Below are 42,480 nucleotides of genomic sequence, written 5' to 3' on the forward strand. Positions count from 1 at the left end.
TATTTTTGCTAAAATTTAAAAGAAAATTTTATGGCTTCAGGAATCTTCGCAATACTTGATGATATAGCAGTTTTACTTGATGATGTGGCAGTAATGAGTAAAGTTGCTGCAAAAAAAACAGCAGGTATATTAGGTGACGACTTAGCTGTTAATGCTGAGAAAGCTTCCGGTTTTGCTTCTTCCAGAGAAATTCCAGTTTTGTGGGCTATTACTAAAGGTTCTTTTATCAATAAGTTGATTATTCTTCCAATTGCATTCTTATTAAGTGCTTTTATACCGATTGCTGTTACAATTATTTTGCTACTCGGAGGGCTATATCTAGCTTATGAAGGAGCAGAAAAAATATATGAATTCATTTTCCCTCAGGCTCATTCCAAAAAAGAGAAAGTAGACGTAGAGATGAGCGAAGCAGAAATACTAGCTTACGAAAATGAGCGTGTGAAATCTGCCATTGTAACCGATTTTATTCTTTCACTAGAAATTGTGATTATTGCATTAGGAACTGTTCTTACGCAGCCACTTGCTACACAGATAATAGTTGTAAGTATTATTGCTTTATTGGCTACTGTAGGTGTTTATGGTATTGTAGCACTTATAGTGCGTATGGATGAAGTAGGGTATAAGCTTATAAAAAGCAGCAGAGAAGGAAAAAGCTTTAAAAAGTCGTTTGGGCTTTTCTTAGTACAGGCATTACCAGTTATAATTAAAAGTTTAAGTGTAATTGGAACTATTGCTTTATTATTGGTTGCTGGAGGAATCTTTGTTCATAATGTAGATTACTTTCACGGTTTCCTACCAACATTACCTTCTTTTGTAGGTGAATTTATTGTTGGCTTAATTATTGGCTTTATTTGCTTACTTGTTGTAATAGGAGCGAAAAAGCTTTGGAAGGTTATCAAAGGAGATAAATAGCACAAATTTTAATTTAGAGTATTCAAACATCTGAAATAAGTTTTTACTTCAGGATTATAACTATGAGATATATTTTCACTTTAATTTTATTAATAGGTTGTGCGATTAATGTCTTTGGTCAAACAATAACCATTAAGGAAGAAGAGTCTAATGAGCCTATTGAACTGGTTACTCTTTCTAATGTTAAATTGAATTTATATACCACTACAAATGCCAAAGGACAGGCTGATATTTCAGCTTTTAAAAACATTGAAAAGATAGAGATTCGAACACTAGGATATAAATCTGTCACTAAAAGCTACGCTGAATTAGAATCTGAAAATTTTGAAATTTATTTAGAAATATCAAATTTCAACTTAGATGAAGTAGTTATATCTGGCTCGCGTTGGCGACAAAGTAGTGATGATGTAGCTTCCAAAATTATTTCTATTTCTGCTAAGGAAGTGGCACTTCAAAACCCTCAAACAGCTGCAGATTTGCTGGGTACTTCAGGAAAGGTTTTTGTGCAAAAGAGTCAGCAGGGAGGAGGAAGCCCTATAATTCGAGGTTTTGCTACTAGTCGTTTACTATATTCTATAGATGGTGTACGAATGAATACCGCAATTTTTCGTTCTGGAAACCTTCAAAATGTTATAAGTTTAGATCCTTTTGCAATTGAAAATACCGAAGTGCTTTTTGGTCCAGGTTCTGTAATTTATGGTAGTGATGCTATTGGTGGGGTAATGAGCTTTCAAACATTAACCCCAAAATTCACCTTCACTGATAAACCTTATATCACAGGGAAAACAAGTGCTAGATATTCTTCAGCAAATAATGAAAAAACGGGACATTTAGATGTAAATCTAGGTTTTAAAAACTGGGCGTTCATTACAAGTTTTACTTCTTGGGATTACGATCATCTTCGTCAAGGGAGACACGGTCCAGACGATTATATAAAAGATTTCTATGTTCAGCGACAAGGAGATTCGGACATTATCATTAAGCAAGATGACGAATTACTCCAAATCCCTTCAGCTTATTCACAAGTTAATTTAATGCAGAAAATTCGCTTTAAACCAAATGACAAATGGGATTTTCAGTATGGATTTCACTATTCAGAAACTTCTCCATATGGCAGATACGACAGGCATAACCGCTTAAAAGATGGAGTGCCAAGATATGCCGAGTGGGATTATGGGCCACAAATATGGATGATGAATACTTTAAATATTAACCATACCGCCAACAACCCAGTTTTTAATCAAATGAGCATACGATTGGCGCATCAATGGTTTGAGGAGAGCAGGCTAAGTAGAAACTTTAATAAAACTTCGCGTAGCAATCAAGAGGAAGAAGTTAGTGCATATTCTGTAAACTTAGATTTTGTGAAAAGTACTAGCGATAATAACACCTTTTTTTATGGTGTGGAATATGTAATAGACGATGTGAATTCTAAAGGGGAAACTAAAGATATTATTACAGATATTACGGAGGCCGCTCCTTCAAGATACCCTGTTTCAACTTGGCAATCGTTAGCAGTTTACTTCACAGATGAATATAAAGCTTCTGAAGATTTTACTTTAAGTGCAGGAGCGCGTTACAATCATATTTTATTGGATTCAGACTTTGATACAAGTTTTTACTCTTTTCCTTTTTCAAAAGCGAGTATTAGCAAAGGTGCACTTACTGGGAGCATAGGAGGTGTTTACAGACCAACAAAAACATTAGTGTTAAGTACAAATTTGGGTACAGCATTTAGAGCTCCAAATGTGGATGATATCGGGAAAGTTTTCGATTCGGAACCAGGAAGTGTTGTTATTCCTAATCCCGACTTAAAACCAGAATATGCTTATAATGCAGATTTAGGTATTGCTAAAGTGTTTGGCGATATTGTAAAACTTGATGTTACAGCATACTATACCTCTCTTAAAAATGCTTTAGTTCGAAGAGATTTTAAACTTAATGGCCGTGATAGTATAATTTATGAAGGAGAACTAAGTCAAGTGCAAGCGATTCAGAATGCTGCAGTTGCACATGTTTATGGAGTTCAGGCTGGAGTAGAATTAAAACTACCAAAAGGGTTTGGATTTTCTACAGATGTAAACTTTCAGAAAGGAGAAGAAGAATTAGATAACGGGAAAACTAGTCCCGCACGTCATTCTTCACCATTTTTTGGAGTATCACGCTTAAATTACAAGAAGAATAAATTGAGAATGGAGTTAAACGTGAACTACCAAGGTAAACGCGATTTTGACGACTTACCTGAAGGAGAAAAAGGAAAAACTGAAATATATGCTTTAGATGAAAATGGCAACCCTTATGCCCCGTCTTGGTATACATTAAATTATAAAGCTCATTACAAGCTATCAAATACATTTGATATAAGTGGAGGGGTTGAAAACATAACAGATCAACGTTACCGCTCTTATAGTTCGGGTATTTCAGGGGCAGGACGAAATTTTATTTTATCGTTAACTGCTCACTTTTAATCGGTAATAATTGCTGTTTCTTTATAAATGAAGAAACATACACGTATTTTATAATATGAATAGAAAAAAACATGCTTCCATATTGCGGTCTACTAGGAAAATTCATCGTTTGATGGGAATTTTTCTTGCAGTGCTGTTTTTGATAATGGCTGTTACGGGGTTGTTATTGGGATGGAAGAAACACAGTTACGGAATAATGCTTCCGAAATCTGAAAAAGGAATCTCCACAAATATTGAAGAATGGATGCCTATAGATAAATTGCATAGCATAGCGACAAAAACTCTTCACGAAAAAGTTGATTCTAACCTATCTTTAGAATTAGACCGGATTGATGCTAGACCAGACAAGGGAATGATGAAGTTCGTTTTTGAAGAAGGTTATCACGAAATACAACTAGATGCCACTACTGGCGAAGTTTTAAGTGTAGACAGAAGAATATCCGACTTAATTGAAGAGATTCACGACGGTTCAATAGTTGACGATTGGTTGAATATAAAAAACGGAGCATTCAAAGTTTTTTATAACACCTTAATGGGACTTTCTTTGTTCTTATTTGTTGTTACCGGAGTTTGGCTTTGGGTTGGTCCAAAACTTATGAAAAGAGCTAAATAGTATTTCTTATAGAACTGAAAAAGGGCCTGTCAAATTAATCGACATTGGCCCTTTTCTTCATCAAACCAACTATTTAAAAAAAAACAAACTAATATTAATTTTTACGAATCGCTAAAAAATTTAGCCTTTGAATTTTAATGTGAATCGTTATCTTATAAACCTCTTCTTTTTGGTATAACATTTATCTTAAAGCTTGAAATGCCTTAAAAATATTATCTGATACAGCACACAAATAGTGTGATTATATCGGAAAGATGGTATATAGTTTATAAAAAGAAATTAAGGGTTTTCTTAATTGAGGAGTATTCCTATCGCATTCATTAAAATTACTAAGTCTAATCATAACGGGGGATTTTTTGATAGAAGAACAAACATATCAATTTATTTATTGATAAACAAGTATTTATTGTCAATAAAAAGTGGATTTAAATATTTGATTTAAAGATTATTAAGTCTTTAATTTTTTCTACAACATAGACTCTGAATTATTTAATTAAAAAATCTAATTTGGTGAAAATTCTTCTCACATCATCTCGATTTACTTTACTGGGGATATAACTTATAATCCACTTTCTTTTAATAGTTTTGCAGCCTTTAAAAAAATAAGACGATTGGACGTGTAACAAATGTTTTTACGATAAAATATTTGCCTTTAATTTAAGTTCAACGTTCTATTAAACACCTATCAGAATATGATTTCAATAGATAATTTAGCAGTTGAGTTTAGTGGTGATACGCTTTTTAGTGATGTGTCATTCGTAGTAAACGAAAACGACAAAATAGCCCTAATGGGTAAGAATGGTGCTGGTAAAAGTACTATGATGAAAATAATAGCTGGGGTTCAAAAACCTACGCGAGGAAATGTACGTGCTCCAAAGGATGCGGTAATTGCATATTTACCTCAGCATTTATTAACGGAAGATAACTGCACTGTTTTTGAAGAAGCATCTAAAGCTTTCACACAAATATTTGAAATGCGTGATGAAATAGATCGCCTTAATAAAGAACTCGAAACTCGTACAGATTACGAAAGTGATGAGTATATGAATATCATTACTAAAGTTGCCGAGCTAGGTGAGAAGTATTATGCCCTTGAAGAGATAAATTATGAAGCTGAGGTTGAAAAAGCACTTCGTGGTTTAGGTTTTAAAAGAAGTGATTTACATCGACAAACTTCAGAGTTTAGTGGTGGATGGCGTATGCGTATTGAACTTGCAAAACTCTTACTTCAAAAGCCAGATTTAATTCTGTTAGATGAGCCAACAAACCACGTTGATATTGAATCGGTTATTTGGTTAGAAGATTTCTTGCTGAATAAAGCAAAAGCGGTAATTGTAATATCTCACGACAAAACGTTTATCGATAATATTACAAACAGAACCATTGAGGTAACAATGGGACGTATTTACGACTATAAGGCCAATTACAGCCACTATTTACAATTACGTGCCGATAGACGTGCTCATCAAATAAAAGCATACGAGGAGCAACAAAAATTTATAGCAGAAACAAAACAGTTTATAGAACGTTTTAAAGGAACTTATTCAAAAACCAATCAAGTAAATTCTCGCGAACGAATGCTTGAAAAGCTTGAAATTATAGAAATTGACGATATCGATAATTCGGCTTTAGCTTTGCGTTTTCCACCTGCACAACGAAGTGGGGATTACCCTGTTATTGTTGAAGGGCTTACAAAAAAATATGGCGACCACGTGGTATTTCAAGATGCTAATATGAGTATTTCTCGAGGTCAGAAAGTAAGTTTTGTTGGAAGAAATGGTGAGGGAAAATCAACAATGATTAAAGCCATAATGGGCGAAATAGATTTTGAGGGGACTTGTGCTTTAGGTCACAACGCCAAGGTTGGTTATTTTGCTCAAAATCAAGCAGCACTTTTAGATAAGGAACTTACTGTTTTTCAAACGGTAGATGAGGTTGCTAAAGGTGAAATTAGAACCCAAATTAAAAATATTCTCGGTCGCTTTATGTTTAGCGGTGATGATATCGATAAAAAAGTAGGCTTGCTTTCCGGAGGTGAAAAAACACGTTTAGCAATGGTAAAATTATTGCTGGAACCCGTAAACGTTTTAATTCTCGATGAGCCTACAAACCACTTAGATTTAAAGTCGAAAGACGTTTTAAAAGAAGCCCTGCTTCAGTTTGATGGTACCTTAATTTTGGTTTCCCACGATCGTGATTTTCTTCAAGGTCTTTCTGAAAAGGTTTTTGAATTTAAAGACAAACGAGTAATCGAGCATTTTGAAAGTATTGACGATTTCCTTGAACGTAATAGAATTCAAAACTTAAAAGAAATCGATTTAAAAGCGTAAATAAATTCGTCTTATATTGTAGTCTGAAACCCGAATGCGGTATAATAGTTGTATTCTTTGTTACACTCAAAAAAATAAATATCATGAAAAAATATATTTTAATATTCGCAGCACTGTTCACTTTTGGATTTGCGAGCGTACAAGCTCAAAATAAGATTTCAAAAAATAAACTTTCTATTTCAGCCGAACAGAATAGTATAGAAGCTTTATTAAACTCTAAAAATTTTGAATTTATAGCAAATACGGCTTATCCTACAGGAGGAACTTCAAAAAACTTAGTTGGGAGTGATTACGCTATTATTTTTTCACCAAAAATGGTAAAGAGTCATTTGCCATTTTATGGACGTGCATATAGCGGTATGAATATGAGTAAGGATAAAGGAATGCGTTTTAGTGGCAAGCCGCAGGATTTTAAAGTAGAAAATAACGACAAAGGATATCACGTGCAAACCAAAGTTGAAGACGATAACGATACTTTCTCAATATCAATTTCAGTGAGTAATTCTGGGTATGCTACGCTTACTATTAGTAGCAACAACAGAGGAACTATAAGCTATTACGGAGAAATTATTTCCGCGAAATAATTAACAACTAATCCTTTACTCTTAAAATTTATGAGTCTATTCAATAAAATACTTGGTAACGCAAGTGAGGTTTCTTCAGAAAAATTAACCGAAAAATACAGCCGACTATTAATAGAAGGAGAAGTTATAGAACTTGGTTTTAAGCTTTTTCGTGATGTCTTTATGTTTACAAATAAACGATTAATTCTAATTGATGTTCAAGGTGTAACTGGAAGCAAAGCTGAATTTAAATGTTTGCCTTATAAACACATATCTCGCTTTTCATTAGAGACAGCTGGAACATTCGACTTGGATGCAGAACTAAAAATTTGGATTTCAAGCGAAGACACGCCAACGGTAAGTAAGAAATTCAATAAGAGTATTGATATCTACGAAGTACAAAAGTATTTAGCCACTAAGGTGTTGTAGTATAGTTTACATTCGCATAATAGTGATATTCTTATACCTTATAAAACTAACTCTTCAAACAATCTCTCTAAGGTAGCATCTAGGTCATTGCTAAATCCATTGTGAGGGCGTGAGGTTTGTAATGATGAACTTCGTTGTGCGGTAAGCCATCGAAATCTGTCGGAAGTTTCCCATTGTGCAACTGGCCCTCCTTGCTTTGCTCCCAAACAAATTTTCTCAAAAGCTTTGAGGTTGTTTTCAATCTCTTCAGCTTCTAGTTCGCAGGAAAAGGCTTTAAGTTTTTCGGTGTCTATATGGTACTTGCAGTTCAAGTATTTTGCACCTTTACTAAAAAGTATAATACCTACATTCAAGAACTCCTCACGTTCAACGCGGGGTACCAAACGTATTACCGCATATTCATATAAGTGTTTTCCTGGCATCTTGAATTTGTTTTACAAAATTGTTTGCATTGTCTCTTCTTAGTACTAAAAACTGATAATATACATTTCTAATTTCCTCCGGATTCATATCAGTGCCTTCCCAGTTTAGCCAATCTAAAGGGATAAGATTTGTGATTTCAAGTAGTTTTTCATCTGGGAAAAGAGAAATCATTTGACTGTTTATTTCTTCAACCTTAGTAGCTTGAGGTAATAAAACATGGTCTTTGATATATGGAAACGGACTCTGTGCAGCTTTTTTCCAATCGCCCCAAGAATGGTGAAAATAAAATGTCGCTCCGTGATCGATAAGCCACAGCTCTTTATGCCAAATAAGCATATTGGTGTTTTTTACCGTACGGTCTATATTGGTGATAAAAGCATCCAGCCAAACTATTTTTGAAGCTAGCTCTTCTTCAACTTCCGTAACTACAGGGTCGAATGTTAAGGCACCTGATAGGAAATGTAAAGCTAAATTTAGCCCTTGACTTCCTTTTAATAAATCTTGAATTTCTTCATCACCTTCACTACGCCCAAAAGCTTCATCTAGGTTTGCAAATACTAACTCAGGTACTCGTAGTCCCATTGTTCTTGCAATTTCGCCACCTAACAATTCTGAGATTAAAGCCTTAACACCATGTCCGGCGCCTCTAAACTTTAAAACGTATTTAAAATCGTCATCGGCTTCTGCCAATGCTGGTAACGAACCACCTTCCCGAAGCGGGGTGATGTAGCGCGTAACGTTAACGGTGCGGAGATCCATTTTGTTCTTAGTCATCGCTTACAAAATTAATGTTATTTGTGAATATGCTAGTGGAATACACAAGTGAAGTTATTAGTGGGTGGTTAAAATTTTACAAAACCTTGAACAGCCAATGATAACAAGTTTCTATATTTTATTATTTGATGAGTACCTTGTTGTTATGTTTGTTGAGATTTAAAAATTTAAATAGCAGATAATTTTAAAGATTTTAATTTGTATTTTGCAATCATCCTAACATTTTAAAAGATAAAGTTATTGAATCTAACCATTGAAAACATTCTGCTTGTTGGCTCAATTCTACTTTTTATAAGTATTATAGCAGGTAAAACTTCGTATAAATTTGGCGTTCCTACCTTGGTGCTTTTCTTGGGAATTGGAATGTTAGCAGGAGAAGATGGAATAGGGATTAGCTTTAACAATCCTCAAATAGCGCAGTTAATAGGAATTATTTCACTGAATTTTATTCTCTTTTCTGGGGGGCTTGATACCGATTGGAAAGCTGTAAAACCCATTATGAAAGAAGGCTTTGCTCTTTCTACAATTGGGGTGTTTTTAACGGCTATTGGTTTAGGAACATTTGTGTATTACGTCACAGACTTTACGATATACGAAAGCTTACTTTTAGGGAGTATAGTTTCCTCTACAGATGCAGCGGCAGTTTTTTCAATTTTAAGATCTAAAAACCTTGCGCTACGTGCCAATTTACGACCTACTCTGGAAATGGAGAGCGGAAGTAACGACCCAATGGCTTATGTGCTTACAATTGCATTTTTAGGCTTAGTGGTTAATCAAGACCAAGGCTTGGCCTCTATGATTCCTTTGTTTTTTCAGCAGATGATTCTTGGGACAATTGCAGGTTTTGGCTTTGGGAAATTAAGTAAGATTATCATAAACAGAATAAAGTTAGACTTTGAAGGACTTTACCCAGTGCTGGTAATAGCATTGATGTTTATCACTTTTTCGGTTACAGATTTTGTGGGGGGAAATGGATTCTTAGCTATTTATATATGTGCTGTATTTTTAGGAAATCAATATTTAATTCACAAAAAGACTATTTTAAAAATGTACGACGGTCTAGCTTGGCTGATGCAAATCGTACTATTCTTGACCTTAGGGCTTTTAGTATTTCCTTCGCAAATTGTCCCCGTAATTGGTATCGGACTTGTAATATCATTGTTTTTAATCTTCGTTGCGCGTCCAGTTGCAGTTTTTCTAAGCTTAATTCCATTTAAAATGAAATTGCGTAGGCGATTTTATATTTCGTGGGTTGGATTACGAGGAGCTGTGCCAATTGTATTTGCTACCTATCCACTGTTAGCCGGAATCGACAAAGCAAATATGATCTTTAATATAGTATTTTTTATCTCACTTACTTCAATTTTAATTCAAGGCACTACGCTTTCGGTAGTTGCAAAATGGTTGAATGTAAGTATTCCAAGTAGTCAAAAAATACTAACACCTTCAGAGAAGTTTTTAGAAGAACATCCTAAAACAGAAATGCGCGAAATTGGAATTGCTAATGGAAATAAAGTAGTTGGGAAGCAGATAGTAGATATAGAATTTCCTAAAACCGCTATAATCGCAATGATAAAAAGAGGGGATAAGTATATTACACCTAATGGGAATACTGTAATTGATGCAGATGATGTCCTTATCGTGCTTTCAGAAAATAAAAAAGGAATTAAAAAGGTGTTTAAAGCCTTAAACATACGAGAGTTCTCAGCTGCGTAAACGAAATTCGCATAGTCAAGTTTGAAACCAATAAATTATCGTAATTTTATTGTTATAACAATTAAAGAAAACCTAGTTGAGCATTAAACAATTCTTCATATTAATTATTCTATTTGGATTTTTTTCGGCTTGTGAAGAAACTACTGAAATAAGCTCTTTTAGCCCAAATCATTGGGAAGATCATTATATTGAAAAGGATGTCTCTTTACTTATAAACGATTCGTTGCAAAACGGAAAAACTTATCTAAGTGTATATTCTCACATTTATAGTATTTCATTAAAGAAAACTCAGAATCTTACCGCTATGATAAGTTTGAGAAATGTTAGTGAAACTGATACTGTTTTTATATCTAAAGCCGATTATTATAGCACTAATGGCGACTTAATTAGACAATATTTTAAAAAGCCAATTTATTTAAAGCCTCTTGAAACTGTTGAAATTGTAATAGATGAAGCTGATAATTACGGTGGAAGCGGTGCAAAATTTATTTTTGATTGGTCTTCTAAAATGGAAACCCCAGAACCTTTGTTTGAAGCAATAATGACATCGCTACGCGGCGCTCAAGGATTAAGTTTTACCTCAACAGGTAGAAGAATTAAGTAGGGAACATAAGCCTACACTTCCTTTAATTATAATCGCTTTTATTTTCGAAATTTCTAGGTTGTAACATTTTGCTTAGTTGTGTTTCTTTTCGTTATTTTTGAAGCAAAAGCTAAGAAAATGAAAATAGTAGTTTCCCCTGCAAAAACGCTGGATTTTGAATCTAAACTCCCAACCCCTCGTGCCACTCAACCACAATTTTTAGAAGAGGCAGAGCTGATTAATAATAAACTTGAAAGAAAGAGCAAAAAGGCAATTGCTGAATTAATGAATATTAGTGATAAGCTTGCTGAACTAAATTACCAACGTTATAAAGAATTTACTACTCCTTTCACGACAGAAAATGCTCGACCGGCAGTTTATGCTTTTGCGGGCGATGTTTATACAGGTTTAGATGCTTATTCTATTCCACTAGAAAAAATCGATGTTTTACAAGACTCACTCCGTATTCTTTCAGGAATGTATGGAGTGCTACGTCCTTTAGATTTAATGCAGCCTTATCGCTTAGAGATGGGGACAAAGTTTTCTGTTAATAGAAAAAAAGATCTATATGAATTTTGGAAAAAAACGCTTACTGAAACTTTAAACAAAGAATTACAAGATGATGAGATTTTTATCAATCTTGCTAGTGTTGAATATTTTAACGCTATAGACGAAAAAAAATTAAAAGTTCCAGTGATTTCTCCGGTTTTTAAAGATTTCAAAAATGGAAAGCTTAAAATAATATCATTCTTTGCTAAAAAAGCTAGAGGAAGTATGGCTCGCTTCGCAATAGATAAAGAAGTAAAAACTCTAGAAGATTTAAAAGCTTTTGATTACGATGGTTACGGTTATAGCGAAGAATACACCGAAAAAGAAAATGAACCGGTTTTTATAAGATAGCATTTTAAAACCCCTAAATTGAAAGTAGTAATCTAAATTCTACATTGCATTTGTTTTATCATATACATCCATATCCTCCATTTATTCCTGAAACAGCAACGAAGTTGATTGTGGGAACGCTACCACCACCACGTTTCACTACAGGGGAATTAAAAGAAGGAGATGTAGATTTTTGTTACGGAAGTCGTGATGGACAATTGTGGCTTATTTTAGACAAAATATTCAATTTAAATTTAAAATTCGAAAACACTGCTGAAGCTATAGATCAACGTGAACGATTTCTTATAAATCGAGGAATTGGTGTTTGTGATATGGTAGCCTCAGCAAAACGAGAAAAGGTTGATGCTTCAGATATTGGAATGAGCGATGTAGAGCTACGTGATTTGGTGGTCATACTTCAGCAAAACCCAAAGATTAACACCTTGCTTTTTACAGGTGGAAATAGTAAAAATGGGCCAGAATACTTCTTTAGAAGAAAACTAAAAGAGTACAATATTTCACTTAAGATAATCTCAAACAAAGTTCCCCGTATACATACTTTTCAATTGCCAAATAACGGTAGAGAAATAAAAACAGTTTCTCTCATAGCTCCTTCTGGAGCTGCAAATAGAGCAGTTGGTAGTCTTGCTTCGTATAAAAATATGAAAGCAGAATTCCCCAAAAAAACTACAATAGATTTCCGAGTAGAACAGTATAGACCATTTTTCTAGTTTTTACAATTTACTTCATATAAAATCAGTAAGCACATACAATGTGAGCTTGTATACTGTTTTAGAGTATATGATAAATTGATGAACAACTTACCTTCACAATGGGCTAATACAAAATTGATTTTAATCAATGCATTACAAAATTTTCACAGTTTGAGTCTCTTATTTTTGTATGTCTCTGTAAAAAAGACAGTTAGGTGTTTTATTAGAAAAACAGGCTAAAATATTAATGAAATTGAGGTTTGTTTAAAATTTTAATTATGCTTTTGAGAATAATTTGCCATTTAATATAAAATGCTGTACATTTAACGTGATTTTAACTATTAACTTAAATTTTGTTTTATGAAAAAAATTACCTTTTTAACCTTAATGGCATTATTTCTTACCTCCTTGGGGTGGCAAGCAAATGCCCAATATTGTGCTGCTGCCGGTAACAGTACCACATTTGAAAATATTACAAATGTCACCTTTGCGGGCATAAACAATACTACTACTGTACATTCGGGATATAACGATTTCACCGGTATGGTTGCAAATCTTAGTCCTGGAGGGACTGAACAATTATCAATCACTATAGATCCTGATGGTGGTGATTATTTATATGCATTTATTGATTGGAATCAAAATGGCATCTTAGACGATGCTGGTGAGGTATATAATATTGCCGGTCCTACTGGGGCTAATGGTCCTCATACTTTAAATATAACAGTTCCTGCTTCTGCCTCACTTGGGGATACTCGTATGAGAATTAAGTTAAAATGGGGTGCTGCATCTCCTGGACCTTGTGGGACTTTCTCTTATGGAGAAGTTGAAGATTACACTGTAAATGTTGGTAGCGTAGTTGGTAACCCACCTGTTATTTCTTGTCCAAGTGACATCACTGCATATACAGAACCAGGTGTTTGTACTGCTGTCGTAAACTTTACCGATGCGATTGCGTTTGATGCTGAAGATGGTGCGATTCCTACAACTCAAACCGCAGGTCCTGCTAGTGGAAGTGACTTCCCTTTAGGGGTAACTGTTGTTGAGTATTCTGCAACCGATAGTGATGGGAATACTGTTACTTGCCAATTTGAAGTAAATGTAATAGATGACGAGGCTCCTGTTGTGGTTTGTCAAGACCTTACAATAGATCTAGATTCTGTAACTGGAATGGCATCAATTACGGGTACAGACATAGATAATGGTTCTACCGACAATTGTGGAATTGCTTCTTATACTCTAGATATTTCAAGTTTCGATTGTTCAATGATTGGAGAAAACACGGTAACTCTTACGGTAACTGATAACTCAGGAAATTCATCAACCTGTACAGCTACTGTTACTGTTCAAGATACTACTGCACCAGAAGTTTTCTGTGTTGGAGGATTTGGAAATTTCTCAATATCTGAAGATTTCGAAGCTGCTTCTGTTCCTGCTGGATGGTCAACTAATATAATTTTAGGCTCTCAAGATTGGACTTTCGGTTCAGGTGAAATGCCAACTGGAGGAGACTTCCCAACTAATGCTGCAATTTTTGATGACGACGCAGCTGGAAGTGAAGACAATATTGCAGAGTTAATTTCTCCAGTTTACGACTTAACAGGAGCAACCGCTGCAGATATTTCATTCGATTATGCTCTACAAGATTTCGCAGGACTTGGGCTATTACGTGCCGAAGTTTGGGACGGAGCTGCTTGGCAAGAAGTTTTCTTAATTGATGATGCAGATGTTGACCCTACAAATACAGGTGCAATTGATGTTACTGCATATATAAACAATGCATTCCAAGTTAAATTCACTTTTGATGATGAAACAGGATGGAATTGGGGTGCAGGTGTAGACAACTTCTTACTAAACTATCAAGCTGCTTCTGGTGGTGGATTAGATGTGTATCTTGATGCTAATGGTATGGCAAGTATAGATCCTAATGATCTCGTAACAGGTGTTACAGAGGCTTGTGGATACACAATTACCGCTGGAGGTGTTGGTGGAGGAGCTCAAGGTTCTTTATCAAGTCTATTTGCATCTAATAATGGCGGTGGATTAGGTGGAGCTGTGTATTTTGATATTACTGTCGGTCCAAGCGATTTAGATATTACAGAGATTGATATAAACACTGAAGATCCAGGAGCATTCACTATGGATGTTTATACTTTAGTAGGTACTTATGTTGGTAATGAGGCAAATGCCGCTGCATGGGGAACTGCCGATGCGGTTGCTTCTGGAACCGCTGCAGGTTTAGATTCACCTTCTAATGCAGTTCTTGATAACCCTATCACTTTAAGTGCGAACACTACATACGGTATTGCATTAGTGTTAGATGCTAATCACGGACATAACTATACTAACGGTGACGGAACTAATGAAAACTTCTCTAATGCCGATATGTCATTGTCTTTAGGAGCTGCTTCTAATACACCTTTTACAACGCCAGTTTTTGCGCCGAGAATATTTAATGGTACTATTCATTATGTAACAGGTGGTGGTTCAGGTCTTGATTTTACATGTGCGGATCTAGGTGAGAACTTGGTAGAAGTTACTGTAACCGATTCTAGCGGAAATACTGCGACTTGTACAGCTGTTGTTAATGTTATTGATAACATCGCACCGGTAATTACCTGTGGTGTTGTGCCTGTAACTACAGAATTAGAAGAATTTGAAGGATCAACAATACCTTCTGGATGGACAACTGAGGTGCTTAGCGGTACTGCAGATTGGTCTTTCGGATCTGGTGTTATGCCTACAGGTGGAGATTTCCCTACTAATGCAGCAATCTTTGATGACGATGCAGCAGGTAGCGGACAAGCAAACAAGGCGGCATTAATTTCTCCAGCATACGATATTACAGGAGCTGTTACAGCGTCTGTATCATTTGACTATGCATTACAAGAATTTGCAGGTGATGGTACACTTGCAGTGGATGTTTTTGATGGTGCAGCTTGGCAGCAAATTCTTTTTGTTGACGTTGATACTGATCCTACTAACTCTGGTAGTATAGATGTTATGCCATACGCCAACGCCAACCTTCAAGTTCGTTTTACTTTTGACGATGAAGGTTCATGGGGATGGGGTGCTGGAGTTGATAACTTCGAGATTACCTACGAAACTTCTGCAACTGGTAACATGATAGATATTGCACTTGGTGCAGATGGTACTGCCACTATAGATCCTTATGCTTTACTTTCAAACATAGATGAGGCTTGTGGAATAGATACTATTGCTACTGATGTAACAACTGTAACTTGTGCAGATATAGGAACTCCAATAATGGTTACTGTTTTTGTAAGTGATGCAAGTGGTAATATTGCTTCTTGTGTAGCAGAAGTGAACGTTGTAGATTTATTAGGGCCAGAAATTACTTGTCCGGCAGATCAAACAGTTGATCCTGGTACTGGAAACTTATACTATATCGTTCCAGATTACTTTGCAACAGGTGAAGCTACTGCAATAGATAATTGTACAGATCCTGTTACTGCTACTTCGCAAGACCCAGCTCCTGGAGCAGCCTTGCCAGATGGTGTACACACCATCACTTTAACTGCAACAGATGAGTATGGAAATACTTCTACTTGTAGCTTTGAACTTACTGTGGAATCTGTTCTTGGAGCAAATGAAAACTCTTTAGAAACTGGAGTTACATTGTATCCTAACCCAGCGAGTACTATGGTAAATCTTGTGAATAAGACTAATATTGCTCTTGAGTCGATGACAATCTTCGACGTAAGTGGTAAAATGGTTAGCGAGATAAACCTAAGCGCTATGCAAGGTGAGAAAGCAGTAGATATTTCGTCTCTTGCTACAGGAGTTTATGTTGTTCAAATTGTTGGTGACAATGTAAGTACTGTTAAACGATTGATTGTAGAATAATTAAAACTATAAAATAACCAATCAAAAAAAAGGAAACCCCTTCAGCTTTTGCTGAGGGGGTTTTCAATTTTGTTGCGAAGTGTTATTGCGTATCTTTACAGTTATATTTTTAAAAAATCAACATAATGAAAAAAGTTATTCCGTTTCTTACCCTAGCCTTACTAGTGGTAGGTTGTAACAATTCTAAAGAGAAAGAGAATAAGAGTAAAAGCGAGGATGAAATGAGTACAGAAAATCCATTATTTTCTGAAAGCACCTTGCCTTATGGTGCTCCAGATTTTTCAAAGTTAAATGATGATCACTATAAGCCTGCGTTGCTTAAAGGTATCGAAGAACAGAAAAATGCAGTGCAAGCCATAGCAAATTCTGAAGAGGAACCTACTTTTGAAAACACTGTTCTTGCACTGGAAAAAAGTGGAGAATTGTTAGAAAGAGCTTCACAAGTGTTTTACGCGCTAACAGGTTCAAATACTAACGAAACCTTACAAGCTATTCAAGAAGAAATGGCTCCAAAATTTGCAGCGCAAAACGATATGATTTATCTAAACGATAAATTATTTCAACGTTTTAAAACTTTATACGATAAAAGGGAATCATTAAATTTAGATGCTGAGTCATTAAAGCTTCTAGAAGTATACTATGAGAATTTTGAAATAGCAGGGGCAAACCTTTCTTCGGAAGATAAAGAGAAACTAAAGCAGTATAATGAAAAAATAGCAACCCTTACTAATAAGTTTGGTAAAGTGCTTTTAGACGCTAACAATGCAGGTGCAGTTACTTTTACCAATAAAGAAGAGTTAGCTGGATTAGATGAAGATTATCTTAAGTCGATAGAAAATGAGGATGGAAAAGGTTGGACAGTAGCTTTATTAAATACTACCCAACAACCACTATTGTCGTCTTTAGAAAATAGAGCGACACGTGAAAAATTATTTAAAGCTGCATTCCACAGAGCAGATCAAGGAGCAAATAACACTAGTGATATAATAAAAGAATTAGTTGAGGTTCGCGCTCAAAAGGCAAAACTTTTAGGATTTAACAACTATGCTGAGTGGAGTCTTCAGAAAACAATGGCAAAAAGCCCAGCAACAATTAATAAGTTTTTTGAGGGATTAATAGCTGCTGCAACTGCTAAAGCTCAGGTTGAAGCTGATGAAATTCAAAAGATGGTTAAATCTAAAGGAGGGGACTTTACCTTAGAGCCTTGGGATTGGAATTATTACGCCGAAATGGTTCGTAAAGAAAAATACGATCTAGACGAGAATCAGATTAAGCCTTATTTCGAAATGTATAACGTTTTGGAAAATGGTGTTTTCTATGCCGCAAACAAACTTTATGGGATTACACATAAAGAAAGAACAGACATTCCTGTATATCACGAGGATGTAAAGGTTTATGAGTTATTCGAAGAAAATGGTGACCAACTTGGACTATTTTATGTAGATTATTTTGCACGTCCTAGCAAAAGAGGAGGAGCTTGGATGTCTAATTTTGTTACGCAATCTAAACTTTATAACAAAAAGCCAGTTATTTACAATGTTTGTAATTATCCAAAACCAGCTGGAAATGAACCTGCATTATTAACTTACGATGAGGTAGAGACTATGTTCCACGAATTTGGTCACGCGCTTCACGGGTTTTTTGCAGACCAACAATACCCTTCACTTTCAGGAACAGCAGTTGCTCGCGATTTTGTTGAATTCCCATCACAGTTTACTGAAAACTGGGCCTTGTATCCAGAAGTGTTGAAAAACTATGCAGTTCATTATAAAACAGGAGAAAAGATTCCACAGGAACTAATTGATAAAATTAAAAACTCTGGTACTTTTAATCAGGGCTATAGCCTTACAGAAAACTTGGCAGCTTCTAATTTAGATATGCAATGGCATACTATTTCAGCTGATAAAAAGATAGAAGATGTTGCTAAATTTGAAAATGACGCTTTAAATAGAACTAAATTGGATGTAGTTCACGCTGTGCCTCCAAGATACCGTTCAACGTATTTTGCACACGTATTTGCTGGAGGTTACGCTGCAGGATACTATTCGTATTCTTGGACCGAAATGCTTCACCATGATGCTTACAATTGGTTTGAAGAAAATGGAGGGCTAACTCGTGAAAACGGACAGCGCTTTAGAGATATGGTATTGTCTAGAGGAAATACTATGGAACTAGAATCAATGTACAAAGCTTGGAGAGGAAGTGATCCAAAAATTGAGCCTATGTTAAAAGCAAGAGGTCTAAAGTAAGAAGTAAGTATAATGGAGTAATCCAATACTTCTCAAAGTAAACTTTAACCACAAACCCTTTATTTGTGTAATGGAAATTAAAAAGCCCCCAACGAAAGTTGGGGGCTTTTTTCTGAAATAATATTTATGGTAATTAGCCCGAGGCTTCTTACTTTCTCTTCTTAGATTTCTTATTCCCTTTTTTAGGGTGAACAAGTTTCATTTCATCAATAAGGTTTGTTGCACCCGCATACTTATCTACTATAAATAATACGTAGCGAATATCAACCATAATGTTTCTTGAAAGAGAAGGGTCGTAGTAGTAATCACTCATTGTACCCTCCCAAACACGGTCGAAATTAAGACCGATTAGGTTTCCGTGTGCGTCGATAGCAGGGCTACCGCTATTTCCACCTGTAGTGTGGTTGGTACCGATAAAGTTTACAGGCATTTTTCCATTTTCAGCATATTGACCGTAATCTTTAGCTTCGTATAAATCTATTAATTTTTGAGGTACGTCAAACTCATAATCTCCTGGAATGTATTTTTGCATAACCCCTTCAAGATGTGTTACTGGCTCGTAATAAACTGCATCAGCAGGAGAGTAACCCGCTACTTTCCCGTAAGTAACACGTAGTGTACCATTTGCGTTAGGGAAAATTCGATCTTCTTTTGGGCTTAGTTCAATCAACGCTTTCATATAGTCACGTTGTAATCCAGTAATGTTTAGCTGAATTTCTTCATATTTAGGAGCGATCTTTTCGAAATATGCTTCTGCCATATCTTTTACAACCTTATAACCTGGGTCGTTGTTAAGATTTGAAATTACAGTTTCGGCATCACCTTCTAATAATTTCTTCAATGAGTCGTAATCTACAAAAGCAGACTTACTGTAAACCTCTTCAGTTAGTGCTTTTGAATCAATGTTATTAAATGAAGCAGGTAAGAACTCTTTTGGAACTTTATCAGCATAGATAGCAATTAAAGCTTCAAAAACTTCTTTGTCAACTTTTGCACTGTAGTCTTTATAATGGCCAGACATTCTCTCTACCATATTATCTCTTCTATCTTCAAAAGACTGAGCCCCTCTAGCATCAAATACTTGTGTTAGTTGGTATGCTTGGAATCCAGTTCGAAGTAATTCCACATTTCTTAAAACCGTTTCAAAGAAATACTCACGAGCTAATGTGTAAGGTTCAATTTCGGCGTAATATTTCTCAAATTGTGGCAGCAAATTTCCGTATTCATTTTGCTTTCCTTTTTTGTTTATTTGAGAAGTAAGTGCTTTTTCTTGTTTCTGTTTAATACCAACGGCATTACTTTTTGTTAATCCAAGTGTTTCCCCTTGCCATTTTTTCCAATAGTTTGCGATACGTGCAAATTTTGATGCATATTGAATTTTAATTTGTGGGTCGGCACGCATATATTTATCCTGTACAGCTAAGGCAGCATCGCGAATTGCAATACGTGCAGGGTTTACTGTGTTAATAATTTGCTCAATAGCTACTGAAGGTAAATATTCGTCAGTTGTTCCTGGGAATCCAAAAACCATTGTAAAATCGTTTTCAGCTACTCCATCTAATGAAATTGGAAGGAAGTGTTTTGGAGTATAAGGTACATTGTCTTCTGAATATTCTGCTGGACGATTGTTTTTGTCTGCATAAATTCTGAAAAGTGCAAAATCACCTGTATGGCGAGGCCAAATCCAGTTGTCGGTATCGCTACCAAATTTTCCGATAGAAGAAGGTGGTGTTCCTACTAGACGAACGTCTTTAAAAGTTTCAACTACAAATAGCATGTATTGGTTTCCTTCAAAGAATGTACGCACTCGGTTTTCTTGCCAAGCTTCTTTCGGAAAGGTTTGTGAAACCTGAGCGATGTTTTCTTCTATTTTTTTCTGCTTATCGGCTTCAGTCATAGATTCAGTAACATCATTCATTACTTGAGTGGTTACATCCTCAATTTTAATTATAAAAGTTGCTGTTACTCCTGGGTTTGGCAACTCTTCTTTCAAATTCATTGCCCAGAAACCATTTTCTAGATAATCGTTTTCTAGAGTTGAATGACTTTGAATTTGTGAATAACCACAGTGATGGTTAGTTAGTAAAAGTCCTTGGTTACTAATAACTTCAGAAGTACAACCGCCATTAAAATGTGGTACCGCATCTTTTAAGCTAGCGTTATTTACATCGTAAATATCTTGGGCAGACATTTTCATCCCAAGGTTTTTCATTTCAGACTCATTCATTCCTTCCAAGAGCGAAGGAATCCACATTCCACCTTGCTGCGCAAAGAGAGGGACTGATAAAAAGATAAAAAGTAAACGTAATAATTTCATAGAATAATTTTTAAAGAATAATTGTCTGCAAGATAAGAATACCACAACAATTTTGAAGATTTTTAAGCACGATAACTTATTTAACCCTCACTTTAGCTCCTTACTTCATGGATAAACAATAGGATGTATAGGTTATTTTACATTTTTGACAATCTCTTGTTTTATAAAAATTCACATTGAAATTTTAATTGGCTTTGCTCCACATTTGGTTTGTTGCTGAAAAATTTCAGTACAATAAAAGGAATTCGGAAAAGTGAAGTTTTCCACTTCAAATAAGGCTGAGCTGTTCCCGCAACTGTAAGCTTTGCTCCAATATTGGGATGTCGGTAATTAAAAATTCAAAATCCACTGTTGATGAGCCAAGGGGAAGGAAAACTACAGAACGATAGCCCAAGAGACTTACCAAATGCCAAATAACTTAAAAACACTACTTCTTGCAGCTAAATCAATTTTTGAATTTCTACTATCACAACCCTAATGTTAAGTTTATGATAATTAAGGCTTAAGAAAATGTTATGTAGGGTGAATCTATTATTATTCATGTTAAATTTATAGGCCAAAAATAAAAACTAACAAATTCAATGCTATGAATAGGATAGATATACTTCGCAGTTCAGCTGAAAGTTTTATGGATCAATTAAATCTACCGCTTAAGTTATCCAAAAATGAAACCCGTGCTGAAAATGATAATAAATCGAAATCTACAGTAGATTCCAGGAATAAGAATAAAACTACAACTTTAAATAAGAAAAAAACTAAAACTATACGATATACATTTTAGTTTTAAAATTTACTCTATCCTTTAGTTTCAGAGACATCTTAAATAATCAAGACATTAAAAAAGCTTCCAAGAATTTGGAAGCTTTTTTTTTACTACATTAAACTTGATTAATTATTCAATTATGATTTTCACTACTTCTCTTTTTTGTTCATTCGCTATACTTAATAAATACAATCCTTTTGATAAGTTTGAGTGATTAAAGGTATAGGTGTAATTATTGCTCGTAGCATCTACAATTTCTAAAATGCCTTCTGAAATTACTCTGCCTTGAATGTCTAATAATTGGAACTTTCCGTTATAGTTTGATAGTACGGTAAACTGTCCAGAATTTGGATTAGGGTAAACAGCAATATTAAAGTTGCTATTTGTAAAATCACCAATACTCATTGTTGCATCTCCATAACGTTTTACAGTAGCTAAACTGTTGTTTCCTTCATCTTGATAAGCAATATAAGGGTGTCCATTTGGGGAATAAGCTAATGATTGATAGCTAGCAATATTTGTGAAACCTGTTAAACCTATTGAGTTCCATATGCTGCCGTCATATCGCATAACGGTAGTTTTACCACTTTCCATTTCATCTCTAAAACCTATAACTGGATTTCCTTGTAAATCGAGTGCAATACTGTTGCTATAAGTTGCTCCACCGCCAATATTATCACCAATATTAGACCAAGATGCTCCATTCCATTTATAAACGTTTAATTTTTTTAAATCTAAATCTACGGTAGCTCCTACGTAAATATTATCGTTTTCGTCTATAGCCAAAGAATGACTAAAGTAAGTTTCATTAGAACTGTCGATATCTGCTCCACCAATTACTTCCCAGCTACTTCCATTAAACCTACTTACATTAGAATATTTAGGTCCATAAGGATCTGAGCCTGTACCGTACAGTACTACTGGTTGGTTGTTGCTGTTAGTTGCTAGTTTAGTCCATACAGCTACTTGACTTGCTGTAAAGTGAGTACCTCCAACGGTAACCCAGTTACTGCCGTCCCATTTTTTGCATATCCCTCTAGTGTTATTTGTAACGTCCATATAAGACACATAAGGAGTACCATCATTTGCAACGGTTATATCCATATGGTATCCGTCACCAACTGTACCACCTACTTGAGTCCAATTAGAGCCATCGTACTTATAAACTTTAAGTGAACCATTTATTGTTATAATGTATGGAGTGCTATCAGGAGCTAACGCCATTGCAGCTTGTCCTTGTTCTCCAGTAATTTTATTACCTAATAAAGACCAAGAATCATTTTCGAAAGTGTAAACTGATATTTCATTATTTGAATTTGCCGACATTACATAAGGAACTCCATTACTGTTTATTTCTAAATTTACATCAGAAGCAATGCCATCGGTAAAACCTTCTTGGCCTACAACATGCCAATCTACTCCACCAGAATCTACTACTTCAACTTCAAAATATTGTTGTTCGGATGAATTTCCATCCGAAACCATTAGTGTAACTGGATAAGTTCCTTCTGTAGTTGGTGTTCCTATTAAACTAGCTGTAGTTTCACCTGTTACTGTTAGGGTCATCCAATTAGGAATATCAACAGCAGTAATCGTTAAATCTAAGTTGTCCGGATCGTGGGTTAAAATTTCATAATGATAATTCACACCAACCAGTGCACTTGTTTCACCTTCAGATACAAAAAATGGTTGAGCATTAGTATGGCCTGGAAGATATGCACTTTTACCAGCATTAAGTATTTCACCTGTTGTTGCATTTGTTATGTAACCTACTACGTGAGTGTACTCTTCATCATATTCTTCAGGTAATGTCCAAGTAATGGTATGTGAATGTTGTGAACCTGCAGAAATCGTACTAGGTAAACTTCCAGCATCTCCTACATATTCAGTAGCTAAATAACGGGCTACGTGGTCGTAAACCATTTGTCTAGCAGGCACAGGGTCTGGTAAATTTTCCCAACCACCCATTTCGACAGTGCCACCAGAGTAAGCATTATATTGATCGTAACCGCTACTAGTGCCTGTTACAGCATCTTCAACAACCACGGCTCCTAATCTGTAATCTCCTGATAATGCAGAAAAGAAATCGGCAGTAACCGTCATTGATAAATTACGAGTGCTAGGGTCGAAATTAGTTGTGACTGAAATATCAGCTGGGGGAGTGTTGTTAAGTTGGTTGAGTACTTTAGTTTCCCAATCTAATGGGTCAACTCGTAGTGCTACACGATCAACATTTCCATTAGGTAAGCCAGTGATGGTAGTGGCAGCAGCATATTCAGGGGTGCTTTCCATTACATCACCCATATGTATTGCAATAAAAATAACGTCGTGTTCATAAATCATTTGTTGTCCGAAAACAATTCCGCGCGGACACCAATTACACCAAGTACCAGTGCCTTCTTCTATAAGAACTCTTTTTGTTTGTGCATTTAAGCTTATCTGGCTAATTAAAAATAAGCTGAGGAGTAAATAAAGCTTTTTCATAGGATAGATTGTGTTTTAGGTTGTATAGTTGTTAAAGTTGAGTGAATATATTGAAAATTTACGACAAAAAATATAATTATGTTTTGATTTTGTTGTAAATAGTTGATAAATGTTTAGTTATTTTATTTTTATTTAATGTAAAGCCTTAGTGAAATTTTCTTTTGGAAATTAAGGTGAAAACATATGAATTTAACCTAACCTAATTTGTATTCAATCAATTAGCATAATTGCAAGTTAAAAGGGTGTGATTTGGTTGTTGAATAGGTATTGAATAATTAGTTTTGCTCTTTAATTCAGGAATGTAGAAAAGTTATTATTGTTGAATTATTAATAACAAACATTTTAAAAGAACTCTAAGTGAATTAAAGTTAGCGGCATTTATTTATCATTTAAATTAATGCATTTAAAAACTCTATTTTCATATTAGTATCTTGAGAAATAAGTTGTAATTTGGCCTTTAATAATTAAAATCTACAGGTTACTGATTATCAGAATTTTATATTTTATAAGAGCTAATATATTCTATAAAACATAGACCCAATTTCAATAAATCCCAATTATGCGTACTCAATTCTTTATATTTTCGAGTGTTTTGCTTATAGTAACTTTTGCATTAGGCTACTACCTAGACCCTTCATGGTATGTGTTTTTTGTAATCGTTTTCTTATTTACTGCTTTAGGGTATTACGACGTACTTCAAACGCGACATACAATTATGCGAAATTATCCCGTGTTCGGTCGTTTGCGTTATGTGCTTGAAGAACTTCGTCCAAAATTGTATCAATACTTTATTGAATCTGACATTGATGGTCGTCCTTTTAATAGAGTCGATCGTTCAACTGTATATCAAAGAGCAAAAGGGGTAAGAGATACTATTCCTTTTGGAACTCAATTAGATCTTTATGCTGAAGGATACGAATGGATTTGTCATTCAATTGCACCAAAGGCTTTTGATACATTAAATAACGATCCTCGTATAATGATCGGTAATAAGGATTGTACACAACCTTATTCGGCTAGTATCTTAAATATTTCTGCGATGAGTTTTGGAGCACTTAGTTCTAATGCTGTAGAAGCTTTAAACGCTGGTGCAAAAATTGGAAATTTCGCCCATAATACTGGAGAAGGTGGTTTAAGTCATTATCACTTAAAGCATGGAGGAGATTTAATCTGGCAAATTGGAACAGGTTATTTTGGTTGCCGTACCGAAGATGGTAAGTTTAACCCTGAATTATTCGCTGAAAAAGCTAAACATCCTAATGTTAAGATGATTGAGCTTAAAATTTCTCAAGGAGCAAAACCAGGTCACGGTGGAATACTTCCTGCAGAGAAAAACTCTGAGGAAATTGCAAAAATTAGACATATTAAACCACACGTAAAAGTAGTGTCTCCGCCTTACCATTCTGCGTTTGATACGCCTATGGAAATGGTTAAGTTTATTCAAAAACTAAGAGAGTTGTCTGGAGGTAAACCAGTTGGATTTAAGCTTTGTATTGGCTATAAGAGTGAATTTATTTCAATCTGTCAAGCAATGGTTGAGCTCGATTTGTATCCAGACTTTATTGCGGTAGATGGAGGAGAAGGAGGAACTGGAGCTGCACCACCAGAATTTAGTAATTATGTAGGTGCACCGTTGTTAGATGGTTTAGATTTCGTTCATAACATTTTAAATGGTATGAATATTCGTAGACATATTAAGGTGATTGCTTCAGGTAAAATTACTTCAGCGTTCCATATTGCTCGTGCTATTGCTTTAGGAGCAGACGGGTGTTACCAAGCGAGAGGTATGAAAATGGCTATTGGGTGTATTCAAGCTTTACTTTGTAACACCAATAAATGTCCTGTAGGTATTACCACTCAAGACCCTAAATTAACAGTAGGTTTGGTTCCAGAAGATAAGAAAACACGTGTTGCTAATTATCACGAAAAAACAATTAAGAATTTCGTGGAATTATTAGGAGCTACTGGTGTAGATGAAACTAGAAATCTTACACGAACTCATATTTATAGAAGAGTATCATTAAATGAAATGATTACTTACGAAGAGTTATTCCCATCTATTAAGGAAGGTTCTATGCTAAATGGTGATATTCCTAAAAAATACCAGTTGGATTTCGCTTACGCCGATAAAAACCGTTGGGGAATTCACCCATAATTGATAATAAATTAAAGACAAAAAAAGAGTCTGATTCTACTGTAGAATCAGACTCTTTTTTATTTCTTAAATAGGTTCATTATCTTTTCTAATATCGTTGGTTCTTTCTGGTTTTCTGTATCCTCATCTTCATTATCATCGCCAAAAGTGTATTCTCTTAAAAAGTCGCTATGAGATTTGCTAGAATCGTATTTGCGTCTTTGCCTATCTATGCGGTCCATTTTATCTTGGCTATTTGCTATAATATTCTCAAATAGAGGGAGTAACCTTTCATTAAGCGTATTAATAGGTTCTTTTAGGAAAAAACCTTCGGCACCACTCTTTAACAATTCTTCCTTATCCGCTTCGTATTTTAGATTTCCAGTGATAACTACTATTGGAATATTGTCGTTATAATTTTTAGAAATTCTAATAACATCAAATGCATTCATTCCTACAAGGTTAAAGTCGGTGATAACCATATCTGGAATGTATGTTTTTAAAGCATTTATTAAACTTATCTCGCTATCTACAAATCGAATTTCAGGATTTACTGAAATTTTTTTAAGCTGTCGTTGAAGTAAAAAAGTATCTGATACTAAATCTTCAACTATCAAAAAATTCATATTATCAGGTAAAGCCATCTCGAATAAGTTGTGGTTAGACTAGTAAATTTATCTAATTATTTTGTCATTTTATAGTTTAGGTGTGTTATTTGGAATTATTTTTTGGTTTATTGTCATGTAAATCTAGTTCATTACCTTTGAAAGGATAGCTGTGTTTTTAATCAGCTTATATCATTTGCCTATGAAAAGAATCAGAAAAGTTGGTTTAACTAACTTTATATTGCTAGTCTCTTCGCTTATTCTTGTGATTATTTTAATAGGATTTTCATTTATGCAAAATGCTGATTCTGCCGATGAAATTGCGGAAAGTTGGAAGGTAAAAAACAATATCGATCAAATTTCTTCTACAATATCTAAAATGGAAAGCTTTGGCTTAACCTATAGATACACTAATAATATTGAGTATAAAGAAGAATTCAGGTTAGCCGAAAAAGAATACGACTCATTATTAAAATCGTTAAGATATTTAGTTCGAGAAACAAAACATCAAGTAGATCGAGTAGATGCCGTTGAAGCTAAAATGGATGCTAATCTTAAACTGTTGGACAGTATTTTATTAAATCCAACTTCTGATTTTTCTCCGATTGAAGTAGCTAATCATAAAGATGTTCATTTTAATGATGATGTAGCATCAATTTTGAAAGATCTTTTAGTAACTGCTGATGTTATTCTTGATAAACGAATTAGGAAGTTTACTACTTGGAAGCTTATAATTCTGGCAGGATTGGGGATTGCTACTATCATAGTTTTCCTAAGTCTTTTTAACTTAATAAGAAAGATTAGACCTTTAATCGAAGAGCTTCTTCAAACACAATCTGATTTAGAACGTTCAAATAAAAATTTACAACATACTTTAAAAGATTTAAAAATTTCTAATGCTGAAAAGCAGAAGGAAATTAAAGCAAAAGAAAGGGCAATAGAAGAGGCAGATAAATTAAATGATTCTCTTATCGTAAAAAATCAACAGTTAGATCATTTTGCATACGTAGCTTCCCACGACTTGCAAGAGCCATTACGTACAGTTTCAAATTACTTAGAAATATTTCAAGAAGATTTCCCGGAACGAGTGGAAGGGGAAGCTGTAATGTATTTTAACTTCATAAATAAGGCAGTAGAACGAATGCGAAACCTTATTAGCGGACTCCTTTCTTTTTCCAGAATTGGTACAAGTGGTCAGATGGAGGAAGTGAACTTAAATGAAACATTAGAAAAAATTAAAGATGATTTTACTGTGGTAATTGAAGAACGTGGAATTGTAATAGAGCACGACCAGTTACCAACAATAACAGGATACAGAATCGAGCTAAAACAATTATTTCAAAATCTTATTTCTAATGCTATAAAGTTCACTAAACCAGATGTAAAACCTAACATTAAAATATCTTTCGACGAAACAGATAACTATTTCAATTTTCATATAAAAGATAATGGAATTGGTATTCCTGAGAAAGATTTTACTAAGGTTTTCGATATGTTCAGCAGGCTTAATAGCAATAAAGACTATGAAGGTCAGGGGATAGGCTTAGCATTTTGTCAGAAAATAGTAGAACTTCATTTGGGTAACATTTGGGTAAGTTCTACTTTTGGAGTTGGCACCACTGTTCATTTTACTTTAAAAAAATAACTATATGAAAAAATTAAAGAATGTATTGCTCATTGACGATTCGGAAAGTGATAATTTTTATCACGCTCGAAAAATCAAGAAAATGGGTATAAGCGATAATATTCATATATGTTATAGCGGACAAGACGCCTTAGAATATTTAAAAAGTGAATTAGACGGAAAATACCCTCAACCTACATTGATATTTTTGGATATCAATATGCCAGGAATGAACGGATGGGAGTTTTTGGAAGAATACGAAAAACTTACTGTGTCTCAGCAAGGGGAAGTTGTGCTTACAATGCTAAGTAATTCTATAGACGAAAGAGATAAGTCTAGAGCTAAGGAATTTAAAAGTGTACATGGTTTTTATAATAAGCCCCTTAATGAAGATTACCTTAAAACTATAATAGATACATATTTAAAAAAATACCTTACCTAATCCCAGCTTTTCGGGTAAAAGTGTAATTGTCTTTTTCATTATTAATCTTCTTCAAATACAGCCATAAAAAAGGCCAGCACATAAATAGTTGGTCAATTGGGTGCTGGCCAGAAATCCTATCGGATCTAAATTTATAACTGTTATCCTCGCGTTAACCAGCCTCTTTTGCTAGCTGTAGCGATTGCGTAAGGAGTAATCCAAAATAATGCAAAAGTGTATAATATGCTATATGAATACGCCCAAAAAGATTCTGATACATTGTATCGTTTAGCATAGAACAACATCGGGAAACTTGAGAATATAAGAATTCCGAATAGCGTAGAGCTAAAGAACAATATTGGGTGTGTTACTATAAAGAATAGCATAAACAGAATAAATGGATAGCTCATTATAATCTTCAACGATTGACTTATAAATAGTAATCGTATTCCAGATTTTGATTCTTCTCTAAAATTTGTAAAAACATATTTAGACATTTCAATGTTTTCGCGCACATTACTACGTCCCCATCTAATGAACATTTTATATAGTCCCTTATAACTTTCAGGTACGTTGGTATAAGCATAAGCATTACGCTGAAACAACACTTTATTACCTTGTTTCAAAATCATATTAGTCATAGCTCTATCTTCGCCTATATCTGATGGTTTTCCCATAAATGTTTGGTTTATCCATTCAGGAAGTACAGCAAAAACAGCACTTCGGCGGTAGGCAGCTAATGCTCCTGGAGTACATAATACTGAGTTAAGACTACTTTCTGCAGAACGTACAAATTCAAAACTAAGTACGAAACTTACATCGAGCATTTTTGGTAAAAGCGCTTTTTTATTGTTTAATACTCGAATGTTTCCAGCTACCGCACCGCATTTTTCATCTAGAATAAATGGGCTAACCAAATTTCTTAAAGTATCTTCATTTACAACAGAATCACTATCCACAGTTACAAACACATCTCCAGTACCAATGTTGAATCCACGATAAAGAGCGTGACGTTTACCTTTGTTTTTAGGTTGTTGAAATATAGTAACTCTATCTCCTAATTCTTTTTTGGCTTGTTGCATCCAATGCCAAGTATCATCTTTACTACCGTCGTCAATAGCTAATAATTGCAATTTTTCTGCTGGGTAGTCACTGTTGGCTAAACTTTTTAATGTTTCCCACACTTGTTTACCTTCATTGTAAGCAGGAACTATTACTGTACAAGTGGGCAATTCCTCATCACTTACAGATGCTATAGGTTTGTATTTGAAATATCTAATAAGGGTATAAATAAAGAACCCAGCTTTAAAGACTAAAAGAGCAGTGGCCATAACTAAAAATGCATAACCTAGGGTTGAGCTCATACGTTCTTCACGAAAATTGGCAAAGTCGGTATCTAAATAGAAAAATAGATAGGTAGCAATAAAAATTAATAAGAAAGTGCTAGCAAGCACAAATATCCCCCAAGGGTTTGTACGTGAAACAGACTTATTTTGATTATTGTACTTAATAGCTACTTGTTCTGTAGATTTATCTAAATGATTTACTGAAGTGTCTTGTGTGTTGTTGTTCATTTTAAATCCTTAATTGATTTTTATTCGCTTTTGAAAATTGTTTATCAATTCGAGGAAGTGTTTAGCAACTGTTATGCCGAGTGAGGTTTACTAGGTTTTATTGAGCATTTGAGGATTTACAGATACAAAAAGTGTATAAATTTTATACAGTTGGATATACAATTATACAGTTTGGATAGCAAGTGAGTCTAGATTCTGTAGGTTGTTGCTGAATTTTAAGTATGGAGTAATAATTGCTATAATTACTATTATAGGAAACTAGTTAAAATCTAAATGTTTCGTAAGTTAGTATTAGTTTGTTCGTTTTTTCAACCATTGAAAAAACGAACAATTTTAATGTTTAAGAGAAAAATAATTTTAAAATTATAACTATGAATACCGTTAAAAGCTTGTCATTAATTACTTTATTAGGTCTGTTTACGGCTTGTGGCGTAACAAAAACAGATACGAATACAAACACTAATTCAAATCCGATTGAAGCTACCAATAGGGGTAGAGCAAACACTGATGTTCCAGTTAAAAGTGATAGATCTAATAAATCTCAACAGCTATCAACTGAGATTCCTAACAAAGAATTATCAAGTAAACAGATTGAGGAAGCTGCTAAGGCTAAGAATCAAAAAATGTTTGTAGATCTTGCTATGACGGAGGAGCAAGTAAATAGATTCAATAGTGAATGGAATAGAACATTGCAAAATTGGAATAAAAACAACCGAAATAAAGTAATGAATAGCTTTGAGCGCACCGAACTTCAAGACAATATTTTGAGCAAAATATTAAGTGAAACTCAATTTAAAAATTACCGAGTTTGGGCACGTGAAAATGCAGGTAGTCGATTAGATTAATTATGTAGAATAAGGCTTTAAAATTGGATCTTGTAGCTAATTTTAAGTATAAGTACCTGATAAGTACGTGGCGATACGTATTGTTTTGATGCCTTGGAAATTGTTACTTTGGTGAAAGCGTATAAGTATATTTTAGTGGGTTGTTGATATATTAATAATATTTACCCCATAATATTTATATAATAGACTTTCCTGCCAAAATTTAACTTCAGTAATTTCTGATTTAAATTTAAAAATCCCCTTGTTGTAGCATTTCAGCATACTTTGGTTTTAAAAAAAGCCAAGCTTTTGAGTATGAAACTTATTAACTTAAAAAGTTTGAATATTAATTATGGATAAATTTTTTTCAGAAGCTTTAAAAGAAGCAGAAATAGGTATAGCAGAGGGCGGAATTCCTGTTGGAGCTGTTTTGGTGTATAATGGAGAGATTATTGGGCGCGGACATAATAAAAGAGTTCAAAAAGACAGTCCTATTATACATGCAGAAATGGATGCCATTGAAAATGCTGGCCGACAATCTGTTTCAATTTATAAGGAAAGTGTTTTATATACCACTTTATCTCCTTGTCCGATGTGTGCTGGAGCGATTTTACATTATGGTATTCCAAAGGTTGTTATTGGTGAAAACACCAATTATTTAGGTGCGGAGGATATGTTGATAGAAAATGGAGTTTCGGTGATTGTGCTAAACGATAGAAGGTGCAAAGAACTAGTAGATTACTTTATTTCTGAAAATCCTGAGCTTTGGAATGAGGATGTTGGAGCGTGATTATGAATTACTATATTTTATGAATACAAGAGACTAAAGCGTATAATAAAATTAAATAGTCTTTATTTATAATTCTATAAAAAAAACCAAGTGATTTTTGTTAATCACTTGGTTTTAAATTTAATCACTTTTATATATCGGTCTTATTCTATAATAATAAACTCCGATCTTCTGTTTTTCTGGTGTTCAGCTTCCGAGCATTTAACTCCGTTACTACAATTATTTATTAATTCACTTTCCCCAAGTCCCTCAGCTTTTAATCGGCTTGAGTCTATTCCTTTTGATCCAATATAGTCCATTGTAGATGTTGCACGTCTTTGAGACAAGGCTTTGTTATATGCATCATTTCCGCGGCTGTCAGTGTGCGAACGTATGTTTAGTTTTAATTGTGGGTACTCATTAAGAGTAGCAACAATTTTCTCTAATTCTACTTGTGCATCAGGACGAATGTTAGCCTTGTCAAAATCAAAATAAATCATAGGAATATTAAGCACCTTAGCTAAATCTGTACCTGATATGATTTGTTCTTTGTTTTTTTGTAATTGGAAATCTACCGATTGTGATTCTAGACCTGGAGTTGAACTCTTTTCATCGGTATCATAGTTTTGATGACTTGCACGAATGGTATATTTATGAAACTTGTTTGTTTCGGTTGAAAAATACCCGGTCTCATCGGTTGTTAGCGTAGTATAGTGGTTACCATCGGAATCTTTAAACGTAATAGTAGCACCTTCTATAGGCTCTTCAGTTTGTTTGTCGGTAACATTGCCATCAATTGTTGCTTTAAACACATCAATAATGGGTGCGGTTTCTATAAAGGAATAAATGTTGTCATAAACAAAAGTACCTGTGGTTTGAGTTCGGTTTGAACTAACAAAACCTCTTTTCGTGGTTGAATCTATTCCGAAAGCAAAATCATCTGCATAGGTATTTACAGGAGCGCCAACATTAAGAACATTTCCATAACCTTTATCCTGAATTTTTACATAAAACACATCCATACCTCCCAGTCCAAAATGACCATCTGAAGAAAAATATAATTCATTTTCTTGTGAAATAAAAGGGAAGGTTTCTTTTCCTGCAGTATTTATTTTAGATCCTAGATTTACAGCTTCACCTATGGTGCCATCTTCTTTAATTGAAGCTACATAAATATCAGAATTACCATAGCCACCTGGACGATCGGAAGAGAAATATAATTTAGTTTCATCTGGACTTAAAGCAGGATGAGCGGAGGAATAAAGGTCACTATTAAATGGAAGCTCTTCAGGTTCTAACCACTTTCCGTCTTCTTTTTTAACTCTGTATATTTTTAGCTTTTGGTTGTTGTCTTTATTGTCGGCTGTAAGGTTGTTACGCGTTAAATACATTGTATTACCATCCTTGGTAAATACTGGAGAAGATTCGTGAAACTTACTATTAAGTTTACCTTTAATTTTACTAGGTTTTCCTGAAGTTATATTTTCTTCATTAATTTCAATCTGATATAACGATAGGAAGCTTAAGCCATCCCAAGCACTTTTTCTATTTAAGAATGATTGTGTACTAGAAGTAGATGCATAAATTAGATTATTGTCAACTTTTGTGTGCCCAAATGAAATTTTATCTTCATCGTAAAGAGCTTCGATAGGTTGTAATTCATATCTACCAGAATTTTGCTCTATTAAAGATGGATAGTCAATTGATTTATTTGCAGTAGCTTTACTTTTATCCAAGTATCTATTGTAAACATTTTTTGCTTCTGTATCGTTAGCGGTGGCTTTCAACGTTTGTGAATAACGCAATAAAATTGACTGCTCTTGATCTGCGTTAAGGTTGAATAAACGGCTATACCATTTTAATGCCTCGTCGTATTGAGCATTAAAATAGTATGAGTTTCCAAGTTTTGTAAATAACTCTTCGGATTCATATCCTTTTTCAGCTACAGCTAGATATATTTTCTGAGCATCCACAAAATTGTACTGCTCATATTTTTTATCAGCTTTTTTTAGTTTTTGTTCTTGAGCATTACTTGTTAATGCAAGGCCCAGGAAGCACACTAAAATTAGGGATAAAGTAATGTTATTTTTCATCTGTCTATATTTGTTATTTTTAGTAGTGCTGATACTTCATTTCGTCTAGAAGAATCTTGGGTTTAACTTAGCCTTTACTCTAGTGCCTAATTCAAAGCGTAAAAATATTTCGTGGGAACCATCGTTATACCTTCCAAGTGGTGTAGTGTCATAATCATAAGCATAGCCTATCATTATGTTGTCGTTCACTTGAAAACCAGCCAATCCACTTACAGCTGCATCAAACCTATAGGCCAAACCAAAAGTTACACGCTCATAAAGTAATGCGTTAGCAGAAACATCTATAGCAAGAGGAGCGCCTACAACCGCTTTAGCCATAAACGCAGGTTTTAGTTTAAGGTTTGGGTTCATCGTAAAAATATAACCTCCTGTAAAGTAAAAATGTGCTTTCTCGGTAGCAGTTGAAACTTTCACATCGTCATAGTGTTCTGTTTCTAATAGATTAGGAGAAGATAAGCCTAAATACCAATTATCGGTATGAAGAAATAATCCAGCACCAACTATAGGTGAACTATAGTTTTTTTGCGTCAAGTCGTAATCATTAGGGTCGTAAATAAGCAATTTGTTTGGGTCTACATCTAGTAATGAGAACCCTCCTTTAACCCCAAAAGATAACTTTGCAGCGTCTGATACATTTATAGAATATGAAAAATCTGCAGTTATAACGCTTTCTGTAGAAGGTCCAATTTTATCACTACTAAAACCAAGTCCGAGTCCGATGCCTTGAATACCGATAGGGGAGTGAGCTGTAAAGTTTAAGGTTTCAGGTGCACCGTCTAAACCTACCCATTGATTTCTGTAAACTCCAATCATACTTAATGATCCACGGTTACCAGCGTATGCAGGATTTATGCTTACGCTATTATACATATACTGGGTAAACTGTGAATCTTGCTGAGCCTGCATCTGCTGTGAAGCCGAAAACATACATGCCAGTAGGACGAAAACAAATATTTTTGATATATTAATATTCATAGAATTTTTCTTATTAGTTTCCACTTAGGTATAAATAACCTGCTTGTTTGTGTCTATTATTTTCTGAAGGATTACCGTATTGATAATCTAAAATGTAATAATAGGTTCCGGTAGGTAACTGCTTATCTCCATCAACAGTTAATCTACCTGTTGAAAAGCCATCAAACACATCTCCATCAACGCCGTAATTGTCAGACTCGAATACTTTTATCCCCCAACGGTTAAAAATTTGTACATTAAGGTTGCTTGCACATTCATTATTTGATGTGTCAATTAAGAAGTAATCGTTTTTACCATCACCATTTGGAGTAACAGCATTATAAACTACAATATGACACGGTAAAACTTCTCCAGTATTTAAGCGTCCAAACGTTACAACTCCATAACCGTTTACTGCGGTAGTAACTGTTTTGTTATCGATATCTATAACACCGCCTTCATCTACCCACATATTAGTTTCTTCATTCCAGCGCACTATTGTTAACGCGTCTTGTGAAGCTGCATCAATCATGGATTGTGGGGTGGTTTCTTCTCGCCAAGAAAGCGTAATTAACATATCCTCTTCTGCAGCAGACTCCTTGTTAATGGTCCAATATTCTTGATTGTCGATTTCCTCAATTACACCTGCTTTTAAATCATGAGAGTACATTGGGTCGGAATTTTCAAAGTAAAATTTACCTTCAAAAATGCTACCCGAATTAGCAGGGGCTGATATTCCAGCAAAACGATAGTATCCACCATCACCAATAGGAAAGGTAAATGCTTTATCGCCAAACTTAGTTACAGGACCATCAATATGGCTGTAATCGGAAGTATTGATATGGAAAGCATCGGTGTTAAAAGTAATTGCGCCACCAAAATTATCGTTGTCTAAAATGCCGTTGTATAAATCGGCTTCTCCACTAATGTTTAGGTCTCCTGAAATTTCAAATGGAACCGAATTGCTAGTATTGTTAAAATATACATCGTAAAGATAGCTTACCTTGGAGCCGCTAATAGACTGAACAGTGTTTCCGATAAACCTAGTTAATCCTGTATTTTGATAGAAATCTACATGTCCGTCGTTGTGAAAGTGACTATAGATAAATGCATCACCATCATTAAAAAACGCTCCTGTTTCTAAGTTGTTAAAACGCTCTACCGTTGAAAACTCTGTGCCTTCACTTACGTAAAGCATCCCTTCATTACTTGTCTGTGCAAGTGTTGTGAAAGTAAAGAACAGCAAAACAATTATATGTGATAATGTTATTTTCATAATTTGTGTTTTAATCAACTTTTTGATAAATCATTGGATTTGTAACCATAGCACCAGAGCATAAACGATTTACTCCGTAAAGGTGAATTGGTGGAAATACTGAAGCTTGAACTAAAGTTTTAATCCCTACGCTAATTCTATCGTACTTAAGTCCAGGTCTAAAATTTAATTCCACCATTTGATTGTTATTCAGTAGATTTAGAATGTTTACGCCATTTATTAACCCATCTTGAAAATCAAATTGAGCTACTTCATTATCTCCTAAATACGCTTTGATTTCTAATCCACCTAAAAGGTCTAGATCAATGCCTCCACCTTCGGTTTTCAATTTAAGTACAGCAATATCATTAGTGTTTGACACTGAATTAAAAAATATCCATTGCTTGGTAGAAGCACCAATTCCTAATGTTCCATTACTAATTTCTGAATAGTTTGTAGTGTTATCGTCGATAGTATATGACATATTGGTAACACCAGCTCCACCAAGGTCGTTAACACTTAAGCTAAGTCCTGTATGTTCAAAAGAAGTAGCAAAGGCTCCAAAACATGGATCTGTAACTAAGTCTGTACACATTCCATACACATTCATAGTGTTGGGTTGAGTCAATAATCCTAACGCGCTATTTGTAGCATCCGTAATTTTTATAGACTTGTATGCTTGCGTTGGGGTTACCGCTATATAATAGCGCCCTTGCTTATCTTGGACCACACGTATATTGTTATTACCACCATCAGAAGCTTGATTGCTACTGGCTGAATCGATAACATTTCCATTTTCATCTTTCACTTCTACTTTAAAGAAGTGGTCTCCTAGAATTATACCATCCAACAATCCTGAAACGATATTTCCAAGACTACCCCCAAGTAAAGCACCAAGGATATTTTCGTCAAAATCTATACGTATGTATGAAGTTACTCCTGCAGCCACAGGTTGCTCATAACCCATTTCTACATAACCTTCGAACTTATTTCCTAGTCCAAAAAGAATACCTGCTCCTGATTTTAAAGTTGCATAACTATCGAAATCGTCATCAAATAAATTTTGAACGTTATCTGCATTGTGCGAGTCAATTAAAATTGTAGAACAAGAAGGTGCTTCAAATGGAAATGGAGTAGGGGTCAATGGGCAAGTGTCACCATAGCGTTTTACATCATATAAGCGTAAAGGTTCAGCAGCAACATTCACACTTGCAATAGATTCAGCACCAATTTCTACACGATCAAAAATACCTGAAGGTTCATATTCTAATTCTACAATACCAGCAGAGCCGAATAATGCCAATAAATCTAAATTATTGATTAATCCACTTTCTAAAGTTTCATCGTTACCAACTTGTGTACTTCCACTGAAAAATTTAATTCTATATCTACCTAAAACATCCAAGCTTAATGCAGATGATGGTTCTAATGCCAATCTGATTTTTACTTTATCTCCAACTTGTGAAGGCTGACTAAAGTAAACTGTTTGATAAACATGAGCCAATACACCAGCTACACCAAGATTAATCTCGGAATAGTCCGAAGAGTTTTCGCTAATAGCTTTATAGGCATCTGTTACCCCTACACTAGAAATATTCCCTAAGCTTAGTCCAATTCCTCCACCTCGATATGAAGTGAAATTTGCAGGAAAACAGTTGTCTGTACCTATGTCAAAACAAGCATTGTAAACATCTAAAGAGGCTTTTTTCCCTGTTGCTAATAATGCTACAACGTGATTTGTAATACGTATACGGTTATAATCTGCATCTGGTGTAATTGCTATATAATAACGTCCTATGTTATCTTGCACTAATGTAACAGCACCATTTGAAGTGCCTTCAAACGCATCAGAGCTAGTTCTGCTAAGAACAGAGGTATTACCGTTTTTAGCTTCGACTTCAAAAAACTGATTACCTAATAGTAAACTATTGGCTAAGTCGCCTACTAATTTCCCTAAACTACCACCTAACAGCCTGTCTAAAACATCTTCGTCGTAATTAATACGCACATAAGTGGTGTGGTTTGCAGACACTGTTTGCCCTAAGTCCATTTCAACGAAACCAGCAGTTGGTCCACTTCCTAATAAACTACCTGAATCTGCATGTAGTGTAGCAAATGTTTCGTTATTTCCGTCAACTGTATTATGAGGGAAATCCACATTTTCAAAATCAATTAATGCAGTTGCACAAGAAGGAGTTTCTAAAGGCCCTTGAGTTGGATCAGGAGTGGCGGCGATTTCAGGATTCAAGCAAGTCCCAAGCCCGTCATAACGTTGAACGTCGTAAATTCTAACTCCATTTCCTAAAAGGTTTACACCAACAGTAGAATTAAGTTTAACTTCAGCACGAGAAAATTTCCTTCCTGGAGCAAATGTTAGCGTTGCAGGAGCACCTGATCCTAATATAGCTAGGATGTCAGTATTATTTAATAAGCTACTTTGTAAGGCTTGATTGTAAACTTCTTGACCGTTTGCGTCATAAAGCAACACTTGGATAGATCCTAATAAGTCGGTGTTAATCAATCCTCCTGAACCTAAGGCTAATTTTATATTTAATGTAGAAGTTTCTGTAGATTCAGAAATAAAATTAAAACTTTGAGCCATAGAACCTATTACATCGATTCCTAATAAAGCACCTGACTTTACAAGGGAATAGGTTTCCATATCGTCATCAATGGCATTTCCTAAGTTTTGATTATCAAAATCAAGTAAAGCTATACTAACTCCTGAGTCTTCGTAATACGTGTAAAGTGGTCTTCCGCAAGTAGGAGAATCTGTATAGTGAAAAGCTTCATAAACATTAAGTTCTAAACCACCACCTAATGAAATATCCAATAAATTCGATTCTGAACGTAATTTCACGCGCACACCCGTATAAATTGAACTTGAAGTTACAGCCAAGTATAGATTGCCTTCTGAATCTTCAGCAATTGTACTATGTACATTTGTTGCATTCACTAAGTTATTTCCATTATAAACTTCAGTAATAATGTTGTTGTCTAACAACCCTAACAATCCACCAACTAGTTCTAAAAGATCTAAACTAGCACCTGTGGCTACAGGTTCGTCAATTTTTATATATGTTGTTGTATTAGCACTTAATTCATTTCCAAAATTCATTTGTATCCATGCCTCACCTAAACCACCCGTTCCTAAAATTACTATGTTATTTGCATTTAGAGTTGCGCGTGTGGATTCATCAGCATCGACAGCAAAGTTAGGGTTGGTAACTTTTGCTAAGTTAGTGTCGTTGGTTGGGGAATAGTTTCCAGTAGGTATTCCAAGTATAACTCCTTTACTGTTTGTCCCACTTATTTGACTACTAGCATATTCCTTAGTCTGCGCCCAAGTATATGTTTGTGCGGAGAATATAAAGACTCCAAGCAATAATATTAGCTTGGTGATGCGCCCAGGATTCGTGAATAGATATCTATTAAAATTCATATTATTTTTTTAAAAGTTTTTGAGGCTAGAAACATCATAGGCTATTAAAACTGTAGCTAAAACAAAATAGCTAATGGCAACTTTTAGTTTGAGTTTTATAAACTTCAATATTTTGTTACGTTTTAATCAATAATTCCTAAACCACAATTTTATTCCAGGCTTAAATAATTTAATGTAACCTAGGCACCTTAATGTTTTAGGCGCCTAGGTTTATAAGCTTTATTTAATTACAAATACAATATTCATAAATGAAGCAGGAGATGAGCTGTCTATAATATCATACGTTAACACCCCGTTTTCATTAATACTTAGATTTGCAAAAACACTCTCATCAAAATATGTTATGTAGTAATACAATTCATTGCTTTCGAATATTTGTATTTGGGCTGGAGCATTTGTGCTACCAATTAGTCCACCGTTGTATGTTAAAGAAGGACCAGCTGCGCCGTGAGCTACATCAAAAGCTACACCTGTAAATTGCTTTTTATAATCATCGTAAAGGTTTCGTTGTAATCCAGTTCCAGTTTGAGAAGTTTCAAATATAACCGCCGGCATATAGAAAAACTTAGGTCCGTTTCCGTTTAGCGTAGACTTGTCTACCCATACTGGATTTCCGTTTACATCAGTAACTAGAACATGGTTTGGATCTGCATTAGCTATATCTTCAGCTTGAATTGTACCATTTTTAATATGAGTAGATGTTATAGATTCATCTTTAACTTTCAAACTAGTTTCAACCAAAACAGCCTCAGTTCCGCCAGTAACAATTTCTATAGTTGCGTCACCATTAGTGTCTGCTGCCGTTAAGTTTGCAGGGTTTACAACTCCATCCTGACCTTTAATGTTTCCTGTTAATACCCAAGCACTACCATTATATTCATATACATCTCCAGTATCTGTATCTAGATATTGATCTCCGTCATTTCCTGAAATACCATTTGTAGTTGGATCGCCAGAACCACTAGTCCACATAGAACCGTCAGCTCCTTCTTGACCTTGAGGTCCTTCTGGTCCCATAGGTCCAGTTGGTCCAGCAGGTCCAGTGGCACCTGCAGGTCCTATAGGTCCTGTTTCTCCTTGTGCTTTTACACCTGTATCAGTAGTTCCAATCCACCAATTTCCGTTTGCTCCAATTTCTGGAGTTAATCCGTCTTGACCGTTTTGTCCACCAGCTGCAACGCCTGTGTCCACACCGTCTATATACCAGTTTCCATTTTCAATGGTTACAACAGAACCATCAGCACCGTCAGCTCCATCAGCTCCTTTTAAAGATTGCAACCATTCTGCTTCCGTACCAACGTAACCATTTTCCGCTGCAACTTGGTAAGCAGATTTACCATCTTCACCTTTTGCTTTAACTCCAGTGTCAGTAGTTCCAATCCACCAGTTTCCATTTGCTCCAATTTCTGGAGTTAATCCGTCTTGACCATTTTGTCCACCAGCTGCAACGCCTGTGTCCACACCGTCTATATACCAGTTTCCATTTTCAATAGTTACCACAGAACCGTCAGCACCATCTTCACCTTTTAAAGATTGTAACCATTCTGCTTCAGTTCCACCAAAACCATTGTCGACTGCAACTTGGTAAGCAGATTTACCATCTTCTCCTTGTGCTTTAACCCCGGTGTCAGTAGTTCCAATCCACCAATTTCCGTTTGCTCCGATCTCTGGCGTTAATCCGTCTTGACCGTTTTGTCCACCAGCTGCAACACCTGTGTCCACACCGTCTATATACCAGTTTCCATTTTCAATAGTTACCACAGAACCATCAGCACCATCTGCTCCTTTTAAAGATTGCAACCATTGTGCTTCCGTACCAACGTAACCATTTTCCACTGCAACTTGGTAAGCAGATTTACCATCTTCACCTTGTGCTTTAACTCCAGTGTCAGTAGTTCCAATCCACCAATTTCCGTTTGCTCCAATCTCTGGCGTTAATCCGTCTTGACCGTTTTGTCCACCAGCTGCAACACCTGTGTCTACACCGTCTATATACCAGTTTCCATTTTCAATAGTTACCACAGAACCGTCCGCACCGTCTTCACCTTTTAGAGATTGCAACCATTCTGCTTCAGTTCCACCAAAACCATTGTCGACTGCAACTTGGTAAGCAGATTTACCATCTTCTCCTTGTGCTTTAACTCCAGTGTCAGTAGTTCCAATCCACCAATTTCCGTTTGCTCCAATCTCTGGCGTTAATCCGTCTTGACCGTTTTGTCCACCAGCTGCAACGCCTGTGTCCACACCGTCTATATACCAGTTTCCATTTTCAATAGTTACCACAGAACCGTCCGCACCGTCTTCACCTTTTAAAGATTGCAACCATTCTGCTTCCGTACCAACGTAACCATTTTCCACTGCAACTTGGTAAGCAGATTTACCATCTTCACCTTGTGCTTTAACTCCAGTGTCAGTAGTTCCAATCCACCAGTTTCCGTTTGTTCCAATTTCTGGCGTTAATCCGTCTTGACCGTTTTGTCCACCAGCTGCAACGCCTGTATCCACACCGTCTATATACCAGTTTCCATTTACAATAGTTACCACAGAACCATCAGCACCGTCGGCACCATCTGCTCCTTTTAAAGATTGCAACCATTCTGCTTCCGTACCAACGTAACCATTTTCCACTGCAACTTGGTAAGCAGATTTACCATCTTCACCTTGTGCTTTAACTCCAGTGTCAGTAGTTCCAATCCACCAGT

The 42,480-nt window shown here is 35.2% G+C and carries 28 protein-coding genes, 1 pseudogene and 1 riboswitch; of the genes and pseudogenes, 18 read left to right on the forward strand and 11 right to left on the reverse strand.

The window, feature by feature from the left end; genetic code table 11:
• Positions 1-30: 30 nt before the first annotated feature.
• The 6 genes from G3A46_RS10120 (at position 31) to G3A46_RS10145 (ending at position 7,315) form a co-directional block, all read left to right on the forward strand.
• Positions 31-912 (forward strand): DUF808 domain-containing protein, encoded by an 882-nt coding sequence (locus G3A46_RS10120; protein ID WP_165149437.1) that lies wholly within the window; start codon positions 31-33, stop codon positions 910-912.
• 62 nt (positions 913-974) lie between these two features.
• On the forward strand, positions 975-3,380 hold the full coding sequence (locus tag G3A46_RS10125) for a TonB-dependent receptor (RefSeq protein ID WP_165149439.1): 2,406 nt from the start codon (positions 975-977) through the stop codon (positions 3,378-3,380).
• A 55-nt stretch (positions 3,381-3,435) separates the two neighbouring features.
• Complete coding sequence (locus tag G3A46_RS10130; protein ID WP_165149441.1) at positions 3,436-3,993, forward strand: PepSY-associated TM helix domain-containing protein; 558 nt, start codon at positions 3,436-3,438, stop codon at positions 3,991-3,993.
• A gap of 692 nt (positions 3,994-4,685) precedes the next feature.
• Positions 4,686-6,323, forward strand: a complete 1,638-nt coding sequence (locus tag G3A46_RS10135) for an ABC-F family ATP-binding cassette domain-containing protein (protein ID WP_165149443.1) — start codon at positions 4,686-4,688, stop codon at positions 6,321-6,323.
• Positions 6,324-6,406: 83 nt separating this feature from the next.
• On the forward strand, positions 6,407-6,907 hold the full coding sequence (locus G3A46_RS10140; protein WP_165149445.1) for a DUF4251 domain-containing protein: 501 nt from the start codon (positions 6,407-6,409) through the stop codon (positions 6,905-6,907).
• Between the two features lie 30 nt (positions 6,908-6,937).
• Positions 6,938-7,315 carry a PH domain-containing protein gene (locus G3A46_RS10145; protein WP_139856362.1) on the forward strand — a complete coding sequence of 126 codons (378 nt, stop codon included), beginning with the start codon at positions 6,938-6,940 and terminating at the stop codon, positions 7,313-7,315.
• 38 nt (positions 7,316-7,353) lie between these two features.
• On the opposite strand, the gene G3A46_RS10150 is transcribed toward G3A46_RS10145, so the two are convergent.
• Together G3A46_RS10150 and G3A46_RS10155 are read right to left on the reverse strand one after the other, a co-directional pair.
• Positions 7,354-7,737 carry a DUF3037 domain-containing protein gene (locus G3A46_RS10150; protein WP_165149447.1) on the reverse strand — a complete coding sequence of 128 codons (384 nt, stop codon included), beginning with the start codon at positions 7,735-7,737 and terminating at the stop codon, positions 7,354-7,356.
• Positions 7,715-8,512 (reverse strand): HipA family kinase, encoded by a 798-nt coding sequence (locus tag G3A46_RS10155; protein ID WP_206736001.1) that lies wholly within the window; start codon positions 8,510-8,512, stop codon positions 7,715-7,717. Before G3A46_RS10155 ends, G3A46_RS10150 begins: the two co-directional genes overlap by 23 nt.
• Positions 8,513-8,752: 240 nt before the next feature.
• Between G3A46_RS10155 and G3A46_RS10160 the strand changes: the two genes are divergently transcribed.
• From G3A46_RS10160 to G3A46_RS10185, 6 genes are all read left to right on the forward strand, one after another.
• A complete protein-coding gene (locus G3A46_RS10160) occupies positions 8,753-10,228 on the forward strand; it encodes a potassium/proton antiporter (RefSeq protein ID WP_165149449.1) in 1,476 nt (491 codons plus the stop codon).
• Positions 10,229-10,304: 76 nt separating this feature from the next.
• Positions 10,305-10,832 carry a DUF3124 domain-containing protein gene (locus G3A46_RS10165; RefSeq protein WP_206736002.1) on the forward strand — a complete coding sequence of 176 codons (528 nt, stop codon included), beginning with the start codon at positions 10,305-10,307 and terminating at the stop codon, positions 10,830-10,832.
• A 117-nt stretch (positions 10,833-10,949) separates the two neighbouring features.
• Positions 10,950-11,711, forward strand: a complete 762-nt coding sequence (gene yaaA / locus G3A46_RS10170) for a peroxide stress protein YaaA (RefSeq protein ID WP_165149451.1) — start codon at positions 10,950-10,952, stop codon at positions 11,709-11,711.
• Positions 11,712-11,761: 50 nt separating this feature from the next.
• Entirely contained in the window at positions 11,762-12,421 is a 660-nt protein-coding gene (locus G3A46_RS10175) for a uracil-DNA glycosylase family protein (protein ID WP_165149453.1), read from the forward strand.
• Between the two features lie 342 nt (positions 12,422-12,763).
• Positions 12,764-16,270 (forward strand): HYR domain-containing protein, encoded by a 3,507-nt coding sequence (locus tag G3A46_RS10180; RefSeq protein WP_165149455.1) that lies wholly within the window; start codon positions 12,764-12,766, stop codon positions 16,268-16,270.
• A gap of 125 nt (positions 16,271-16,395) precedes the next feature.
• A complete protein-coding gene (locus G3A46_RS10185; protein WP_165149457.1) occupies positions 16,396-18,519 on the forward strand; it encodes a M3 family metallopeptidase in 2,124 nt (707 codons plus the stop codon).
• 148 nt (positions 18,520-18,667) lie between these two features.
• Here the strand turns inward: G3A46_RS10185 and G3A46_RS10190 are convergent, their stop codons facing one another.
• On the reverse strand, positions 18,668-20,836 hold the full coding sequence (locus G3A46_RS10190) for a S46 family peptidase (protein WP_165149459.1): 2,169 nt from the start codon (positions 20,834-20,836) through the stop codon (positions 18,668-18,670).
• A 189-nt stretch (positions 20,837-21,025) separates the two neighbouring features.
• A riboswitch (cobalamin riboswitch) is annotated at positions 21,026-21,258 on the forward strand.
• Positions 21,259-21,422: 164 nt separating this feature from the next.
• Here G3A46_RS10190 and G3A46_RS10195 point away from each other — a divergent pair.
• Positions 21,423-21,617: a hypothetical protein gene (locus G3A46_RS10195; protein ID WP_165149461.1), complete on the forward strand. Its 195-nt coding sequence runs from the start codon at positions 21,423-21,425 to the stop codon at positions 21,615-21,617.
• A gap of 111 nt (positions 21,618-21,728) precedes the next feature.
• Here the strand turns inward: G3A46_RS10195 and G3A46_RS10200 are convergent, their stop codons facing one another.
• Positions 21,729-24,083 carry an Omp28-related outer membrane protein gene (locus tag G3A46_RS10200; protein WP_165149463.1) on the reverse strand — a complete coding sequence of 785 codons (2,355 nt, stop codon included), beginning with the start codon at positions 24,081-24,083 and terminating at the stop codon, positions 21,729-21,731.
• A gap of 559 nt (positions 24,084-24,642) precedes the next feature.
• On the opposite strand from G3A46_RS10200, the gene G3A46_RS10205 reads away from it, so the two are divergent.
• Positions 24,643-26,238, forward strand: a complete 1,596-nt coding sequence (locus G3A46_RS10205; protein ID WP_165149465.1) for an FMN-binding glutamate synthase family protein — start codon at positions 24,643-24,645, stop codon at positions 26,236-26,238.
• Between the two features lie 59 nt (positions 26,239-26,297).
• Here the strand turns inward: G3A46_RS10205 and G3A46_RS10210 are convergent, their stop codons facing one another.
• Positions 26,298-26,861 carry a response regulator gene (locus G3A46_RS10210; RefSeq protein WP_165149467.1) on the reverse strand — a complete coding sequence of 188 codons (564 nt, stop codon included), beginning with the start codon at positions 26,859-26,861 and terminating at the stop codon, positions 26,298-26,300.
• Positions 26,862-27,024: 163 nt separating this feature from the next.
• On the opposite strand from G3A46_RS10210, the gene G3A46_RS10215 reads away from it, so the two are divergent.
• Positions 27,025-28,467, forward strand: coding sequence for an ATP-binding protein (locus G3A46_RS10215; RefSeq protein WP_165149469.1), 1,443 nt, complete (start codon positions 27,025-27,027; stop codon positions 28,465-28,467).
• Positions 28,468-28,471: 4 nt separating this feature from the next.
• Complete coding sequence (locus G3A46_RS10220; RefSeq protein WP_165149471.1) at positions 28,472-28,888, forward strand: response regulator; 417 nt, start codon at positions 28,472-28,474, stop codon at positions 28,886-28,888.
• 140 nt (positions 28,889-29,028) lie between these two features.
• Here G3A46_RS10220 and G3A46_RS10225 read toward each other — a convergent pair whose 3' ends face one another.
• Complete coding sequence (locus tag G3A46_RS10225; protein ID WP_165149473.1) at positions 29,029-30,441, reverse strand: glycosyltransferase; 1,413 nt, start codon at positions 30,439-30,441, stop codon at positions 29,029-29,031.
• Positions 30,442-30,812: 371 nt separating this feature from the next.
• Between G3A46_RS10225 and G3A46_RS10230 the strand changes: the two genes are divergently transcribed.
• Both G3A46_RS10230 and G3A46_RS10235 read left to right on the forward strand, forming a co-directional pair.
• The gene (locus G3A46_RS10230) at positions 30,813-31,286 is read left to right on the forward strand and encodes a hypothetical protein (protein ID WP_165149475.1); all 474 of its coding nucleotides are present in this window, start codon (positions 30,813-30,815) and stop codon (positions 31,284-31,286) included.
• 331 nt (positions 31,287-31,617) lie between these two features.
• Entirely contained in the window at positions 31,618-32,055 is a 438-nt protein-coding gene (locus G3A46_RS10235) for a nucleoside deaminase (RefSeq protein ID WP_165149477.1), read from the forward strand.
• Positions 32,056-32,198: 143 nt separating this feature from the next.
• Here the strand turns inward: G3A46_RS10235 and G3A46_RS10240 are convergent, their stop codons facing one another.
• The 5 genes and pseudogenes from G3A46_RS10240 to G3A46_RS10260 form a co-directional block, all read right to left on the reverse strand.
• A complete protein-coding gene (locus G3A46_RS10240; RefSeq protein WP_165149479.1) occupies positions 32,199-34,127 on the reverse strand; it encodes an OmpA family protein in 1,929 nt (642 codons plus the stop codon).
• A 45-nt stretch (positions 34,128-34,172) separates the two neighbouring features.
• Positions 34,173-35,102 (reverse strand): type IX secretion system membrane protein PorP/SprF, encoded by a 930-nt coding sequence (locus G3A46_RS10245; RefSeq protein WP_165149481.1) that lies wholly within the window; start codon positions 35,100-35,102, stop codon positions 34,173-34,175.
• A 13-nt stretch (positions 35,103-35,115) separates the two neighbouring features.
• Entirely contained in the window at positions 35,116-36,357 is a 1,242-nt protein-coding gene (locus tag G3A46_RS10250; protein ID WP_165149483.1) for a gliding motility-associated C-terminal domain-containing protein, read from the reverse strand.
• 10 nt (positions 36,358-36,367) lie between these two features.
• Positions 36,368-39,778, reverse strand: a complete 3,411-nt coding sequence (locus G3A46_RS10255; RefSeq protein WP_165149485.1) for a hypothetical protein — start codon at positions 39,776-39,778, stop codon at positions 36,368-36,370.
• Positions 39,779-39,997: 219 nt separating this feature from the next.
• Positions 39,998-42,480: pseudogene (locus G3A46_RS10260) on the reverse strand (collagen-like protein); the annotation flags it as partial.

The organism is Aequorivita sp. KMM 9714, assembly GCF_011065475.1.
Classification (GTDB): domain Bacteria; phylum Bacteroidota; class Bacteroidia; order Flavobacteriales; family Flavobacteriaceae; genus Aequorivita; species Aequorivita sinensis.

Excerpts from the sequence above, each read along its gene's own strand:
- G3A46_RS10120 (WP_165149437.1), top strand. The coding sequence starts at position 31 with ATGGCTTCAGGAATCTTCGCAATACTTGATGATATAGCAGTTTTACTT.
- G3A46_RS10125 (WP_165149439.1), top strand. The coding sequence starts at position 975 with ATGAGATATATTTTCACTTTAATTTTATTAATAGGTTGTGCGATTAAT.
- G3A46_RS10130 (WP_165149441.1), top strand. The coding sequence starts at position 3,436 with ATGAATAGAAAAAAACATGCTTCCATATTGCGGTCTACTAGGAAAATT.
- G3A46_RS10135 (WP_165149443.1), top strand. The coding sequence starts at position 4,686 with ATGATTTCAATAGATAATTTAGCAGTTGAGTTTAGTGGTGATACGCTT.
- G3A46_RS10140 (WP_165149445.1), top strand. The coding sequence starts at position 6,407 with ATGAAAAAATATATTTTAATATTCGCAGCACTGTTCACTTTTGGATTT.
- G3A46_RS10145 (WP_139856362.1), top strand. The coding sequence starts at position 6,938 with ATGAGTCTATTCAATAAAATACTTGGTAACGCAAGTGAGGTTTCTTCA.
- G3A46_RS10150 (WP_165149447.1), bottom strand. The coding sequence starts at position 7,737 with ATGCCAGGAAAACACTTATATGAATATGCGGTAATACGTTTGGTACCC.
- G3A46_RS10155 (WP_206736001.1), bottom strand. The coding sequence starts at position 8,512 with ATGACTAAGAACAAAATGGATCTCCGCACCGTTAACGTTACGCGCTAC.
- yaaA (WP_165149451.1), top strand. The coding sequence starts at position 10,950 with ATGAAAATAGTAGTTTCCCCTGCAAAAACGCTGGATTTTGAATCTAAA.
- G3A46_RS10180 (WP_165149455.1), top strand. The coding sequence starts at position 12,764 with ATGAAAAAAATTACCTTTTTAACCTTAATGGCATTATTTCTTACCTCC.
- G3A46_RS10185 (WP_165149457.1), top strand. The coding sequence starts at position 16,396 with ATGAAAAAAGTTATTCCGTTTCTTACCCTAGCCTTACTAGTGGTAGGT.
- G3A46_RS10190 (WP_165149459.1), bottom strand. The coding sequence starts at position 20,836 with ATGAAATTATTACGTTTACTTTTTATCTTTTTATCAGTCCCTCTCTTT.
- G3A46_RS10195 (WP_165149461.1), top strand. The coding sequence starts at position 21,423 with ATGAATAGGATAGATATACTTCGCAGTTCAGCTGAAAGTTTTATGGAT.
- G3A46_RS10200 (WP_165149463.1), bottom strand. The coding sequence starts at position 24,083 with ATGAAAAAGCTTTATTTACTCCTCAGCTTATTTTTAATTAGCCAGATA.
- G3A46_RS10205 (WP_165149465.1), top strand. The coding sequence starts at position 24,643 with ATGCGTACTCAATTCTTTATATTTTCGAGTGTTTTGCTTATAGTAACT.
- G3A46_RS10210 (WP_165149467.1), bottom strand. The coding sequence starts at position 26,861 with ATGGCTTTACCTGATAATATGAATTTTTTGATAGTTGAAGATTTAGTA.
- G3A46_RS10215 (WP_165149469.1), top strand. The coding sequence starts at position 27,025 with ATGAAAAGAATCAGAAAAGTTGGTTTAACTAACTTTATATTGCTAGTC.
- G3A46_RS10220 (WP_165149471.1), top strand. The coding sequence starts at position 28,472 with ATGAAAAAATTAAAGAATGTATTGCTCATTGACGATTCGGAAAGTGAT.
- G3A46_RS10225 (WP_165149473.1), bottom strand. The coding sequence starts at position 30,441 with ATGAACAACAACACACAAGACACTTCAGTAAATCATTTAGATAAATCT.
- G3A46_RS10230 (WP_165149475.1), top strand. The coding sequence starts at position 30,813 with ATGAATACCGTTAAAAGCTTGTCATTAATTACTTTATTAGGTCTGTTT.
- G3A46_RS10235 (WP_165149477.1), top strand. The coding sequence starts at position 31,618 with ATGGATAAATTTTTTTCAGAAGCTTTAAAAGAAGCAGAAATAGGTATA.
- G3A46_RS10240 (WP_165149479.1), bottom strand. The coding sequence starts at position 34,127 with ATGAAAAATAACATTACTTTATCCCTAATTTTAGTGTGCTTCCTGGGC.
- G3A46_RS10245 (WP_165149481.1), bottom strand. The coding sequence starts at position 35,102 with ATGAATATTAATATATCAAAAATATTTGTTTTCGTCCTACTGGCATGT.
- G3A46_RS10250 (WP_165149483.1), bottom strand. The coding sequence starts at position 36,357 with ATGAAAATAACATTATCACATATAATTGTTTTGCTGTTCTTTACTTTC.
- G3A46_RS10255 (WP_165149485.1), bottom strand. The coding sequence starts at position 39,778 with ATGAATTTTAATAGATATCTATTCACGAATCCTGGGCGCATCACCAAG.